The sequence below is a fragment of the Blautia sp. MSJ-36 genome (assembly GCF_018917985.1).
Lineage (GTDB): Bacteria > Bacillota > Clostridia > Lachnospirales > Lachnospiraceae > Blautia_A.
The window spans coordinates 173,015-230,685 of the sequence record NZ_JAHLPQ010000002.1; the positions used below are offsets into that span (position 1 = coordinate 173,015).

At 41.3% G+C, this 57,671-nt stretch carries 64 protein-coding genes, 1 tRNA gene and 1 pseudogene (2 of these 66 running past the window's edge); 29 read left to right on the forward strand and 37 right to left on the reverse strand.

From position 1 onward, the window contains the following. The 5 genes from KQI39_RS02955 to KQI39_RS02975 form a co-directional block, all read right to left on the reverse strand. Positions 1-2,263 carry the 5' portion of an ABC transporter permease gene (locus tag KQI39_RS02955; protein ID WP_216416309.1) on the reverse strand. 182 nt of this gene lie to the left of the window's left edge, so only the first 2,263 of its 2,445 coding nucleotides appear in the window; the start codon lies at positions 2,261-2,263; its stop codon lies beyond the left edge, outside the window. Beyond that, the gene (locus tag KQI39_RS02960; RefSeq protein ID WP_216416311.1) at positions 2,260-2,934 is read right to left on the reverse strand and encodes an ABC transporter ATP-binding protein; all 675 of its coding nucleotides are present in this window, start codon (positions 2,932-2,934) and stop codon (positions 2,260-2,262) included. Before KQI39_RS02960 ends, KQI39_RS02955 begins: the two co-directional genes overlap by 4 nt. A 177-nt stretch (positions 2,935-3,111) precedes the next feature. Beyond that, positions 3,112-4,377: a sensor histidine kinase gene (locus tag KQI39_RS02965; RefSeq protein ID WP_216416314.1), complete on the reverse strand. Its 1,266-nt coding sequence runs from the start codon at positions 4,375-4,377 to the stop codon at positions 3,112-3,114. After that, a complete protein-coding gene (locus KQI39_RS02970; RefSeq protein WP_216416316.1) occupies positions 4,353-5,042 on the reverse strand; it encodes a response regulator transcription factor in 690 nt (229 codons plus the stop codon). Before KQI39_RS02970 ends, KQI39_RS02965 begins: the two co-directional genes overlap by 25 nt. A gap of 24 nt (positions 5,043-5,066) precedes the next feature. Then, positions 5,067-5,243 (reverse strand): DUF6019 family protein, encoded by a 177-nt coding sequence (locus tag KQI39_RS02975; protein WP_021939191.1) that lies wholly within the window; start codon positions 5,241-5,243, stop codon positions 5,067-5,069. A 364-nt stretch (positions 5,244-5,607) separates the two neighbouring features. On the opposite strand from KQI39_RS02975, the pseudogene KQI39_RS17635 reads away from it, so the two are divergent. From KQI39_RS17635 to KQI39_RS02990, 4 genes and pseudogenes are all read left to right on the forward strand, one after another. Continuing rightward, positions 5,608-5,817, forward strand: a pseudogene (locus KQI39_RS17635) (DUF6061 family protein); the annotation flags it as partial. Positions 5,818-5,823: 6 nt separating this feature from the next. Further along, positions 5,824-6,660, forward strand: coding sequence for an iron-containing alcohol dehydrogenase (locus KQI39_RS02980; RefSeq protein ID WP_253293050.1), 837 nt, complete (start codon positions 5,824-5,826; stop codon positions 6,658-6,660). Positions 6,661-6,666: 6 nt separating this feature from the next. Then, the gene (locus tag KQI39_RS02985) at positions 6,667-7,158 is read left to right on the forward strand and encodes a flavin reductase family protein (RefSeq protein ID WP_216416320.1); all 492 of its coding nucleotides are present in this window, start codon (positions 6,667-6,669) and stop codon (positions 7,156-7,158) included. A 66-nt stretch (positions 7,159-7,224) separates the two neighbouring features. Continuing rightward, on the forward strand, positions 7,225-7,434 hold the full coding sequence (locus tag KQI39_RS02990) for a transposon-transfer assisting family protein (protein WP_128868158.1): 210 nt from the start codon (positions 7,225-7,227) through the stop codon (positions 7,432-7,434). A gap of 297 nt (positions 7,435-7,731) precedes the next feature. On the opposite strand, the gene KQI39_RS02995 is transcribed toward KQI39_RS02990, so the two are convergent. After that, a complete protein-coding gene (locus KQI39_RS02995; protein WP_118064609.1) occupies positions 7,732-7,968 on the reverse strand; it encodes a helix-turn-helix domain-containing protein in 237 nt (78 codons plus the stop codon). Positions 7,969-8,299: 331 nt separating this feature from the next. On the opposite strand from KQI39_RS02995, the gene KQI39_RS03000 reads away from it, so the two are divergent. The 7 genes from KQI39_RS03000 to KQI39_RS03030 all read left to right on the forward strand — a co-directional run bounded on the left by KQI39_RS03000 (position 8,300) and on the right by KQI39_RS03030 (position 13,881). Then, positions 8,300-9,004 carry a lantibiotic protection ABC transporter ATP-binding protein gene (locus KQI39_RS03000; protein WP_174095599.1) on the forward strand — a complete coding sequence of 235 codons (705 nt, stop codon included), beginning with the start codon at positions 8,300-8,302 and terminating at the stop codon, positions 9,002-9,004. Continuing rightward, positions 9,005-9,751: a lantibiotic immunity ABC transporter MutE/EpiE family permease subunit gene (locus KQI39_RS03005; RefSeq protein WP_216416322.1), complete on the forward strand. Its 747-nt coding sequence runs from the start codon at positions 9,005-9,007 to the stop codon at positions 9,749-9,751. A gap of 2 nt (positions 9,752-9,753) precedes the next feature. Next, on the forward strand, positions 9,754-10,497 hold the full coding sequence (locus tag KQI39_RS03010; RefSeq protein WP_025580193.1) for a lantibiotic immunity ABC transporter MutG family permease subunit: 744 nt from the start codon (positions 9,754-9,756) through the stop codon (positions 10,495-10,497). Further along, positions 10,490-10,867, forward strand: a complete 378-nt coding sequence (locus KQI39_RS03015; RefSeq protein WP_025580194.1) for a NisI/SpaI family lantibiotic immunity lipoprotein — start codon at positions 10,490-10,492, stop codon at positions 10,865-10,867. Before KQI39_RS03010 ends, KQI39_RS03015 begins: the two co-directional genes overlap by 8 nt. Before the next feature lie 38 nt (positions 10,868-10,905). Continuing rightward, complete coding sequence (locus tag KQI39_RS03020; protein WP_055056575.1) at positions 10,906-11,568, forward strand: response regulator transcription factor; 663 nt, start codon at positions 10,906-10,908, stop codon at positions 11,566-11,568. Further along, on the forward strand, positions 11,559-12,923 hold the full coding sequence (locus KQI39_RS03025) for a sensor histidine kinase (protein WP_216416324.1): 1,365 nt from the start codon (positions 11,559-11,561) through the stop codon (positions 12,921-12,923). Before KQI39_RS03020 ends, KQI39_RS03025 begins: the two co-directional genes overlap by 10 nt. Positions 12,924-13,455: 532 nt before the next feature. Next, positions 13,456-13,881, forward strand: a complete 426-nt coding sequence (locus KQI39_RS03030; protein WP_216416326.1) for an RNA polymerase sigma factor — start codon at positions 13,456-13,458, stop codon at positions 13,879-13,881. A gap of 79 nt (positions 13,882-13,960) precedes the next feature. Here the strand turns inward: KQI39_RS03030 and KQI39_RS03035 are convergent, their stop codons facing one another. After that, positions 13,961-14,275 carry a cysteine-rich VLP protein gene (locus KQI39_RS03035; protein WP_119245852.1) on the reverse strand — a complete coding sequence of 105 codons (315 nt, stop codon included), beginning with the start codon at positions 14,273-14,275 and terminating at the stop codon, positions 13,961-13,963. Between the two features lie 222 nt (positions 14,276-14,497). On the opposite strand from KQI39_RS03035, the gene KQI39_RS03040 reads away from it, so the two are divergent. Beyond that, positions 14,498-15,031 (forward strand): hypothetical protein, encoded by a 534-nt coding sequence (locus KQI39_RS03040; protein WP_253293040.1) that lies wholly within the window; start codon positions 14,498-14,500, stop codon positions 15,029-15,031. Here the strand turns inward: KQI39_RS03040 and KQI39_RS03045 are convergent. The 8 genes from KQI39_RS03045 to KQI39_RS03075 all read right to left on the reverse strand — a co-directional run bounded on the left by KQI39_RS03045 (position 15,021) and on the right by KQI39_RS03075 (position 21,589). Next, positions 15,021-16,754, reverse strand: coding sequence for a class I adenylate-forming enzyme family protein (locus KQI39_RS03045; RefSeq protein WP_216416327.1), 1,734 nt, complete (start codon positions 16,752-16,754; stop codon positions 15,021-15,023). The genes KQI39_RS03040 and KQI39_RS03045 overlap by 11 nt on opposite strands. Before the next feature lie 85 nt (positions 16,755-16,839). Further along, entirely contained in the window at positions 16,840-18,330 is a 1,491-nt protein-coding gene (locus KQI39_RS03050) for a hypothetical protein (protein ID WP_216416329.1), read from the reverse strand. Positions 18,331-18,848: 518 nt separating this feature from the next. Further along, positions 18,849-18,953 carry a hypothetical protein gene (locus tag KQI39_RS18000; RefSeq protein ID WP_442860754.1) on the reverse strand — a complete coding sequence of 35 codons (105 nt, stop codon included), beginning with the start codon at positions 18,951-18,953 and terminating at the stop codon, positions 18,849-18,851. Beyond that, positions 18,950-19,285: an Arm DNA-binding domain-containing protein gene (locus KQI39_RS03055; RefSeq protein ID WP_216416331.1), complete on the reverse strand. Its 336-nt coding sequence runs from the start codon at positions 19,283-19,285 to the stop codon at positions 18,950-18,952. The genes KQI39_RS18000 and KQI39_RS03055 overlap by 4 nt, the downstream gene beginning before the upstream one ends. A 2-nt stretch (positions 19,286-19,287) precedes the next feature. Then, on the reverse strand, positions 19,288-19,485 hold the full coding sequence (locus KQI39_RS03060) for a helix-turn-helix domain-containing protein (RefSeq protein WP_009244013.1): 198 nt from the start codon (positions 19,483-19,485) through the stop codon (positions 19,288-19,290). Beyond that, a complete protein-coding gene (locus KQI39_RS03065) occupies positions 19,482-19,700 on the reverse strand; it encodes a hypothetical protein (protein ID WP_008705328.1) in 219 nt (72 codons plus the stop codon). The genes KQI39_RS03060 and KQI39_RS03065 overlap by 4 nt, the downstream gene beginning before the upstream one ends. Then, complete coding sequence (locus KQI39_RS03070) at positions 19,693-19,920, reverse strand: hypothetical protein (RefSeq protein ID WP_008705329.1); 228 nt, start codon at positions 19,918-19,920, stop codon at positions 19,693-19,695. Before KQI39_RS03070 ends, KQI39_RS03065 begins: the two co-directional genes overlap by 8 nt. A gap of 961 nt (positions 19,921-20,881) precedes the next feature. Next, complete coding sequence (locus tag KQI39_RS03075) at positions 20,882-21,589, reverse strand: hypothetical protein (protein ID WP_216416334.1); 708 nt, start codon at positions 21,587-21,589, stop codon at positions 20,882-20,884. 133 nt (positions 21,590-21,722) lie between these two features. Here KQI39_RS03075 and KQI39_RS03080 point away from each other — a divergent pair, with 133 nt between their 5' ends. Next, on the forward strand, positions 21,723-21,911 hold the full coding sequence (locus KQI39_RS03080; protein ID WP_216416336.1) for a hypothetical protein: 189 nt from the start codon (positions 21,723-21,725) through the stop codon (positions 21,909-21,911). Positions 21,912-21,983: 72 nt separating this feature from the next. Here KQI39_RS03080 and KQI39_RS03085 read toward each other — a convergent pair whose 3' ends face one another. The 8 genes from KQI39_RS03085 to KQI39_RS03120 form a co-directional block, all read right to left on the reverse strand. Then, entirely contained in the window at positions 21,984-22,583 is a 600-nt protein-coding gene (locus KQI39_RS03085) for a hypothetical protein (protein ID WP_216416339.1), read from the reverse strand. Positions 22,584-22,605: 22 nt separating this feature from the next. Further along, complete coding sequence (locus KQI39_RS03090; RefSeq protein WP_216416341.1) at positions 22,606-24,012, reverse strand: hypothetical protein; 1,407 nt, start codon at positions 24,010-24,012, stop codon at positions 22,606-22,608. Between the two features lie 316 nt (positions 24,013-24,328). Further along, a complete protein-coding gene (locus tag KQI39_RS03095; RefSeq protein WP_216416344.1) occupies positions 24,329-24,505 on the reverse strand; it encodes a hypothetical protein in 177 nt (58 codons plus the stop codon). 86 nt (positions 24,506-24,591) lie between these two features. Next, a complete protein-coding gene (locus KQI39_RS03100) occupies positions 24,592-25,008 on the reverse strand; it encodes a hypothetical protein (RefSeq protein WP_216416356.1) in 417 nt (138 codons plus the stop codon). Between the two features lie 5 nt (positions 25,009-25,013). Then, positions 25,014-25,328 carry a hypothetical protein gene (locus KQI39_RS03105; RefSeq protein ID WP_216416359.1) on the reverse strand — a complete coding sequence of 105 codons (315 nt, stop codon included), beginning with the start codon at positions 25,326-25,328 and terminating at the stop codon, positions 25,014-25,016. Continuing rightward, positions 25,325-25,930, reverse strand: a complete 606-nt coding sequence (locus KQI39_RS03110; protein ID WP_216416361.1) for a hypothetical protein — start codon at positions 25,928-25,930, stop codon at positions 25,325-25,327. Before KQI39_RS03110 ends, KQI39_RS03105 begins: the two co-directional genes overlap by 4 nt. Before the next feature lie 15 nt (positions 25,931-25,945). Next, complete coding sequence (locus tag KQI39_RS03115) at positions 25,946-26,248, reverse strand: hypothetical protein (protein WP_216416363.1); 303 nt, start codon at positions 26,246-26,248, stop codon at positions 25,946-25,948. Positions 26,249-26,262: 14 nt separating this feature from the next. Continuing rightward, positions 26,263-26,706 carry a hypothetical protein gene (locus KQI39_RS03120; protein WP_216416366.1) on the reverse strand — a complete coding sequence of 148 codons (444 nt, stop codon included), beginning with the start codon at positions 26,704-26,706 and terminating at the stop codon, positions 26,263-26,265. A 239-nt stretch (positions 26,707-26,945) separates the two neighbouring features. On the opposite strand from KQI39_RS03120, the gene KQI39_RS03125 reads away from it, so the two are divergent. From KQI39_RS03125 to KQI39_RS03155, 7 genes are all read left to right on the forward strand, one after another. After that, positions 26,946-27,782, forward strand: coding sequence for a hypothetical protein (locus tag KQI39_RS03125; protein ID WP_216416370.1), 837 nt, complete (start codon positions 26,946-26,948; stop codon positions 27,780-27,782). Between the two features lie 419 nt (positions 27,783-28,201). After that, positions 28,202-28,678, forward strand: coding sequence for a prealbumin-like fold domain-containing protein (locus KQI39_RS18005; protein ID WP_216416372.1), 477 nt, complete (start codon positions 28,202-28,204; stop codon positions 28,676-28,678). A gap of 69 nt (positions 28,679-28,747) precedes the next feature. Further along, entirely contained in the window at positions 28,748-29,095 is a 348-nt protein-coding gene (locus KQI39_RS03135) for a hypothetical protein (RefSeq protein WP_216416374.1), read from the forward strand. A gap of 47 nt (positions 29,096-29,142) precedes the next feature. Then, a complete protein-coding gene (locus KQI39_RS03140; RefSeq protein ID WP_216416377.1) occupies positions 29,143-29,505 on the forward strand; it encodes a hypothetical protein in 363 nt (120 codons plus the stop codon). Positions 29,506-29,588: 83 nt separating this feature from the next. Beyond that, positions 29,589-29,909, forward strand: coding sequence for a hypothetical protein (locus tag KQI39_RS03145; RefSeq protein ID WP_216416379.1), 321 nt, complete (start codon positions 29,589-29,591; stop codon positions 29,907-29,909). Between the two features lie 21 nt (positions 29,910-29,930). Next, a complete protein-coding gene (locus tag KQI39_RS03150) occupies positions 29,931-30,605 on the forward strand; it encodes a hypothetical protein (protein WP_216416381.1) in 675 nt (224 codons plus the stop codon). Further along, a complete protein-coding gene (locus KQI39_RS03155) occupies positions 30,571-31,050 on the forward strand; it encodes a hypothetical protein (RefSeq protein ID WP_216416383.1) in 480 nt (159 codons plus the stop codon). Before KQI39_RS03150 ends, KQI39_RS03155 begins: the two co-directional genes overlap by 35 nt. Positions 31,051-31,549: 499 nt before the next feature. On the opposite strand, the gene KQI39_RS03160 is transcribed toward KQI39_RS03155, so the two are convergent. After that, complete coding sequence (locus KQI39_RS03160; RefSeq protein WP_216416386.1) at positions 31,550-32,071, reverse strand: hypothetical protein; 522 nt, start codon at positions 32,069-32,071, stop codon at positions 31,550-31,552. 225 nt (positions 32,072-32,296) lie between these two features. Beyond that, positions 32,297-34,474: an Ig-like domain-containing protein gene (locus KQI39_RS03165; protein WP_216416388.1), complete on the reverse strand. Its 2,178-nt coding sequence runs from the start codon at positions 34,472-34,474 to the stop codon at positions 32,297-32,299. A gap of 202 nt (positions 34,475-34,676) precedes the next feature. Between KQI39_RS03165 and KQI39_RS17835 the strand changes: the two genes are divergently transcribed. Together KQI39_RS17835 and KQI39_RS03175 are read left to right on the forward strand one after the other, a co-directional pair. Then, entirely contained in the window at positions 34,677-34,886 is a 210-nt protein-coding gene (locus KQI39_RS17835) for a helix-turn-helix domain-containing protein (protein WP_216416390.1), read from the forward strand. Positions 34,887-35,060: 174 nt separating this feature from the next. After that, positions 35,061-35,894 carry an ArdC family protein gene (locus KQI39_RS03175; protein WP_216416393.1) on the forward strand — a complete coding sequence of 278 codons (834 nt, stop codon included), beginning with the start codon at positions 35,061-35,063 and terminating at the stop codon, positions 35,892-35,894. Between the two features lie 160 nt (positions 35,895-36,054). Here KQI39_RS03175 and KQI39_RS03180 read toward each other — a convergent pair whose 3' ends face one another. From KQI39_RS03180 to trmB, 12 genes are all read right to left on the reverse strand, one after another. Next, positions 36,055-36,675: an ERCC4 domain-containing protein gene (locus tag KQI39_RS03180; protein WP_216416395.1), complete on the reverse strand. Its 621-nt coding sequence runs from the start codon at positions 36,673-36,675 to the stop codon at positions 36,055-36,057. A gap of 174 nt (positions 36,676-36,849) precedes the next feature. Further along, positions 36,850-38,499 carry a DNA primase family protein gene (locus KQI39_RS03185; RefSeq protein ID WP_216416398.1) on the reverse strand — a complete coding sequence of 550 codons (1,650 nt, stop codon included), beginning with the start codon at positions 38,497-38,499 and terminating at the stop codon, positions 36,850-36,852. A gap of 395 nt (positions 38,500-38,894) precedes the next feature. After that, on the reverse strand, positions 38,895-40,352 hold the full coding sequence (locus KQI39_RS03190; RefSeq protein ID WP_216416400.1) for a TniQ family protein: 1,458 nt from the start codon (positions 40,350-40,352) through the stop codon (positions 38,895-38,897). Further along, positions 40,349-41,614, reverse strand: coding sequence for an AAA family ATPase (locus tag KQI39_RS03195; protein ID WP_253293042.1), 1,266 nt, complete (start codon positions 41,612-41,614; stop codon positions 40,349-40,351). The genes KQI39_RS03190 and KQI39_RS03195 overlap by 4 nt, the downstream gene beginning before the upstream one ends. A 17-nt stretch (positions 41,615-41,631) precedes the next feature. Continuing rightward, positions 41,632-43,434, reverse strand: coding sequence for a Mu transposase C-terminal domain-containing protein (locus tag KQI39_RS03200; protein ID WP_253293043.1), 1,803 nt, complete (start codon positions 43,432-43,434; stop codon positions 41,632-41,634). Positions 43,435-43,462: 28 nt separating this feature from the next. Beyond that, positions 43,463-43,810: a hypothetical protein gene (locus KQI39_RS03205; protein ID WP_216416409.1), complete on the reverse strand. Its 348-nt coding sequence runs from the start codon at positions 43,808-43,810 to the stop codon at positions 43,463-43,465. A gap of 705 nt (positions 43,811-44,515) precedes the next feature. Beyond that, positions 44,516-46,093, reverse strand: coding sequence for a glutamine-hydrolyzing GMP synthase (gene guaA / locus KQI39_RS03210; protein WP_118062570.1), 1,578 nt, complete (start codon positions 46,091-46,093; stop codon positions 44,516-44,518). Between the two features lie 81 nt (positions 46,094-46,174). Continuing rightward, positions 46,175-47,755, reverse strand: a complete 1,581-nt coding sequence (locus KQI39_RS03215) for an alanine/glycine:cation symporter family protein (protein WP_216416411.1) — start codon at positions 47,753-47,755, stop codon at positions 46,175-46,177. Positions 47,756-48,491: 736 nt separating this feature from the next. Further along, positions 48,492-48,564 (reverse strand) — tRNA-Lys (locus tag KQI39_RS03220). 87 nt (positions 48,565-48,651) lie between these two features. After that, a complete protein-coding gene (locus tag KQI39_RS03225) occupies positions 48,652-48,825 on the reverse strand; it encodes a hypothetical protein (RefSeq protein WP_161206342.1) in 174 nt (57 codons plus the stop codon). A gap of 90 nt (positions 48,826-48,915) precedes the next feature. Next, complete coding sequence (locus KQI39_RS03230; RefSeq protein ID WP_216416414.1) at positions 48,916-50,244, reverse strand: MATE family efflux transporter; 1,329 nt, start codon at positions 50,242-50,244, stop codon at positions 48,916-48,918. Positions 50,245-50,254: 10 nt separating this feature from the next. Next, on the reverse strand, positions 50,255-50,911 hold the full coding sequence (gene trmB, locus KQI39_RS03235) for a tRNA (guanosine(46)-N7)-methyltransferase TrmB (protein WP_216416418.1): 657 nt from the start codon (positions 50,909-50,911) through the stop codon (positions 50,255-50,257). A 618-nt stretch (positions 50,912-51,529) separates the two neighbouring features. Between trmB and KQI39_RS03240 the strand changes: the two genes are divergently transcribed. The 7 genes from KQI39_RS03240 to KQI39_RS03270 all read left to right on the forward strand — a co-directional run. Beyond that, positions 51,530-51,850, forward strand: coding sequence for a hypothetical protein (locus tag KQI39_RS03240; RefSeq protein ID WP_021653134.1), 321 nt, complete (start codon positions 51,530-51,532; stop codon positions 51,848-51,850). Positions 51,851-51,869: 19 nt separating this feature from the next. Further along, the gene (locus KQI39_RS03245) at positions 51,870-52,913 is read left to right on the forward strand and encodes a V0D/AC39 family V-type ATPase subunit (protein ID WP_216416421.1); all 1,044 of its coding nucleotides are present in this window, start codon (positions 51,870-51,872) and stop codon (positions 52,911-52,913) included. 18 nt (positions 52,914-52,931) lie between these two features. Then, positions 52,932-54,872, forward strand: a complete 1,941-nt coding sequence (locus tag KQI39_RS03250; RefSeq protein ID WP_216416424.1) for a V-type ATP synthase subunit I — start codon at positions 52,932-52,934, stop codon at positions 54,870-54,872. 67 nt (positions 54,873-54,939) lie between these two features. Beyond that, a complete protein-coding gene (locus KQI39_RS03255) occupies positions 54,940-55,371 on the forward strand; it encodes an ATP synthase subunit C (RefSeq protein WP_195566107.1) in 432 nt (143 codons plus the stop codon). Position 55,372: 1 nt separating this feature from the next. Continuing rightward, positions 55,373-55,681, forward strand: a complete 309-nt coding sequence (locus KQI39_RS03260; protein ID WP_021653137.1) for a V-type ATP synthase subunit F — start codon at positions 55,373-55,375, stop codon at positions 55,679-55,681. A 12-nt stretch (positions 55,682-55,693) separates the two neighbouring features. Beyond that, positions 55,694-56,281, forward strand: a complete 588-nt coding sequence (locus KQI39_RS03265) for a V-type ATP synthase subunit E (RefSeq protein WP_216416428.1) — start codon at positions 55,694-55,696, stop codon at positions 56,279-56,281. Beyond that, a protein-coding gene (locus tag KQI39_RS03270; protein WP_216416431.1) for a V-type ATP synthase subunit A crosses the window boundary here: on the forward strand, positions 56,274-57,671 show its 5' portion. 372 nt of this gene lie beyond the right edge of the window; 1,398 of the gene's 1,770 nt are visible here — the first part of the coding sequence; its start codon is at positions 56,274-56,276; its stop codon lies beyond the right edge, outside the window. The genes KQI39_RS03265 and KQI39_RS03270 overlap by 8 nt, the downstream gene beginning before the upstream one ends.

Sequence of the window (57,671 nt, forward strand, 5' to 3'; positions counted from 1 at the left end):
AGCCGAGCGGCAGACCAATGATCAAAGCTACGCATATGGTACCAACCGTAAACATCAGTCCCTGTAACTGCAGGCATAAATTTAATTGTTTATTTGTCATACCCACAGCCTGTAATATACCATATTCCTGCTTTTTTGTCGTAATATTCATGATCATGGTATTCGCCATATTCATAAACCCGATGAGTCCTACAATAGCCATAAACAGATAACAGCCAAGCTTCATCATGCTGCTTGCAAATTCGGCAGATTGTAACTGCGCATGATAAGTATCCATTTTTATATGCGAAGTATTAGAAATCAAAGTATTCAGACTTTGTTCTACAGATGCCACATCTTTTTTATCACAATCCACCCACAGATAGCCATAGGCTGTTCCTCTCGGATTCATGGAACGATATACACCTTCCGGAATGACAAGATAAGTGTCCGCACTTACAAAAGATCCTGCAATCTTTCCCTGATAGGTATAGGTTCCACTTCCATTCTCAAAGTCAAATGCAATGGATTCACCCGGAGCATATCCATCTTGTTCCATCCACGTTGACCAGCCAAAGAAAATATCACCATTCTTTACCGCCTGATCATAGTCCATAGAGCCAATATCCCCTTCTTGGCGCATAAAATCAAAATCCTTTTTACTCACAATAGTAGCCGGAAATCTTGTTCCGTTCAGATTTACAGAGACAATCTCTCTCGTCATGACATCTGTTACTCCCGGAATGCTTTTGATTTCTTCAATCAGCGAATCATTCAATGGATCATCCGTCAGAATCGTATCCAGATTATTCTCCGGATATCTTTCATCATACTCAGCAGAATAGTCAAGCTGCAGTTCAAATTGTCCATGATTAACGGAAAGACGTGCTTCATGCTCCGTGTCAATATTTCCCACATAATTAGAGATAATCACAAATAATACGCAAGAAAAACCCATTGTGAGGATAGTACCAATAGTTCTTTTGGGATTACCCGTTACATTTGCCATTGCCATAGAAAACACGGTGACATTTTTTCTGCCATTTCGTTTTCCTTTTTTTTGTGTTTCTGCATTTTCTAAATACCGTGTTGCTTCGATAGGTGAAATCCGTGAAACAATTTTCATTGGTTTACGCAGTGCCAAAGCAACGGTAAGAAATGATACGAAAATACAGAGAAGCATAACAGGCAGGGAAAACAGAGGCACCTGCTGATTTTGAACTCCCATAGAGCCAGTTCCGGTTGATACAAGGTTCCCCTGTTCTACCAGCCAGTTAAAACCGCATTTTGCAATCAGAAAGCCAAAAAGCAATCCAACTGGTATTGAAAAAAATGTCAAAAAAATGCCCTCTCTGAAGATCAGTTGTTTCATCTGCTTTTTTGTCGCTCCCAGAGCCTTGATTTTTCCATACTCCTGTATCTTGTTGGCAATACCGACCTGAAAAATATTATAAATGACCACAACAGAGAAAAGTACAATTGCAAGAATCAAAACCCCGCATACCGCAATCGTTTCATAACTCGGCTGCAAGACCCACTGCAGGTAGAGATCATTGATGATCACGTTTTTCTGGTCAATGCCGCAGGAATCCGCGATTTCTTTTATAACAGGCGCAACATTATTCATAGATACATTTGCAGAATCGCTCAAGGTAAAATAGATATTATATTGCCTGTCACCCTCCGCAACACGCTCATTATAAAAATCCTGCGAACCGAATACAACATAGGAAGCCTCGATGGTATATTCATCCCGGTCATATAAAATCCCGCTGACAGTAAATTCCACCGGTGCGTATTCCGACTGCATGCCGGAACGGTACTCCAATGTTACGGTGTCTCCGACCTTTACATCATGGTATCCCACTGCATCAAAGAAAGCGCGTCCTGCGGCAATTTCCTGCGCCTTTTCCGGATAGGTACCTTCCTTCAACACATATTCCTGATTATAGGGAAGCATTTTCCTGACCGTTTCATCCGCACTGACAAAGCCGCCATTTTCATTTCCTTTCAGGATGCCCTCCGTACACATGATGCCGATATCAGATATCTCAGCTCTGCGTTCCACTTCTTTTAATTGCGTACCATCTGCTGCGACAAACAAACCATAATTGCTTCCATATGAGCCTGCCGCCTGACTTTTCTGTAAACGGATCATTCCATTTCCCACAGTACTGATAATCACAAGCAGCATCGTAGTCAGACATATGGACATCATAATCAGTATACTTCTTGTCTTGTTCTTTTTGTCATTGCTATATGCAATCCTGCTTATTGTCTTCATCTAAAATCCACCACCTGTCCGTCCTCAATTACCAGAATACGATCAGCGACCTGTGCAATTTCGTCATCATGGGTAATCATTACAATTGTCTGTCCATATTTTTTTGCTGTCATCTTAAGCAGAGCGATTACCTCATCACTGGTCTTAGAATCAAGATTTCCTGTCGGCTCATCTGCAAATATAATTTCCGGACGATTCACCAGTGCTCTTGCAATTGCTACTCTCTGCTGCTGTCCTCCGGATAACTGATTTGGCAGATTATAAATCCGGTTTTCAATCCCCAGAGTTGCAATAATATCATTTACATACGCTTCATCCACTTTTCTTCCATCCAGCCCCAGTGGCAGTACAATATTTTCCCAGACATTAACAGATGAAACCAGATTAAATGCCTGAAAAACAAATCCGATTTTTCTTCTGCGGAAAACAGCAAGGGCATCTTGATTCATCCTGTATAAATCTTTCCCTGCTAAAATAACACTGCCTTTTGTCGGGGTATCAAGCCCTCCAAGCATATGAAGTAATGTACTTTTACCTGAACCTGACTTTCCGACAATTGCGACAAATTCTCCCTGCTCAATCTGAATGTCCACCTGATTGACTGCTTTAACCTGATTCTCACCTGTGCCATAAAACTTACAAAGCTGCTTGGTTTCTAATATCACACTCATGTGTTGCCTCCTTTTCAATTCTGTAAAGCGTACCTTTTCAGCACGCTTTCTTTGCCTGTTTATATATTTGGTCATTTTTCAACCTACATCCAAATTGTATCAGGACAATCTTTCATTTCACTTTCAAAAAACGAGCAGAAGTCTTACAGAATTGTAAGATTTCTGCTCGCTTAAAATTTAACCAACATATGGTAATTGAATCACAAACGTGCTTCCTTTTTTCTTTTTGCCGGAGGTTACCGTAATCGTACCTGCGTGTTTTTCGATAATTTCTCTCGATAGAAAAAGTCCGATTCCTGTACCACTCTTTTCCATGACCTCCTTGGAACTTCCTCTGTAAAATCGTTGAAAAATTTTGTGATACTCATTCTGCGGAATACCAATTCCCTGATCCTCAATTTCCATTCTTACAAGATAGTTTCTTTTTTGTAACCGGATAAATATTTTTGAACCACACGGACTGTACTTGACCGCATTATCCAGAACGTTGATCACAGCTTCACCAAGCCACCTTTTATCCTGCATAATCGTGCATGTTTCCAGCTCTTTTTCATAGTCAAAAACGAATTCAATTTCTTTCTCATCCGCTTTAGGATAAGTGCGGTTCACAGCAGATATGACAGTATCCATAAGCGGAAGTTTTTTCTTATTAATCTGAATCAGTCCAGTTTCCATCTTGGATATTTCAAGAAGCGACTGCAATAATGTCTCCAGTCCATCCAGAGCACTCCGACAACGGATACGAAACTCCTCCTGTTCTGTGGCACTTAAGTCATTCTGCATCAGCACACTAAAACATGTATCCAAAGCTGCAACCGGTGTCTTTAACTGGTGAGAAATATCAGAAACCATTTCTTTCGTGTTCTCCTTTTCTGCCCTTGCTTCTTCCTTTATCAACTGAATATGATGTCCGATTGCTTCAAGCTGGTCATTCAATTTTTCCAGTTCTGCATGATTTTCCGTTTTCAGTAAATCATCAAATTTATTTTCACGGAATCTGATCAGAATTTCTTCCAACTGGTCTAAAATTTTCTGATGACACGCATCTTCTTTTTTCTTCCAATAAAGTAAAAAAGTCAAAAGAAGCACGCATATCACAGTGCTTACAGCACCGGTCGCCATAACCTGATGCCGGAATTGCGAATAAAATGCATTCCCTTTATTCCCCCAGTATCCATATTGCTCCAATAATCGCCTTCCCTGTTCGTTAGTTTCAATATCCTTATCCTTAAGCAATTCCGAAACAGCATCCAGCCCGGAAAATTCTTCCTTTGCAGCAATCTCTGTCATAAGATTCATTTTATATTTATAATCTTCATAAAACACATACGTGGTAAAGCAATTTAATATTGCAGACAATAATATGACAGGTAATACCAAGGAGAGCACTACTGTAATCTTCTTGCGATATCTCTTTGTCACTGCCTTACCTCCTGATTCCATATATACCCAAGACCTCTGATATTCTTTATATAGACCGGTGCAGCCGGATTGTCTTCGATTTTCTCACGGAGTCTTCTGATATTGACAGCGATTGTATTTTCATCCACAAAATCCCCTTCCAGATCAAACACATTTTCCAATATTTGTGTTTTTGAAAGAATCTGTTTCGGATTCTGAAGAAAAAAAGTCAGCATTTTCAACTCCGTTTTTGTCAGACTGATTTCACGACTCTTTATCAGGACTTTCATTTCTCCTGCGATAAATACGATATCTCCCGAAATCATCTTTCCGGCTTCCGTTTTCTCCTGTCTGCGGCGGAAATGTGCTTCTATTTTCAAAAGAAGTACCGAAAGACTAAACGGCTTTGTAATATAATCATCTGCCCCTGCTTCATATCCCATGACCTGATCCATCTCCTGATCTAGTGCTGTAAGACAAATAATGTATGCATTATAATTGCATCTCATCCACCTTACAAATTCCAGTCCATTCCCATCCGGAAGATTCACATCACAAATGGTAACATCCACATTATTATCACTTGCAATTCTTTTCGCTTTTTTCACTGATTCTGCTGAAAAAACCTCATATCCGGATTTTTTCAGTGAAAATGTAATTCCACGATTTAAATTTTCATCATCTTCAACCACGAGTATACCTGGCATAGCATATGCACCTCTCTTTATTAACTATTTTTCCTCTTCGTTACATATTTGTTCTGCCTCAATATCCTCGGTAGTGACTTTCCCTGTAATATCCCTATAGGCTTCTTTTATTCCATTTTTGACCGCCCACTTAATTATAAAATATAATGCAAGTAAGACGATTAGTGCTGTGCCAAAACTAATTCCTAATTCTTCAAACATTTCATTACCTCTGTCAATTCCGATTGAGATTTCACCTGTTTTTAAAAATTTAATAACTGTTATATTTTGTTATTAAATTCTCTACAAACCCTTGAAAACACTGGATTTATCGCAGGTGAACTTTCCCTTATTGTTTCCCTTGTGTTATATCGTCCCATCAGTGTTTACGAACTCTGATAAGGGCAAATACAAGGGCACAAGATGTCCAGTGGACATCTGCTCTGTGCCGACCGAAGCGGCAGCGGAGACCAAAAAAATCATATAAAACAGTATAACACAAAATGAAAGTGACATGGTGAACTGATTGAAATGCTTCTGATTTTTGTAACAAATGATTGATTGAACGATAAGGAGATAAGATGCGATGAGAACGATACTTGCAGAATACAATCCACGCAGAAACAGCATTGATGTATATACCAGTGCAGGCTATATGCTTCGCATTGACTGTTGGGAAGCAGAAAAAAATTTAAAAACTACACCCGGATCAGACTGTGCATTAAACGCACTTGCTATTGATGAACCACTTGAGTATGCAAAATTATATCTTGATGGAAATTTGCAGATGTGTATTGCCCTCATGGCAGCCAATGATGGAGACATCTGGGATTACTCTTTATCTGCAAGTGGCGGAAAGAAAACTCCGGCACATCCTGCCTTACCTATCGTATGTATTACAACTTCTGCTGGAACCGCAAGCGAGGTTGATATTGCTTCTGTTATTACCAATGATGAAACACAGGAAAAAACAGGCATTTTCTTCCCATCTATGTTCCCGACACTTTCTGTTGTTGACAGTGACTTGATGATGAGTGTTCCGGCAAAGCTTACTGCTTATCAGGGAATGGATGCCTTTTTCCACGCATCAGAAACGGTTGTAAATATCAACCACCATCCTATGGCAGAAATGTTTGCTTTAAAAACCATAGAATATGTTGCAAAATATCTTCCAAGAGCAGTAAAAGACGGAAATGATAAAGAAGCCCGTGCATACATGGCTCTTGCAAATACTTTTGCAGGTTACTATATGATGTGTACTTCTGCCCACACTATGGAACATGTAATGGGCAGCTTCCATGACAACCTCATTCATGGTGCCGGTCTGATTGAAATTGCACACGCTTATTATGATTTCTTCGCCGAAAAGAAAACTTCCGAAGAAAATATGATAAAAATGGCGGCTGCAATGGGTGTTGCCAATCCTACAAGTGGAAAAGATTTTATTGCAGCTCTTGATAAACTTATTTCTGAGGTCGGATGCAGCGATCTTAAGATGAGCGATGATGGAATTACAAAGGAAGAATTACAGTTATATCCTGCCAAGGTTCACGAAGTTTTAGGCGGTGATATTACTGCTGATCCGCTTCCTTTATCTGATGATGATTATCTTACAATTTTTGAAAACGCATGGAGGTAAAAATCAATGAAAAAATTAGCATCTAATACTGTACTTTGTGTCCAGCCGCTCCCTCAGACAATCGTTTCCTGCCGGGACAAAGATGGCAAAAACAATGCCTTGGTAGTTGGCTTCGTTGCCAATGTAAGCCTTGATCCGGTTATGGTAATGGTCGGCATCACACCTGCAAGATATTCCCACCATATAGTAAAGGAATCCGGCTGCTTTATAATCAATTTCCCGAAAAAGAGCTATAAAAAAGAATATGGTTATCTTGGCTCAGCTTCTGGAAGAGATGAAGATAAATTTGCAAAAGCCGACATCAAATGGGAAGATGCAACTTATGTAGATGCCCCTATCCTTACAGATTGTCCGGTAAGCATTGAGTGCAGTGTTGTAGACAGTACTATGCCGGGTACACATGAATTGTTCATCGGAAAGGTTGAAGCTATTCATGTAGATGAAGAATATCTGGATGCCAATGGCAATATTCTTTGGGATAAGATGGATTTGATGTAAAACATATTATTTTCTTATAAAACGGATACCACTGTAAAACACCAGCTGAAGTACGAAGTGAAGCGAATGATGCACTTTACCGTGGAAGAAGAAAATTTGATCTGTATGTACCACAACGCAGACCGACGCAGGACGATAGGCAAGATCACCGCAGCCATGCCGGGTATGGACGGGGATATGTGGACGCTGGCCCAGCAGACCCTTTCCAAGCTGAAACGTATGACGGATTCTGACTATGACAGCCAGAAATTCTATTTCACAGACGAGAACGAATAAATAACAGCAGACGCCGGGCGCGGCGGCCATGTGGCCGCTTGCGTCCGGCGTCTTTTCTTTTTGCCTGTTCCTACGCATTTAGAACCCAGTATTGACGGGGATAGGATAAAGTATTCGCCCACCTCTGCAAACGTGCGGGAGAAGCCTTGAAACTGGCGGTTATCAGCCCCGAAAGGCGTAGGTTACAGTCATTATTAGCCCCCGAAACAGGTACAGACGCGCAGCGGGTGTATCTGTTTCGGGGGTGTGCAGGTGATAGCCGCAAAGCGGCGTAAGAGGGTGCAGCCCTCTTGATCGTTATTCTTGTTCCAGCGGGAAGCTCGGCAACGCTTCCAGCAGCTTTAAGGAAATGTGCTGCCGCATATCCTCGTCAATGACTTTTTTCACTTTGCCGCCCGGCTGCCTGATCTCCACCGTGGAAAGCTCGTCGATGTAGTCCGCATAGTGGGCCAGCACCTTTTCTGTGGCCCACTTCTCACCGGCAACGGCGGCTTTGATTGTTTCATAGTCCAGCAGCTTTTCTTGTCCGTCCATCCTGATACCCCCGTCAGATTGATTTTTTCCATGATACCATATCTGGGAGTATGGAGCCAGAGAAACCGGCGATTTTCTGCTGGTAAATTCTACGCATTTAGAGCGGCACTATGGCGGGGATAGGATAAAACACTCACATACCCCGCCGACTATGCGGGAAAAACCTTGAAATATAGGGCTTTTTAAGGCCCTAAATGCGTAGGTTGGTTCTTTGTTGCGATATGCTCCACGGTTACGGTGTATTGTTCATATTCTGTTTTCGGGAATCTTTATGAAATCTTCAAAATTGCCCGGTATGCTATCCGTAAAATCAAAGAAAGGACTTGATTATATGGATATGATTTTGAAAACGACTGACCTCTGCAAAAATTTCAAGGGGCAAATGGCGGTAAACAATGTGTCACTGAACATCCGGCGCAACTCGGTTTATGGTCTGCTGGGGCCGAATGGGGCTGGCAAATCCACGATCTTAAAAATGCTCACCGGCATTTTGCGCCCCACATCGGGAAGCATCGAGTTTGACGGCCACCCGTGGAAGCGGAATGATCTGGAGCATATCGGTGCTTTGATTGAGATGCCCCCGCTTTACGAAAATCTGACTGCATACGAAAATCTCAAAGTCAGAACTACATTGCTCGGCCTGGACGATGCACGAATTAACGAGGTATTGCAAATTGTCCAGCTCACGAATACCGGCAAGAAACGGGCCGGGCAGTTTTCTCTTGGTATGAAGCAGCGGCTTGGTATTGCTATTGCATTGCTGAACAGTCCCCAGCTTTTGATTCTGGATGAACCGACTAACGGCCTTGACCCTTTAGGGATTGAGGAACTTCGAGAGTTAATTCGCTCTTTTCCCTGCAAAGGGATTACAGTTATTTTGTCCAGCCATATTCTGTCAGAAGTCCAGCAGATTGCAGATCATGTGGGTATCATTGCTAGCGGCGTCCTTGGATATGAGGGAGAGCTTCGCGCCGGTGAAGATTTGGAACAACTCTTTATGGATGTTATTCGCAGAAATGGTAAGGAGGGATATTAAATGGAGATGGCATATATTCAGGCAGAGAACCTAAAGCATAAGAGAACTTTCACAAAAACGCTGATCGTTCTGGCCCCGTTTGTAACTGCGCTTATGAACTTTTTTGCCCCTCTTTGGTTCCAGCTCAATTCTTATAATTGGTGGTATATCCTGCTTTATCCTGGATTCCTTACGCTCACCTGTGCCTTGATTGAACAGCGGGATAATGGCAAACTAAAATATCGTGCCGTTGCTTCATTGCCTGTTTCGCAGAACAAAGTCTGGAAAGCAAAAATTGGAGTGGCCGGTATTTACTCCTGTGTGGGGAATTTCATTTTCCTGGCGCTAAATCTGTTGGGCGGTTTTGCAATATTAGTTATCAACGAAATTCCCCTGACAATCGGAATTTGGCAGGCTGCGGCCGGAACAGCTTGTATTGTCATTGCAAGCCTATGGGAAGTTCCGCTGTGCTTATGGTTATCAAAAAAAGTTGGTATCTTTGTCACGGTTATTCTTAATGCCGGACTTGGAAGCGTTTTAGGGATTTTCACGGCTACAACCTCTTTGTGGATGATCTGCCCGTATAGCTGGGTGCCGCATCTTATGATTTCCGTGTTAGGTATTTTGCCTAATGGTGAGCCGGTTGCAGATCATAGTACGGCAATGGCATTTTGGATGATTATACTTGTATTGGTCATTTCGCTGGCCTGGTTTGCGGCGCTGTCATTTTTAACTGCAAGATGGTTTGAGAAAAAGGAGGTGGGGTAACTATGGTATCTGTGGTTCGCTGCTGGAAAGCAGAATATCAGAAGTGTAAACATAGCATTTTGCTCTATATGCACAGCATGATTCCGATTATATGTGCGGCGATTTTTGCGGGTTACTATCATATATCCAGATGGGAACTGGCAACCAAAATCAGTGCCTATCTGGAAGTGCTGGCCGTTGCGTTCCCGTTTCTGATCGGCATTATTGTGGGCCTGGTTGTTCAGATCGAAAATCAGGCCGGGCATTATCAGCTTTTGTTGGGAACAATCCCATCTCGCATGGCAACGTATATTGGTAAACTTGGTTTTCTGATGATCTGTGCTTTTGGCGCAACATTTTTAGCGTTAGGAACATTCGCTGCACTATATAGGGATGCTCCGGCAAGCCTTTACCTGAAAGCAGGGATTCTATTGTTGATTACCATGCTTCCCATTTACCTGATTCATTTGTTTGTGGGAATGAGCTTCGGAAAAGGTGCATCTATGGGATTGGGAATTGCAGGGAGTTTAATAGCTGCCCTTATGATAACAGGGCTTGGTGACGCTACATGGAAATATATTCCCTGGGCCTGGGGCGTTCGTGCTATGGATTACACTGTGCTTGCATGGGATAGCCCCCAACTGTATGCACAGGTAAAAACCGATTTTTTCAGCGGTATGATTATTTCTGTATGCTGCACTGTTTGTCTGCTGATTGCCAGTTTGGTTTGGTTTCATGGTTGGGAGGGAGGTAAAAACAGTGAATAAAAAGTGCCTGTTTGCCGTGGTAATTGTGCTTGTAAGTCTTATATGCTTATCGGCCTGCGGTGCGCTCCGCGATACCGCCGATAAAAATAAGGCGTTAAATGAATCTCTGCCGTATTATGAGCTGAACGCCGCAAACTATGATGAAATTTCATATAACGGCCTGACATATACCATAACGGATGAATGTCTTGAAATGTCAGAACTGCAAGAAGAAATCGGGCAGGTATCGAAACGCTTCAAAAATGTGGCGGGGGAAGATTTCAGTTTCGGCTACGTTTACAGTATTGTGGATGTGGATATAAGCAATGCCGTAGCTGTAAATATCAACAATGAATATCGGAAAGCTGACATTAAAAATAATGATGAGTAACCTCGACAATGTGGTATAATGGGGCGGGAGGTGATTTTTTGACCCACTTACTTGTAGTTGACGATGAAGTTTCTATCTTGGAATTGATTAAGAACAGTTTGGGGAAAGATGGATATTTGATAACAGTCTGTCAAAATGCGGATGATGTAGACATCAAAAAGCTGCATTTCTATGACCTCATTCTTTTGGATGTGATGATGCCTGGCACAGACGGGTTTGAGTTTTGCAAACAGATCAGGAATATGGTAGACTGCCCGATTCTCTTTCTGACCGCAAAGACATTAGAGGAAGATATATTGTTTGGATTGGGCATCGGTGCGGATGATTATATTACGAAACCTTTTCGTATTCAGGAGCTTCGCGCCCGTGTCGCGGCACATTTACGCAGAGAAAAAAGGGAGCATCACAGCACACTTTCATTTGAGCCTGATATAAGATTTGACCTTTCCGCAAAGGTACTGTATGTTTCAGAACAGCCGGTTCCCCTTACCAAAAGCGAGTATTCAATCTGTGAATACCTTGCGAAAAACCGGGGACAGGTTTTTACAAAAGAACAAATCTATGAAGCCGTTTTCGGGTTTGATGGAATAGGCGATAACTCTACGATCTCAACGCATATAAAAAATATTCGTGCGAAATTGGAGCATTTCAAAATAAGTCCGATCAGCACCGTATGGGGGATAGGATATAAATGGGAGTGAAAAAGAAACCTACATTGAAAATATTGTTTCGCCAGTTTGCTATCTCCCTCATTGTCATGCTGGTAGCGGCAATTATTGTCCCTTCTGGTTTGGAGGGACTTGCTGTAAATGCTGGATTAGCTACAAGAGCAAATCTAAGTGAATTGCAGGTAAAAGAGATCATTCCAACGCTGACGATTGCCCCGGATATTACAAAGATTGTGATTCCACAGGGATGCGGCTACTTAATTCTGGACAAGAACTTTAATGAGCTTTACAGCAATATGGACGATGATGAAAAAGAAATTGCCCTGCTGTACGCAAAGGGAGAATATATTGAATATGCTACGGGGAGGCAGTTTGCACTTGTTGTCCGGGAAAACGAATTTTGCGTTTTAAGGTATTATATTGGTTCTCAATTTACAGTGTCATGGCTACCGGAATATTTTCCATCTCCTGACACGCTTGCGTTTATCCTGATGGCTGTAAATTCGCTGCTGGTCATTATCATACTGACCGCCAGATTTGCTAAGAACCTGCGTACACAACTGACCCCGCTTTTTGAAGCAACTGCGGAGGTTTCAAAGCAAAACCTTGATTTTGAAGTAGGACACGCCAAAATCAAAGAGTTTGAAGATGTCCTTGCATCTTTTTCAGATATGAAAGATAATCTGAAAATTTCGTTAGAACGGCAATGGAAAACCGAACAGACACAGAAAGAGCAAATCGCCGCACTTGCCCATGATTTGAAAACGCCTCTGACGGTTATTCAAGGAAATGCTGATTTACTCACAGAAACAAATCTTGATGATGAGCAACGATTATACGCTGGTTACGTCGTGGAAAGCTCCGGCCAGATGCAGTCATATATTCAAACCCTGATTGATATATCACGGGCGGCGGTTGGTTATCAGCTCCATATTGAAAGTATAGACTTGCCAGCGTTCATGCAGCACTTGTTCGGTTATATGGAATCACTATGCCGGACAAAAGAAATCCGGCTGCAAATGAATACTGTTTCACTCCCTCAAATACTGAAATTTGATAGGGTGCTGATAGAACGTGCTATTATGAATGTTATCAGTAATGGGCTGGACTACTCCCCGCAAAGCGGAACGCTTTATGTGGATGTTCAGAGTAACAACGGTTTCGTGGAAATTTCAGTCACAGACGAGGGAACGGGGTTTTCTAAAGAGGCATTATGCCACGCACAGGAACGGTTCTATATGGGCGATCAAAGCCGCAATTCAAAGTTACACTTTGGTATGGGTCTATATATTACAAATTCGATTATGGAACAACATAATGGTCAGCTTATTTTAGAAAATTCAAAAGAAACCGGCGGCGCAAAGGTTACTATGAAACTTCCTTGCTGATTTTCCGATAGTGTAATGGACGTCTTTTATGTCCGTCCATTTTTCAAATCTTTATGGAATCTTCAAAAATTCCTCTTATCATGTATCTAAAGAAAAAAACCGCTGCTGGGCAGACCCATTTTCACGCTTAATTTATATTCACTGGTGGCGGTTTTGAGAAATCAAGGCCGCTGCTTTCTTTCTGTCATTCCCAGCAGTTAAAGGCATGGCGGCCCACGGGAGGACGCCGCCATGCTGTTTTACTATCATTATAATCTAATCCACTTCTACCGCTTAAAAAAAGCCTTGCCCCGCCACGGGAATATTCCGGCTATGAGTATGAACTATACCATGTAAGAAAACAACAAAACGCTTCAAATCGTCGCCCGGTAGGTTTACGACCTGCCGGGCGATTTTTGTCGATTTTCGCGGATTGTCATTTCCGGCAAAAAATCAGATGGAAAAGGAGGCGGTCAGCAGACCAGGGCCAGCATAGGCCCCTGACAACGGACAGGATCATCCTGCTCACTCCCCACGGAAAGGGGGTGAGAAGATGAAAGTTACCCCTGATGATTACGGGAGGCGCTGCCAGTTTGACCATTTTTGCAAGCTGGTACTGTACCATGAAGCCGTTGACTACTTCCGGGAAAGGAAGCGTCAGCGTGACTGGGAAACATCCTTTGAAACGCTGCCGCTTTCGGAACTGGACACGCTATGCACGATAGATCAGTACCCCAGCGACAGTTTTATATTTCCGGCCTATGGCTGTGAGCTTCAGATCAGCGACGGGCTGGTGGCCGCTGCCTTTGCCAGCTTGCCCCAGCCGGGACAAAGCATCTTGATACTGCATTGTGTCCTGGAACTGACGGACGGCGAGATCGGCGCGGTGGTGGGAATGTCCCGCAGCGCCGTCCAGCGGCACAGGACTAAGACGCTGGAAACCATGAGAACAAGACTGACGGGAGGTATTGCAGAATGAAGCAGGCCAGATATAAGGAGCCTTTGCCCCTTGCAGTGATCGAGGCGGCCATGTGGCCGCCTGTGTCCGGCGTCTTTTCTTATGCTTCGTGCTGCCAGTATCTTTTCCGCTGGCGCTCGGCCTCCTTACGGCGTCGCATCCGTTTGGCGCAGGCCGCGCAGTATTTGGCCCGGTTAGACTTCGGCTGGAACGTGGCCCCACACTCGCAGCAGCGTTTCACTTCATCCCGGTCTTTGATGATTTCGGCGTACAGGGCAGCGTCCAATGGGAGGACGGCTGCCTGAAACCACCGGCACAGCAGCGAATAGGAAATGCTTTGTACGCAAACACATTCCTCGCCATCGTCCAGTAACAGGCAATTGCCGTTACAGTAATTACAGCACTCATGCGTCAGACACCGGGCCTTGTCCTTAAAGTGCTTGCGGGTCTTGAAATTGATGGTATGCCCTAAATACTCTCGTTTTTTTAAAATGTTCACGATGGTAGATGATCCCCATCCATATAATGTCATTAACTTAAGAAAATTTATAAAATAAAACAGAAAAAGGTCTTGACAAATGTCAGAAAAAATGTGGCGAAGCCTCCTTGAATGAATACATTTTAGGAGGAATTGCTAATGAACTTTTACGCTGATTATGTCCGCAACAAACTCAACGCTGCCATTTCCAGCATGTCCAGTCAGATAGAAGATTACGTCAAAAATCCTGGGCATGATTTTACCAGAAATCGAAAGATGAACTTTACCTCGACAATAAACTTTCTACTTACTATGGAAGGTGGTTCACTTAACTCAGAATTACACAAATATTTTAATTATGATCTGAATCAAATAACCCGTTCTGGTTTCATAAAACAAAGGAACAAATTGAAACCAGATACTATGGAATATTTATTTCATAAATTTCATGAGCAGATATTATGTAACAAAAAATACCAAGGCTACCAGTTACTTGCCTGTGATGGTTCTGACTTGAATATATTTCGTGATCCACTAAATCCACACACGTATTTTGCTGGTAAAGAAGGAACTTTTGGTTTTAATCAACTGCATCTTAATGCCTTGTATGACCTCCAAAGCAGGCGATATGTCGATGCTCTGATTCAGGAGCCTTATGAAGAAAATGAATCCTTTGTAATGATTATACATTAAATTTTCCTGCTTCAATATCCCGTGTCAGGCCAATACGGTTTGTCTTAAAGTGGAAAAACGGTCTCTCCGGAAGAGCAATAATATCAACAGGCTGCATGTACGCCTCAAGACTTTCCTTTACCTTTTCCCTGATATCATCTACCGTATAACCTTTATTCAAGACCACAAACAGGTACGGAACAAAACATCTGTGATGCTCCGGATCCGGAACGATCACAAAAAATTCATCATCTATACCCTCTACCTCCGCATCTGCAAGAAGATTCTCCATAGGCAGTGTCGCCAGAGAACCTCCGCCGTATCTTGGTGCTTCACCTCTGGTTAATGCATAAATTGTTCCATCCTCTGTCATATAACCAATATCCCCTGTATGAAGCCAGCGGCTGCCATCTGAATGTATTTTGATTGTCCTTGCCGTCGCTGCCGGATCATCATACCCTACCATTGTTCCCGGTCCGCATTGGCAGATTTCACCCATCGTATTGTACGTCAATTCTTCATCTGTTCCCGGCTTAAAAATAGAAATGGTTGTAAGCGGCATCGGTATCCCCACATTGCCGTCTTTGATTGGATGTGCTGTTAAAGGCAGTGACATATTCGATCCCGCTTCACTGCATCCGTAGCCAGTCGTAAAACGTGCCTTACATTGATGATCCTCCAGGAATTTCTGTGCACGCTTCAGCTGATTATTGTTATAAGCCTCGCAGCCTGCACCTGCTGAAAATAAATGAGACATATCATAATCATCCGGGACACGGCCATTTCTCATCACAGTTTCAATAAACATCGGAATCAGCGGCCAGCAATTCGGACGATAATGCATCATTTCCAGATCTACATCTTCTGCCGCCACAAAAGGACTAAGTATCAGCAATTTATCTGATGCCAACGGCATCAGCAGCATCGCAACAACTACCGCAACCAAAGAAGGGGTCAGCTGTGTAACCATCCATGTCGGTCGGAATTCCGAAGATGCACCATAAAAATTCATCTGATGCATATTGCCGATCATCGTATGGGCAGAATGAATGACCTGCTTTGACGGACCCGTGGAGCCGCTTGTATAAGCCCTGAATAACGGTCTGTCAATATCTTTCGGTGCCTCCACTTTCCCTGTAAACTGATCTCCGATTGCCATAAAAGCCTCCCAAGACATCGTGTACGGACCGTATGCCGGATAATCTGTATAAAGAGATTCCAGATAATTCCAACAATAGTCCGGTAGCCCCGTTCTCATGGCGCTGCGGATCGGGCTTAACAAAACAGCACCTCTGATGCCGGCTTCCTTTCTGTAACGATTAAGTTCTTCATGAGAAAGGAAGTCGTGGGCGATGATCATCTTTGCACCTGATTTCTTAACAGCCTCTATATTCTCTTCAAGCGTATTGTCTCTGCACAAAACAGAGGCTCCTATTTTCTCCGCAGCAAGCAGCAGGTAAATAAATTCCGGAACTGCCCGCAAAAATATCGGTATCTGATCTCCCTCGCCAAATCCAATGGCACGCAGCGATCTGGCAGCAAGATCCACCTGCTCTTTCAATTCTCTCCATCTGATGTCTCTGCCATAATAATGGATGGCCACAACATCATCTCCCGGACACCTTTCCATTAAATACTCATAAACTGTCTGTGCAGGAATTGTAAGTCCCTGAATCAGCTGCGGCGGATAGTACTTCATCCATGGTTTATCAATACTCGGTTTTCCTGTCACTTGTTGATTCATAACATTTTCCCTCATCTTTCTATAAGATGAGGTCAGTTTAACATGAAAACAAATGAATGGGATTGAATCATCATGACAAAATACATTAAAAACTGAATGAAATTCCTGACTGAATTTCTGTACTTTGAATCATATGGTCGAAAAAATGCTTAATCTCTGTAGATTCTGACAGACATTTTCCATCACTGCTTTCCCATACTTCATCAAAAAAACGGCCAAAAATCTCCGTCATATCCAGATGATTAAATAAAGCCAGATTATTTTCCCTGTTTTCTGTATTGAGCCTAAGATAAGAAATACTGTCTGAAATGAAAATACATTGTGTCATTTCATATTGATAATCCTTCACAAATTTGCCTATAGCCAATTTTACTTCCAGGTTCAAATGTTTCAGACATGTATGCTGCAGGCATTTTAAATATGTCTGAATCTGACTCAATGAAAGCTTCAGTCTGCATCCAAAGAAACTGATGGTCCTGCCTACCACAAGATCCGACAGCGCATCTTCATAGATAATTACCCGGATATGACTTTCCTCCAATGTCTTCCGGGTTAATGCATGCAGGTATCTCAATTGTGTCACATCCATCTCCAGGTTCATTTCTTTTGTCGCATGCACTAACAATTCTTCAAATAATTCATCCGGCAAAAAGCACTCCGTCATATGCCCTATATACCATCGCTTATTCATAGAAAGCATGGAATATTGATATCCCTGTTCCTCTACCAAGCTTCTGATTGTTGACGGGCGATAAAGCAAAGCATCCCTTGTGCACAATTCACTCAGTTTTTCAAACATCCACCGGCAATTATCTTCTTCTGTGCTGATATTGACAGCCATGCAGCGCTTATCATCTGCCAGCATGCCGCTGATCATAAAATCATCCTGTACTGAAAAAATCATTCTGCCTGCCGCCTGACTGTTTTTGTACAGTCTAAAATCGATTCTGGACATATCTGATATCATATTCATTAAAAATACAGTATCTCCGATGACATTCATTTTGTCTGGTTCAATCTGAATAATAAGCGAAAAGTGAACATCCGGATAGGCCCGGTAGACTTCCCGCCTCATATTGCCTTGTACAATCTGCATCCGGTACTCATGCCTTAATGCCAGCAGATCCATTTCCGCTGTAATATTTAACCGTTTCACACGCCTGAGAACCGGATGATGCATTTTTGCAATATACTGTGCCGGACTTAACGACATAAAAAAGCTCATCTTCGGTGCAATGAGTGTACCATATGTTTTCTGCAATTCCAGAACATAATTATACTCCGCTTCCAAATGATCATAGATCACCGTTTTGAGTTCTTCGCAGTCTGATATCTGATAGTCCGCACACAAATTCTCCAATCCGCTCTGCGTACTTTGTCTGACAATTTCCTGGCTGATGCCTCTGAGTACTTTCCGTTTTGTCTTTTCAGCCGGAATCATCCGACCGGTAATCCATTTGCTGATATAGCTTGCATCATATCGAAGTGCTGCTGCCAAAGATGCATTCTTCACTTCTCCTGTATTAATCAGCTGCTCAAGTAAAATACTAAATCGATTCTTTTCTGTTGTTTCCATATATGAACCCCTTTTGCATATTTATCATTTGCAGGATATTTTTATCATATCACAAATGTCTTCCCTATCCAGCAGCTTCAACAAATATTTTTATGCATCTAACTCAGATTTTAATTTCAAAATTATCGAATTAATATGGCAAATGCTGATAATATCTGATAGAATACTTAAATGTACGTTAAGATTAATTTAATTTTCGGATGTCTCATGCTCCTTATTATGATGGCCGGCAGTGCAGCACTTTCCTATCTTTTGATCACTGGCGGAATTACATTACCGATTTAATAACTTTTCATATGAACCATACACAACAAGATGAAACACGATTTGCGAGTTTCTCAAGTTATCGCGGCAGTCGCCAAGGTCTCGTGCAAGCACGGACTTTGGCTCGTTGCTCGCGTAAATAAAAGGGGGATATCGTATACTTCTGTACAATATCCCCTGCTTTTTATTCACTCTGACCTTTTCTTATCCCCTACAAAAATTCATGAATAATGCTAAGCTTCTCTAAAACTGTTCTACAAATTCAGGCTCTGTACCCAGGCTTTGACATCAGCCTCAGATACCTTGCCGTTGAGCATCCGCCCATTTTCAACCTTTGCCCCGGGTACAAGTTTCTTCACACCCTCGTCTGTCTTGCCAAGACCACTGCCACCGTAATCTCACTAAGAATCTTTTTCTCAAAATATGGTCTGATCTTCAAGTCAATGATGTAACGCTTTGTATACATGGTGTGTTCACGAAGTCTGACATCCATATCCTTATAGTAGATTTCCAGAAAGTTCCCGAATTCGATATCTACACCCTGGCTCTGTTGCTGAAGAAAGTCTCGCTCCCACTCTTTTGCCTCGCCTTTGGTCCGGAATCCACGTTTTTGTTTTCTCTTTTGGTTACCTTGCCAGTCTTTATAATAGACCTGTACTTTCCAGTTCTTTCCTTCTTTGTAAACACCCATTGTTAATCCTCAACCTTCATTCCGTAAATCTTTTCTGCCAAAAATTTGGTAGAGATTTTTCCAGCTACTACAATATAGCCTTTTGCTTTCAACTCCTTGTTGTACTCTCGCATCAAATTGTAGGCATACGCTTTAGAAACACCAAGAATTGCACACACATCATCCACATCCATATACATTTTTTCCTGCACTATACTCATATCGCTTTATCCTCCTTCAAATATTGCTCAACATGTTCCAGACCATAGATCTTGTCCTCTACATAGCGGGTTGGCACCCGTCCGAGAATAACATAATAGTTCTTGCTTTCCAGATCGGCATTCATTCTTTCCACCACCCGGTAAGCAAACGAAACTGATAATCCAAAGAGTTCTGCAATGTCTTCTACTGATAAATACATTTTTCTCTTACGCATGAAACCATTCCTTTCCCTCTTCCTGTGGAATCTCACAAGTATCTTCTACTCCGTAGAAACGCTTCACAAAATACTTTGTCGGAACTTTTCCTCTAAGCGTCAAATATCCCTGTTCTTCCAGCTCCTTATTCAGATTGCCAATGATCTCATAAGCCGATGTCTGTTTTACCTCCAGAAGTTCACATATATCGGCTGCCTTTAAAAATAATTTGTTCTGCATAATCAGTACCTCCTGTATTTTGAATATTTATCTCTTCATATACTCTGTACTGGCAGATGTAAAATCGGACATCATTTTCCGAAATTTAGCAAACTATTTTAATTTTACAGTTTCCATATGTGTTATCGCTGAACCATGGAGTTAATATCATTGAAAAAGGGTATAAAAAAACAGTCTGTCCTGACGGAAAATATTTCCATCAAAACAAACTGTTCTTCATATTCACACTAATTATATTTTCTGAGCATAGCTACTTTTTGCGAAAATCTCAAATAACTCCGGAAAGAAAACAAAGAAAAAAAAGATTTTTTAACTCCATTTGCACTCCACCGGAACATCCAGACAGCCCGCAAAACCTTTATTTATGGGCTTTTTCGCAATTTAGTCCGCTGTTAATCAGCAAACAGCATTAGCGTCTTTTTTGTAAAGTTCGTTATCCTGTTCCTTCTCAACAGACGGATGATTTGTTGGTATATTTTCGTATTCAATTTTTCCTACCTACTATGTCTGATTCAGCCCTTCTCTCTCCCACTTTCCGACTAACTCCACCCTCCTTTTTCGCTCCATTTCTTGCCTCTGAGTGCCCTTTTTAGCCCCTTTAAGATCTGCCGGAAATCCGTTGAAATCCTGTTGAAACCCGCATATTTGCTGGGATTCTGAGTAGTTCTGGGGGTATCTCCGGGTAACTCTGGGATAGCTCCGGGGTGACTCCCAGACCGCCTCATGACCGCCTCATCTCGCTGCACACAAACAGTCTTCTCAATCTGAGATAACCGGGGTTCAGGCAACAAAAAAAGAGCCCTGAATCTACTATGTAAATTCAGGACTCCAAAATTTCTCAGAGTACTTATTTTTGCTAATTACACGCTAATGGTTGGTGCTGATTAACATAGTATAATTCGTCTTTGTGAGTCCCATTATACCAGCAATACATTTCACCTGCAAGTAAAAAGAATCCTTCCTACACTCTTTCTGGGAGATAAAACGCCTGTGTCACTACCTTGTTATCCTCAAAATGTAATTCCACATAATAATCCCGTATAAAATAAGACACATATGAATCCTGCACCGGATAAATGTCTAATGTCTTAAAGTCAACGATACACAGAGGAATTGCTTCTTTTTTCTCTGTCTCACCTTTCCAATAACTAAGAGAATCTGCAATTTTATCAAGACAGTTCTGGCAAAGATATTTTCTCAGAAATGTTTCTTCTATTTTGTGATCTTCCGGCAATTCAACTTCAATCTCAGACATGCCACGTGAAGGTGTCGCATCCAGCGAATATATTATTTCATCTGTAGTACCATGAGCCATATTTGTTCCAGTATCTGATGCAACTTCTTTTCCCTCTTCATTATAAGATCTCAACCTGTAATCTATAACATACCAGTCATTAAGAGAAATCAAACCGATCGTATCAAACTTCCTGTAATAATCCATCAAGCTCTCATTACTGTTTCCACAAAGATAACATTCCGACACGTCAGAAAGAGTAGATCGCAAACCCTCAAAAGTAACTTCCACCTGTTCTTCCCCCACCTGTCCTACTGAATCCGGCAATACTCTTTCTTCATGTTGCAACACGGCAGCTGTAATCAAAGAACCTGCTATCACCCCTAAAATCACATTTGTACAGAGTTTTATATACTTTTTTTCTGCTTTTCTCATATCATACTTCCCCTTATGCAAAATAAAATGTACTTAAAATAAGTCCATTTAGAACATTCTATCATCTTTTCTACATAAAATAAATTCATTCATGGACTTAAACTGTACTTATTCTAAGATGGAGGGTGTGACTATGGAGAAAAACAAGCATCTGGGACTTCGGATAGATTCTGAAACGCATAGCAAACTAACCAGTCTGGCAGACTACGAAGGACGTTCCATCAATGGAGAGGTTCTTTATCTGATCCGTCAGGCTATCCGGGAACATGAAAAAATTCATGGAGAAATCAGAACCGGAGAAATTACAGACAAGCAAATATAACATTAGAAAATCCGCATCCATTATTCCGATCTTGGAACTGTTGGCTGCGGATTTCATTATATTATGATTGTATTACAGTGACATGCCGTCATCTACAGTCGGGTGCTTACCACCTGTCTCAATTCCTCCACCATTCGCATCAACGACACCAGAGATATCCGGCAAACGGCGTCTTGTCCTCATACCATCTGCCATCACACGCTTTCTTCTTCTTTCACGAGCCTCAAGAAAAATACTATAGATGGATTGTGTCTCTACAATTTCACCTTTTTCGTTACGTTTTGTTACACGCTTGCCGAGACGCTTCAAAAATTCAATGAAAAATGGATCACATTCAAGATATTTCTCCATGATTGCTTCAAATTTGAGGTCTGCTTCTGCACGTTCCTCTTCCGTCTTCTGATTGAGTTTTGCAATCTGGATATCTTTTTCAATCAACTGTAACTCCGTCTGTTTCTCTCTGAGCATATCTTCCGCAGACTTCAACTGATTATCAGCCTCCTGCTTTTTTCTTTCCAATTCGTCATACTCAAAACGGAGAATTTCTGTTTCATCCTGAATGCTTTTATATTCCGCATTTTTTTCTTCAATGCTCACAACAATCTCATTGTACTTTGTAACTGCCTGCTGATATCTGTTTTCCATTTGTTTTGTTTTTTCTACAGTGTTCATATTAAAAACCTCTTTCTATTTTTTAATTTGGTAACGAAGGCATATCCTCTTCATGCCCTTTTCCGGAAGAATAAAATTCCTCAGCCTGATCCTGATATGTTTCCTTCTCTTTTAAAAATAATTGTTTCTGTCGATTCAAGGATTCCTTATACAGGTCTACATAAGATTTCTCCCTGATCTGTCCATCTTTCAGGCGATACTTTTTTACACCAAGGCTTTTCAGAAATGTAAGGAAATAGCCCGGTGCTACAACCATCTTTGCCAAAAGCTGGTCAAACTGCTTCACCCTGTTATCCCACACAATATGGTCATCCAGTGTTTTCTGATATACATGCAGAGAAGATTTTGTCTGGTTAAGCTGATACTCTTTCCGCTGCATTTCTTTATCCAGCTTTACCAACTGCGTACTGAGCTGCGTATTTTCCTGCTTTAAGGAACTGTTCTTGCTAATCAGTGCTTGTTGTTCCTTAATAAGCCTTCCTGTCTCTGACTGCATGACACGGGAATCCAGCGACAATCCCTGATTTTCCAGCTCAAGTGTATCGTTTTCAGACTGTAATACAGCTGCACGCTCTACTTCTCTCTGTGCGTCTTGCTCCGCCACTCGCAATTGCTGTACGATTGCTTTTCGTTTTGTAAGATTATGTTCTACATCTGTGCGTGGTGCAGCTTCTACCTCGATGCCGTGTGAACGGACAATTTCAATCCATTTCTCCCTTGCCATAGAATCAAAGGTCATCTTCCGGTTGTTGTATCTCTTCGGGATCGCAGCAAACGGCTTATTATCTTCATCTAAAAGCAAGTTACCATGGTTATCATGGACATAGGTCTCTGGAAGTTCTACACCAGCCATTTCAAGGGCTTTCTCCTGTCCGAGTCTTCTGTTTCCGTTTTCATCCACATAAGACCATACCCGGCGGATATGCGCCTGTGGCACTTCCTCTGAAAAGTGCTCTGCATAATCTAAGATAGTGAACGGTTTTCCGTGTGTTTCATTCCACTCCTTCTGCCAGTCAAGCCATTCTACGAAACATTCATGGAAAGTATCCATATCTGGGTGTCCGAAACTGTCCCCGATCTGAACATAACACTCTTCCGGGGCGTTCCTTTTACAATACATCCACTCTTCCATAGTCCGAACTTTCTCGGGGTGATATTGTGCCATATATTTTGCATTGGTAGCTTCCAGCTGATGCCCGAAAGTTTCGGTGTAATATTGAAGCTCCGCTTCCCTGAAACTGATATGATCTTTATCAAAATAACCATACTCTTTTCCATCAATGATGTTCCAATATAACTCGTCTTTCAACTTTTTCTTCTTGATATTTAAAGCCTTTGTTACATCAAAATCCCGGTCGTTGTGTTTCGGATCAAAGGTCTTCCCATCCGCATGTGCCCTGCCTGAATGCATTGTGACTTTTTTGCTCATGGCGTTTTCTCCTTTCTTCGCAAATTTATCTCGTTCACGGAACACCAAATATCTATCCCCTAATATTTGTTCTTTCCGTTTCTAGATAACACCGTATCTAATAGCGGAACGCTATTAGCGGTGCTCTTACCAGAGGGGTTACCTTCGGTACGAGTCTTGCAGACGGCTCGCTGCCTGTATATCTGCTAAAATTTTGTATACATCCTTATACTTTAATTTTAGTAGATATCTGTAATTTTGCAAATTTGCCAAATTCAGGCAGCCCTAAAAACCCCATCTACAGCCGTTCTCACGCAAGGAGAAATTTAATAAAAATTTAATAATTCATACGGTCTTTCAAATACAGTTCCAATGCTTCTTCAACAATCTTCGTTTTGGTATGCCCTGTATTACCATACTTGTAATATCTGTCCAGCCTGTCCGAGATATCCTTTTTAATATACAAGTTCATATGCTTGCCATCTTTCTCTGGTCTTCCAACCTTGTTTTTCATAAAGCCTTTTCCTTATTTCTCTCGATAATTGTATGATCCGTAATGTTGGGTGTGTATTACGGAAAATAAAACGAGGATTCCTCCATCTAGTTTTCTTTCATAATAACTTTTTTCTGATTCTCTCCATAAGGGTCTTCGACTGCCTTAGCTTCATACTTGACCAAAAATTCCAGTGCAGAGCAAAACTCATGTACTTCATCCCTTGGATATCCCCATACCTCAAAGACAAACCATTTAAAAACTTCTAAATCAATATCTTCATAAGGAATGAACCACCATGTAAATTTATGTAAGACAGAACGGGGTTCTTTGTAATTACCATGCCTTGAGAGCCAGCCAACTACATTGTAAATTCCATCACATTCCTCATAAATTCTAAAAAGAATGGTTTCATCAATACTTGCTACATAGCAAACTCCATAGTCACTGTCTCCATACATCATGCTTTCCTTTTTCAGTGCTTCAAGTTCGTCTTTTTTCATCTTTTCTTTAATACATCTCATTATATTTATTCCTTTCTACCAGAACCCATTTTCCAGCATTCCGGTTCATCATAAAATATTTCTACAAGTTGAGCTTCGTACCACTCGTACTTCTTCCAGTCAAACTCATCCTTACTGCATCCAAAATGTTTCTCTGCAAATCCCCAGTCCCACTCTTCCAACACCTTTTCTGAGATTCTGTATACCCGGAACAGCCGCAGACATACATGTCCATCCTGCCCCCATCTGTCCATAACATAATTTTCAGAAATCCATTCCGGATATACATAGCCCTCGTCAGCGATAAAGACCTTTGAAATATCAAATGCACCTTTTCTCATCTATTCCCTCTTTCCATTTCTACCATATTCAATCCATACTCTCTTCGTGGCTTGCGAATACTCAACTGTGGGTGTTCAGCAACACAAGAAGCGTAGGAGCTATTTGCAGAATAATCCTTATATAAGAAAACATCAGATTCTGTATCAACATTACAAAAGATCAGCTCATCCTCTACTACCCAATGCAACCGAAACTGTTCATATCCAGCTTTGTCTGTATATGCTCTTACAATGCGTTCCAGTGCCATGATCCATTTATCTCTTTCACTTACAAAAAGGCTTCCCCAATCTTCCAAGAGACCATATGCAGTACAGCAAAATACTCCCTTGTGCATTTCAAATTTCCACATATTGAAGGTTTTTAAAAACGATGGTGCATATTCAAATTTTACATGCGTTGTTTCTCCATCATTCTGCATCTTCCAGAGTGCTACACATGGATTTTCTGCTCCTTCCAGTTCCAGAAGGATTTCATTCAGCATTTCTACATAAAATCCTAAATGCTGTTCTGCATTCTCCATTGAAAGAGGTGTACGTTCACAGATCCGTTTTTTTGCTTCATCCCAGTAATTGCGAAGTGTTTCATTATTCATATTTTTCATCTTTTTGTCTCCTTATTAAATTGGTACATAAACTTCAACAGTACGATCAACCGGATTATAGCTACCATGACGCATATGACAATCAGGAAATTCTTCCTTATATCTGCCGTAAAACATCCGTTCGAGATTATAACCGACCGCATATTTCTGATCCTCAAGTTTATTCCAGCAAGCAGTACAGTAATCATGTTCCATTTTGCGAATCAACACAGGTTTCAGCTTAGTGCGAGAAATATCAATGTTTTCTACATGTCCGCATTTGAACCGGATCTGCACAAAATTACTGTTCATATAACTATTCATATTATTGTTCTGCATTTTTTGCCTCCTATTTATACTAAAAATCCACTACGTGTAATTCTGCCATCCCAAGCAACGACATACCCGATCGCATTTATTTTTTTCGCGAATCTTCTTACATTCATTTCTAACCGTCTTTCAAGAGAGAACATTGTATCCCTGTATTCTGTTGATTCATCAGATACCGACAGTCTCTTCATAACAAAACTTAATCCTTCTCTACAATACAACCACCGCCACTCTGTTACAGGAAGCAATCCCAGAAAATAAGCGTTCCACTTTTCAGATGTCATCGCATCATTCCTAATCTTGTCTAATGTCTCGCATGGATTGTCTGCTTCACATATCATCTCAAGAATCTGCCGGTAAAGTTCAATGTGATACTTTTTAAAATTCTCTTCATTCAACTGAATGTCTTCAGTAAAGATATTTTTCATTGCATCTTTTTTCTTAACATAGTCATCAAAAATATTCATATTCGATTTCCTCTTCTTTCTAAGTTATTTTCGCTCCACATTGATTTGCTTTGCGATTTCTATGGCTTAATTGTATCGGAAAAAGCCGGGCTGTAACCGGACGGATAAAATTCGTTTTCCGGACATTTTTATTCTGCTAAAAACGTTGATTTTTCAAGGTTTTTTCGATAAACTAAGAAAAGGTACGGGACGATTATTGTTCCTTATCTGAACATTTTAGAAATTTCAAGGAGAAAAAAATGGGAAAAGATGTCGAATTTTGGAGTACGGACGATATGTATAAGTATTCATTGAAAGCCTATCCGTCACTAATTACAGATAAAGATAACCCGATATTTCGTAATACAGAAGAACAGAGAATCAAAAAACAAATAAATCGCGTTCTCGAAAATCTTGGATTTGAATTTATTAAAATAACTGATGACTCTCAAGAAGAACAAGCACAGTCTGACACAACAACTAAACGATATCACGTACCATCTGACTACGCTCGTTATATTATAAAAGTCAATATGTATGATTATTTTATGAGATACAACCCGAACAAGATCAATAAACAGCAGCAGATTGAAGAAAAACACCAAATGAAAGTTTTGAGTGATATAGCGACAAGGTCTCTTGAAGAAGATAGGAAACTTACAAATGATACGGGAGTTAGCCATATTATGAGCACTCTATATGAGGAAATCGAAAACAATCCCAATTATGATCCTGAGGGGAAACTACGGAAAGCACTAGACGAGTCCCCATGGACTAAACAAAATTTGCATCAATTATCTAATAACGAAAGTATAAATAAGAAAGCTTTTGAGTTTCACATTCCATCTGTACCACTTAATGAATTGACTACTGAAATGGTAGATAAAATAGTAGATCGAGCAATGCTTCGAGCTATCTTTAATAAGTTTTTTGATTTTGATGAAAAAGCCTACCGACATGCTATATATGAGAGTGCCGCACATATAAAAGAAAAAGATGAGGACGGGGTAACACCAATCGAAGGATACTCAGGACTCACTAAACAAATAGAAAACCCTCTTGGAATATTCATAACTCCCAAAAAAGGCAAAATTTAAATCAATAAATAGTGGTAATCTTTGCGAATGAGAATTTAAGTGGTATCGTAAAAATTCTATTCATAATCTTTGCCACTATTTTTTATGTGAATATGTTTGGTTGTAATAAAGCAAATTGTTACGGATATTGTACCGATCTTCTTTTTTCATATAATAAGAAGAAAACATTCTACAGAAAATTCTCGCTCACTTTTCACTTTAAAATCTGAGAACTAACAAATATATACACATATATAAATGAAAAAGTTTAGTTTTAAAAACGAGAATATGAGATTATACATGATAAAATCAGTCGAAACCCTTATATTCTGTATGAATCAAACATCTCACTTTTATTTTTCAAATCTCAAAAATGTGAGCTTCCCCCCATATACTGTATTTCTTCTCCGAATTACTCCCCACGCATAACCCTGTATAATTTGATTTTTATTTCTATTATAAAAAGATTCTTTTCCTACCATGCCAAAAGTGCCATATATTTTATTTCACATATCTGCGAGTCTACAACAGCTAAAACAGATTCTAATGGTGAAATTGTTTGGAATAATCTTGACCAAGGTGAATATCAGATTACAGAAGTCAAGACTGAAAACGGAAAAACTGTTCTGAAAGAGCCAATCAAAGTGACACTTCCAATCACAATGACTGATGCTGAAGTTAAGACATATAAGGCTGACACTTCAAAAGGTAAAAAAGATACGGACTATTCTGGTAAGTGGTATTTCTATGAGGCAACTTATGAAGTGACCAATGATTATACTTTCATATTGCCACAGACAGGTGGTATGGGAATCTGGAAATATGGATTCATTGGTGTTGGTATTATGGGACTTCTGACAGGTGGACTGTTTGCTTACGATTCTTTGAATAGAAAACGTAGACGTAGAAGAGCATAAAACCTAAATGAAGCGGAGGATATGAGAAGTATCTTCCGCTTTTTCTATAAAGAAAGTAAGGGGGTAGGAATGGAAATGAGTATAAGTGATATGATGAAGCAACACACGATAGTGGATATAAGTGATGATTTGCATGTAGTTGATGGAAAAATTATCTATTATGAGACAGATACAATTGATTTTGAGAGTGAAGAGCAAGTTGCGAATTTTTTTAGAATGGTTAACGATTTATTCGTAAATGATTTTTATACTGAAGAATATGGTCATGGAAATACGATGCTTGTAATTTCAGGAAGTAAAGATTATGTGAGAAAATATGTAAATATTGATGATATGGTACACGTTCCAGATGAACTGTTGACTAGAGTGGGAAAGGCAATAGATGAATATAAGAGTAGGACAAGCAATACCATATAAAAAATAACCATGCTTGTAGGGAATAATAAAGGGGGTACATAATAATTATGAAATTAAGTCGAGAAGAAATAAAAGTCAGAGCAAGAAGAATGGCTTCCATTATGGAACCTAGTGCGGAAGAATTGGAAACACTGAAAAAAATCAAATTGTTGCAAGAACTTTCAAATCAGTTAATGGAAATGGGATATTTTTGCATGACAAACGGTAGAGAGATAATATCTATTATTGACCGTTTTAGTGTTGACACTTCTAAACTGTCTATTCCAAATAATGATTATGAAAAATTTAGAGTATCTGTTCTTGCTGGTGATTATGATATGGTATATGCTGGCGAATTGGTACAGACAGAAGAAATGAAGAACTCCATTGATGATGCTGTGAAATCCGGCAAAGCACATATTATGTATTAAGAGATAATTACTATATATTACAAAATATATGTAGTAACTTGTATATGTAAATAAATATAAAATCAGAAATGAGGTTGAATGATATGAGTATAAGTGATATGTTGAAGCAACACACAATAGTGGATATAGATGATTACGTGCATGTATTAGATGGAAAAGTTATTTGTTATAAACCAGATGTAATTGATTTTGAAAATGAAGAACATGTTGCTTCTTTTCTTAGCTTTGTAGACCGTTTATTCAATTGTGATGAGCCATTTTTGCAAGAACGAAGAGGAAAAGGTAATACAAGAGCTGTATTAGAAGGGACAAAGGATAATATTGTAAAGACATTAGGATTGGCTTATATCTCAGATTTTCCATCGGAAATAATGGAAAAAGTGCAGCAGTTAATTACTGAATAGAAAAATAAGGAGTTGAAGACGATGAGTATTAGTGATATGATGAGCAAACATACAATTGTAGATGTCAATGAACATATACATGTTGTCGATGGAAAAGTGATTTACTACGAGCCTGATACGATTGATTTTGAAGACGAAAATCAAGTGAGCGACTTTTTTGATATAGTGTCAGAAATTTTTGTTAATGAATTATTGCCTGAACGATATGGAAAAGGAAATACCTATGCTGTAATTACAGGCATGAAATCAGATAGGACAAAGAGTATATCTACACAGGGTATGCATCATTTTCCACTGGAATTAAAAGAGAAAGTGCAGCAGGCTGTCGTGGAATATGAAAATCAATTGAAAAATGAGCATATTCATGATATGATGAAGCAACATGTAATCGTAGATGTCAATGAACATATACATGTTATCGATGGAAAAGTGCTTTATTATGAACCGGACACTATTGATTTCGAAGATGAGGAACAGGTCGAAAATTTTTTCGGAATGGTCGAAGATTTATTTGTACATGAGTTATATCCTGAACGATATGGACATGGAAATACAATGCTTGTCATAACAGGAGATAAAGATTGTGTAGATAAATATCTAAGTATGAATGGTATGCATCATTTTCCACCAGAATTAAAGAAGAAAGTGAAGGTTGCTATTGATGAATATAGAAATGGGGCAGGCAATAACGTATAAAAATGAACGTAGAGGAATTGGATATGGTGTTATTATTCATAGTACTGAAAATAGTATATCATTTGTAGAAATAGACCGTATTACAGAATTTACTAAATGTTATGACGAATTGGGAGCAAGATATCCAGAAGATAAAGATAATGTTCGCTTAAAAGATTGCCCGCCACCATTCAAGCAACTATCCAGAGGTGTAGACGGTGGTGTGTATGCTTTAGCTGACATAAATAATCCTATTGTATTTACAAAAGAGCAGTGTATAAAATACCATGTAACTGTATTGGACAAAGGAGAAAAGATATCTGATAGAGATATGAATGAAATTTTTAATCATCCTTGGGATGAACAGAAGCAGAAGCAAATAGAACTCCGCAGAAGTCAGGCTGTGGATAAATTTGGTGGTATTGTAAATGATACACCAGATGATAGTTACAGCTATAAATTTTGACAGTAGCTTGCAAATTAGTATAGATATATTGTAATATCCATGCTATAATATTTATACAGACATTGGACAACATGTGGAAGTTGTAAAAATATTTGCGTCGAAATATAGTATGCGTGGGCTGTAACTGTCATTGAAGTTACATGTAATATTTTCGGTGTCTGTATATACGCGCTATATAAGGCTAGTACGGCAGCAGTGCTGTATTGGTCTTTTTTTATACAAATATAGAAGGCTGAGGGATGATACATGGGGATGTCGAGAACTAAATACGGTCAGGTTGTTAATTTGGAACAATATTTACATGATGGACGTCTGACAGAACCATCTGACGGAAAACGTTATGCCTGGAGGGATATGATAGAACAGGTCAAATCTTTAGGCAGACCATTGAGTAATGGAGAGATAAAACGATTTGAGGTAAAATAAGTTAAATAAAAAACACTCTTGCCTGAGGGTAAGAGTGTTTTTTATTTAGCCAATTATGTGAATTAATTTCTCATCAGTTGCAATATGTGTCTGAATAACATTCTGCAAATTCTTTTGCATAGCAGGAAATATATTTCTTGGTTTCTTTATAACGGCGAGATTCGGATTCTACAAGGAAATCTAATGGGTCAATACAAGCGTAGTGTGTAGTAGACAAAGTTGCCTGATATGGTAAACGTCTATTCGACTGGTAATCTACAAAAGTAATGTTGTCTTCTGAGATATTGTATGTATCCCTGATATAGTCCAATAATTTAACCGGGTTTGGTTCCCAGTATGTATGTTCTGGATTATAATTGTATTTGTCTTGCAGATATGACACAACAGGTGCAAGTGCTCCGTTATATGACCAGAGATAAATCTCGTTTGGATTTTTCTTATCTAAGAATTGGCGTAATTCTGGTAAAAAATGATAAGGTGAATTGTTGAAGCTATTCATATTATTATAGTCAGACAATGACAATAATGCATCGATATTAAATACAATGATTGTATTTTCTACTAAGAGTGGCGTGACAATTTCTTTATTTAACATATACATCCTTCTTTCATTCTTTCTTTCATTTCTGTGTATTGGATATCAATTTGTCCCCTATACTTTAAAGATATCAGATTTTTCTTAGAATGGAAGTGTTATTCGAATAAATATATTTATGAGGCAGAAAGAGAGAAGTGCTAAAAATACGAAACAAAGTTGAGGCTTCTTATAAAACAATCCCCTCTCATGAAGAGAGGGGATTATTGTGTTAAGGGTTATGGATTACGGCTGAGCGTCGTAATATACCCAATTATCGTTCAGTAGAACTGCATTGAAAACATGTCCATCAGCTGCACTTACTGCATAACCAAGATAATCATAAATTTTACCTGTATTTGCATTTACATAGCCAACACGCACATTCAGGTCTTTTGCAAAATCACCGAAAAGTTCGGATGCTGTAGTACATTCGATTTTCTTTGTTTTATATGCATAGACCGCAGATGAAGCGTCTGTCTTGCTATAAGTGAAGGTTGATTTGATATAATCTTTAGCAGCGTCCAGTTTCTGAACAGTGCTCATGTTGCTGTTCCAAATCTGGCTTTCAACATCTTTACGCCAAGCGACATAGCCCATGTATTCGGACCAGTTGGAAGTAACGTTTACGTTCCAGCGTTTCAAGGTGCGTCCATTGTATTTGGCAAGTACAGCTACAGAACCCTGTTTATGAGCTTCAATTGTGATTCTTGACCACAAGCCATCAGAAACTTTTTGTCCAATAATACCAAAGATATCATCATTCTGGTATTCAAATGTTATTTTGGATACATCGATATTTTCTGTATAGTCTTCATTCCATACAGAAAGAATCTTGGAATCTCCACCAGCAAGATTTACTGTTTCAACAACATTACTTGGATTTGGAGTAGGTGTTGGAGTTGCAGTTGCTTCTGGAATCTTTACAGTTACACTGCAGGTTGCAGTCAAGTCAGGATTGTTCGGCTGCTTAGTATCAGTTGCTTTGCAAGTAATAGTTGCATATCCGTTTCCAACAGCGGTAACTTTACCGTTCTGGTCAACTGTTGCAACACTGGTATCATCGCTGCTCCAAGACAGTGCATTGTGCTTGGTATTAGCAGGTGTGATTGTTGTTGAAATCTGCTGAGTGGCACCTTTAGCTGTCAACTGAATAGAGCTGTTATTAATGGTAACAGACTGGATATAGTCAACAGTTACAGTACAAGTAGCTTTGATGCTTGGGTTGTTTGCAACATATGCAGTGAGAGTTGCTGTACCAGGATAACCAGCGGAAATTTTGCCATTGTTTACATAAGCGACATTATCATCAGAAGTGTCCCATTCAACCCAGTCAGTTGTGTTGGACGGAGTAAGTGTTGCCTCGATAGGAGTTGAATCACGCCAACCAGACAGTTCAGCACTTGTTTTGCTGATTTTAATTCCAGTTGCAGGAATCTTGGTGTGGTCAATATGGAAATTTACGCTCATAGGTGCGGAATCCTTTTTACCGGAACCGTCAGTAGCTTCAGCTGTGATAGTTACGGTTCCTTCGGAGATACCGGTAACTTTACCGTTCTGGTCAACAGTTGCAACCTTTGGATTGGAACTTGTCCATTTCAGTGTTTTGTTAGTTGCATTTGCTGGAAGAACCTTAGATGTGAACTGATAGGTTCCACCTTTTGACTCGATTGCTGTAGTGACGCTATCAATGTTAACGGACTGAACCAGGACCTTTGTTGGCTTGCTGTTCTTCTTCGGAACAGTTACAGAAACACCTTTGGTGTTATATTTACCCCATTTTTTGCTTGATTTATTGTAAGCACGAACGGTGTAAACATATTTCTTACCACTTACAAGCGGAGCTTTCTTGCTGCTTGTGTGTGTATAGCTAGTGCCTGACACATTTGCAACGGCTTTCCATTTCTTAGCACCGGACTGCTTGTAATAAACTCTGTACATAGTCGCATTGGATGCTTTGCTCCAGCTGATGCTGACTTTATTGTAAGCAGTACCTTTAACTTTTCCCATTTTTACTGTACTTGGTACAGCTGGAATGGTAACGGTCTTACCCTTGGTATTATATTTACCCCATTTCTTGCTTGACTTATTGTAAGCACGAACAGTGTAAACATACTTTTTACCACCTACCAGTGGAGTTTTCTTGTTACTCTTGTGAGTGTAGCTGGTCTTAGAACCGCTTACATTTGCAACGGTTTTCCATTTCTTGGCACCGGACTGCTTGTAATAGATGCGGTACGATGTAGCATTAGAAGCTTTCTTCCACTTGACAGTAACTGCATTGGTAGATGCAGTAACCTTAGTGATGCTTACTTTTGATGGCGCCTTTTTACTGGATGCCGCAAAAGCTGTGGTTGGCAGCATGGTTATAATCATCAATGCTGTCAAGAGAATTGTAATTACTGACTTTGCTTTACGTTTCATACCTGAAACCTCCTTTTTTAATTTTCAATGTGCTTGAGTTTTTCATTGATCTAATTATTTTATAACATAATTGGGGCTATCAAAACAATTTTTTATCTCAAAAAGATTCATTTATGAGGATTTTATTCAAGTATACTCAATATATTATACATAGTCAATATATTGAATGGTGATACTCTTAGGAAAAAGGAGTATTGCGTATATGATTTCATACAAACCATTTTATGAGACCTTGTTACGAAAAAATCTTACCGAGTATTGGCTCATTTTTAAACAAGGTATCTCTCCCAATACACTTCACCGTATGAAGCATCAAAAACCAATTACAACAACCACGTTAAATACTTTATGTGAAATTTTAGACTGTGAAGTGTCCGATATCCTTAAATACGTTCCATATGATGAAGAATGATGTTAGTTTATAGTATCTTGCTATATAGCTAACATTATTTTTTTTCTCTTTTTTCATCCCCTCTTTTGATTCTTCTGGTAAAGGCTGCATCCGCAGCACGGGTGAATTTTTGTGATCCGTACTTTTACGATCATACCTTATCCATCCACTACACTTGCAAAAAGGAGAATTACTATGACAAGAAAAGAACAAATGCAGGATATCGAAGAAAAATTAAAAGCTGGTGTTGCAGAATACTTTACCTCTGAAAAATATGCTACACTTCTGAAAATCATGAGCCGTTTTCACAACTACAGTGTAAACAACTGTATACTGATCGCAGCTCAGTTTCCAAAAGCCTCGTATGTCACTGGATATGCGAACTGGAAAAATTCTTTTAACCGGATTGTTAAAAAGGGGGAACGTGCAATCCGTATCATAGCCCCTTGTCCGTACAAAAAGGTAAATGAGGAAACCGGAGAGGAAGAAGAACGACTCTCATTCCGAACCACTTCCGTTTTCGACATTTCACAGACTATACAGATACCCGAAACAGAAGTAATTTCTTTCGGCTGCCCCGAACTTGTGGGAGATGTACCAGAATATGACCGACTGATTTCTGCCATTCTCTCTATTTCTCCGTGTCCTGTAACTTATGAAGACATAGAAAATACCACAAACGGATATTACGTCCCATCTGAAAGTCGAATTGCAATCCGCAACGGCATGAGCCAACTACAGACTATTAAAACACTGATCCATGAAATTGCTCACGCAATGCTACACAATCCGGAAGCTGCAAAAGAGCGTGAAATCAATCGTGAAACCAAAGAAATTGAAGCTGAAAGCACTGCATTTATTATTTCTACCTTTCTCGGACTGGACACTTCGGAATACAGTTTTGAGTATATCGCCGGGTGGGCTGGTAAAGATAATCTGAAAGCAGTCAGTACAGCTCTGAAAAATATCCAAACAACCGCTAACAAACTCTATGACAGCATTCTGAAAAGTCTGAAAGATGCAGCCTAAATGTTATTTTACTGCATTACGAGTGATTATATAAAAATTGAATCGCTCCAAATTACGACCTGAATTTTGAGCATAGCCAAAAAAGCCACAGATCCGCTACCAGCGAAGGGGATATATTCCCTCCCGGTAACAGATCCGTGGCTCATTTTTTTATGCAGGCTCAACTACAAAGGATAAACTCATCATCACAAATGTCTGATTCCTGCATCAAATAATTTTCAATCACGTCTGCCAGATTTGTACTATTCGCCAGCACAAAGCTGCACCCATATTTTCTCTGAAACTCGGTCATTCTATCCAACATTCTTTTTCCATATCCTTCAATATTGTTAAGTCCTTTATATTCCAGCAAATCCCAAAAACTCTTAAAATCATCATCTGCGATTACAATATACAGTTTGATATTCATGTTCTGAGCTCTTTGTAATTCACGTTCAAAACGATAACGATTCCCATACGCCCCCAAGAGCAAATTACCTCCAAGCTCCAGAAAGCTCCGCTTGGTATCAATTGCAACTGAATATGTACCCAGCACATCGTCTGAAAAAACTCTGGAACTTGTATCTTTATTATTGTTACGTGTTATTAAATTCATATAATCTTCATTCATTCGAAGATTCTGAATTTTTTTATATTTAGAAGATACTACACAGTAATCTCCTACCGGAAGTCTACATGAAATCATTTCATGTCCACGTCTTGCAAGTTCATCTACCTCCGGATGTTTTCCGGTTTTTTGTCTGTTATCTACAAAAATAGAAAAATTTCTTTTATTCAACATAATAGAAAACTCCTTTTTTATATATAAGACACCTCGCATCTCACTTTTCACTCTTAAATCTGAGAATTAACAAATGTATATAATACAGAAATACAAAAAAGTTTAGTTTAAAAGTGAAAAAGTGAGTATTTGAGGATTATTTGTTAAAATGTTACAAACTGTATGACTTACCTTTTACTTTCTCAGCAAGCCACGATATCTGAGATTCAGTCTCGGATGACATTTCTTGTTTTCATCGTTTCCCTTGTACAACGGATTCATCCACTCTGTCAGATTATATTCTGCAATCAACGGTTCACAGGCATCCATCTTATCTTCTGTCAGAATCTGTTTACTCTTATCTTCGCATGTCCATGTATCAGAATTGCGAATAATGTTCAACAGATCTGCAATAAATGTATTACGTCCCTGTACTGTTCCATTGGGATTGTTACGTTTACTCCATGCTGTATAGAGATCGTAAAGAAACTGGAATGGCAGAAGATTCCACCGACACTCCGGCAAGATCTCAGCACAAAACTGACGTACCGGATCATTGGCTTCTTTATATTCTTCCAGTGCATTCACACACACTTCCGGAATATCGAAATCATCAAAGTCTGTATTCAGTGCCTTGTACAAAAAATATTCAAGAACTTCTTTTCTTCCGATGTAATCATCTTTGATGTATGTTCTCTCTTTTCCAAAAAAATACGCCATAAATGGAATGAAGATCTGTCTCCTGTAAAAGGAATCACTTTTGTCCTTCACCCTCGGCATGTCGTTCAGACACTGTACCATGAAACCGCTAAACCGATATGCAACAGGCTGTTTATATTTCTGGTTCAGCAAAATTACATCTTTTGTAACAATCGCTTTCAGGTTCGCAGCCTTGTCAATATAAACCATGTCATTCTCATCTGTCAGAATTGCAGATGCAGTCATAATCGTTGACAGTTTATAATCATTTGACATTTCATCCAGTGACAGTGAGATTGCATTTTCATTTCCGATCAGGTTTCTCAGCACCTGTACATATGTACCTTTTCCATTGCAGCCTCTTGTTTCGTAAAGCCATGCTGACTTGTTAAACTTCTTCCCCCGGCGTAACACCGCTGCCATAACCTGCCACAGCAACTTTCTTACGCCCGGATCTTCTGAAAGACTGTCAATAAATTCTTCCGGACTCCAATCTGTACCATCTTCATCATTGTGAATAATGATGTTCTGGGCGTTTGGATTGTAGTCAACTGGTGATTTTCCAACGAACACTTCATCCGGTGTAAATGGAAGAAGTTCTTTTGTTTTATAATTGAACAATCCATTGTTTACCGCTACCAGTTCTTCCTTCTGGCACGGAGATACAAATGGGGCTTCACTTTTGAGACTCTTCATTACTTCTTCTCTCTCTTTTGAAGTGATAGCATAATTGAATCTCTTCATAATGTGATAAAACTCATCTTCATCACAGGTGTATGTCCCTTTATATCTTCCTTCTTCATGATAAATTGCCAACAGACAGGTATCCGAAGATTTTTTCTCTGTATAACATACATTTACGATTCTATACATTTTCCTCATAAATGTTTCAATGATCTGTGGCGAAGGACTCTGCATGTACTTGAATTTATTTCCCGAAACCCTCATTACGTTTTCAGTCGTCACATGGTTTGTCAGGATCTGCAAAAACGTAGCTTCGACCTTTTCCGGATCTACATTCGGGAAGTCAGGCAATGCTTCAATTGTTTCATTTACAACTTTCTTTAACAGCTCACTCTGTGTACAATAATAGCCGTTCAGCATTGGAGGACTGTTTGTTCCTGTATTTTCTTCATTAACTTCCATAGTTTATAATTCCTTTTTTTATATTTTTTGAACGTTCAAAATGTTTTTTACTGTCGACATTCTTACCTTAACACACTTCTTTCTCGAAGACTTCCCAAACAATTTTCTAATGTTGCTGAATAAACGCTACATAAAATTCAAAAAAATAGGGACGCTTCATTCACGCCCCTATCTGGTCTTTAGATTAGCTTTTGTAGATATTTCCCTGTTATTTCTTTTTGTGCATATTGCTATTTTTGTTGAAATATTTCCCCGAAAATCCCCGTTTTTATACCCATTTTCATGCCCTTTTTCCTCCCGATCCGCTCATCATAAGGCTGCATGTAGCATTCAGAGTTTGTGCACTTTTTTACCTTGTCTCTTCCATGTATATTGACGGATCTGCAATTCTTATTTTAAAGAAGACTTTTTATCAGTGCTGTTGTTGCCGGATCTGTCTGTGTCTCAAGATATGGAATACAAGACAGAAAGTTTTTCTTTCGTAGATTTGTCAATCCCCTTACTTTTTTCCAGTTTACCACATCATCTCTTCCCTGAATCTGTTGTACCGCCCACACTACCTCTCTCGCCCAAAATCGGGGATAACTTTCCTGATGCTTCTGTATTTCTTTCTTACACAACTGTAATTTTTCAATCTGCTTCGCTGGAATCCCTAATTTTTTCTCAACTGCATTTACTGTAATCCTGCCCGGTCTGCCATCTCTCTCTTTATTTTCCCATAGTTCTTCGATTGTTTGCTTCACAGCTGGTAAAATTTTCCTGTCAATTTCTTCCCAATTCTTTGATTTTACACCAGCTTTTACGCTCGATACATTTTGTTTTTGTCCAACTTTTTTATAACGCCTCTCACCGATACTCTTCACTGTATCGTAAGAAGCCCCAAGACTTTTTGCTATCTCCGGATATTTCATTCCTTTTTTATGAAGCCTGTAAATTTCCTTCTCAAATAATTCTGTCTGCCGGATCAGTGGCAGTTTTCGGTTTACCAGTTTATCCGGCTCTATTCCCAAAAACATTCCCAGCATACTCACATCCTGTATTCTGTATCTGTCATTGGTGAAGACTTTCTGTATCTGCCACAGTTCCGTAAAATCATTCTCCTGTAACTCCTGATAATATCTCATAAAATCCTGATGAAGCAATCCGATATTTCTTTGTTCCCCTCGCAATGAAAGATACTTTGTACCTTCCATCTGTGTATGAAGAAATTCTCCTACAGATACATCATTGTCCATATCAATCTCTGTCTGAAATACATTTGTTATGTATTGTGATAATCTTATTTCCATTTTATCACCACAATATCTTACCTCCTGATTTTCCGGGATACTCTCTTCTGCGGTAAGAAATGCCGGAGTAGCTTTTCCACTAACAAATACATCTGTATCTTCCAGATAACATTTATGCTCAGAACATATCCGAACTGCACCGATCTGCCAAGTTCTATGCCAGTAGGTTTCCCCATATCGCTCTCTATCCTTTTTCACACAAACCGGACAAAATCTCAATCTTCTTTTTTCTTTCCCTTTGGGAATGGCAAGAAGATTCTGGTGTTTTCCACCCATTTGTACCAGTGAACAAAAAGCAGCTTTTCTTCTCTCGTATGGCAGGAATATCCCATATGCAGGGAACATAGTATGCTTTTTCACTAATGTTTCCACAGGCACTCTCAGTATATCCACCACTTCTTCTCTATATCTGTTTATAAATTCTATATCCGGTCTCACCAACGGATCTTTAAATATTTCCTCTGCGGATGCCCGGTATAATAAGTTCCCGGATCTACTGTGATACCTGCTGAAAAGACTGTAAACAAGTTCATCCGGATATAATTCAGGCATAAAACCAATCATGCGACCACCTCCACTTGTATATGTTCTGAAAGCAGTTTTGTAATTTCCAGTCCTTCCTGTTTTGCTCTTTCTGCAAGCGTTTGGATCAGCGATTTCTGTATTACAAGATTTGCGTTTTCTTCCCCAACTTTTTCCGGAATCTTTTTTGCTGCATGTTTTTTCTTTCTTTTACTTGTCTGCGAAGTAACAGATGGAACTATGTAATTGTGTAGCATTCCCATTCTCTCTTCGTATACCTGCTGTAAAACAGCTATATCCAGACATTCCGTTCCTGTTAAAATTGCAAGCTCCTGTGCATCATGGATCAGCGTCACTACAATAGAAATCACACCTGCACTGTGTTCATACAACCATTGCACCAGTACATCCGTCAGCTCTGTGTGATATCTCACATACTGATATTCAAATAAAATACTGCATACCTCCCTAAAATATTCATCATAAGACAGTGATCCATATTTCAATCCAAGGCTTCTACGTGCAAGCTGCATTGCCTGTTCAAAAAAGATCTCACTTTCCGGAGTTCCGACCATACAAATAGAGATTCCGCTGTTATTGATGAGTTGTGTAAGTGAACCTATTAAACTTCTTCCATTTTTGCTGTTCACCACATTCTGTATTTCATCTACGACCAGCACACCTACATGATTCAGACAAACCTGACTGACTGTTCCGATCAGCATATCTGTAGTTGCTTTTGCCCGGATCGCATTTTGGTAATAATGAGTTTCTAATTCTTCATCCACTTTTCTTAATATCTCCACTAACATTCCCTTTACGGAACTGTCGAACGGACACTGTACGCTGATACATGGTATGATTTTCAAATATGGTTCTTCTAATTCCATCACAATGTCCGCACCTATCAGACTCAGGACTCTGGAAATAGCAGATGATTTCCCGATACCGCTTTTTCCAATGATTGTAAAGCTGTCTGCACCACCGATAATACCACTATACATTTGATTCCCACGTGTATTCGCTGCCATTTTCATGTTTTTCTTATTATTGTTCAGTTGCTGAATTGCCAGCTTTGTTCCCTTCTTCTGTAAAGAACGGATAATTGCCAGATATAATTTATTATAGATTTCCTCTGACATCTGAGAGGGAAGATAAATGTTATACAAATCAGAAAGTTTCAAAAGACGCTGTGCAGCTGTCCCACCCCTTCGCAGTTCTTCATCATATTCCGGCAGTATCTCCATTTTCCGAAACAATTCTTCTCCTGACAGCATTTCCGGAATGTTTTCAATTATCTTCATGGAATCATACATCTTGTTTACCTCTCTTCCTGATATATCTGTATATAGTTCTTATGCGTTTTCCGTTCTTCTCGCTTTCTGTTCGCTCTGATGTTTTTGAGTGGATTTTTTACTGTATTATCTGCATTTGTTACCCTGCTCACATCAACGATTGCTTCAATGCTCCTTGCAAGTTTCACTTGTGCCTGTAAATTCTCTTCCTTCTGACTCAACACACTTCTTTTCTGTCCTGCCTGAACTTCCTGCACGTAATCCAGATCCCGACCTGCAAAGCGGCTCTCAATCAGTTCAAAACGCACATACTTTCTGTTCTTCTCAATCAACCATACATAAGATACATCGTCTGGATTATATGCAACCGTAGCTTCTCCACCCTTCAAATACCTTTCTGTATAGTTATCATGTCTGTACCGTAACTTATTTACCTGTAGTCCCTGTCTGTTAAATTTTCCGGTTGTCCTCGGCAGTAAACACATCACAACTTCCTGTCCTGATATTTCTATCAGATTTGCACCGATCTTCTGTCTCTCATACTTCCAGACTTCACTTGCTGTCAGCTTTACCCCTGCATCTATCATTTCTTTTGTAATGGGAAAATTTTCAAGTGTACGGGCTGTATTGTAATAAAGAATGCAGTGCAACAAAATCTTTTCAAACTGTTCTAAGGTCAGACACGCATCTTTCCTGTAATCATGTGCCCCTCTTTCCTGAAAGTCCGGCTCTATCACTCCTTTTCCTTTCAGATACGGTTTATAGGTACTCTGTATGAGATCGAAAAATTTTTCTACAGATCCCTTCAACTCTGGTCTGTAAGCTGGAAGGTTAATAATAGATACACCAAAATCTGTAAGCTGTTCAAAGTTTTCCGAAGCATACTCACTTCCTTTATCTGTAACCAATGTTCCCGGCAGTTCTTTACAATCCCATTCTTTCTCTGTAATATCAATCCCATGTTTCCTGCAATGCTCTACTTTATCTGTTACAACATTCAATATCAAACCTCTAAGGCTGTATGTTCCACCTTCCCATCCGAGAGAATATCCGCAGCACATAGAGCTATACGCATCTATACATGCTGTCAGGACAGGTCTTCCTATCAGTTCTCCCCTCTCATTAACAAGGTATATATCACAGATGGTAGAATCTAACATACCGACACCAATATTCCGGGCAAACTCCTGCACTCCTTCCCCCAGTAACGGTCTGTAATCTCTCTGATACTTCTTCATTCCTTCCCTCGAAATGTAAAAGTTCTGTATGTTCTTCGTCTTTTTATAAAAATACCGGAACTGGTGAATAGATGGATGTGGGAGTAAGTTTCCCTCTGCATCTGTATATTTTTCTTTCAGCATCATGGTATATGCAGTTGATAGCGTGTTCTGGTGCTTCGTATAAAAGAACTTATTCAAAGCCCAACGCATCACTTTTTCATCTGGTGTGAGTGACTTTTCTTTTTTCTGCTTCGGTACAAGTACAGACATATCCTGATACACCAGATACAGGCAGAGCGTATTTCTTATTGTCTGTTTGCTGTAATGTCTTAATTCAGATATCGTGCCGATCATACGTCTACGTTCTTTCACATCACCAATAAACGGCAAAACACCGGCGATCAGAGAAAAATGCTCCTGCATATACTTCTTCTGTGTACCTTCCAAATCATCCTCAGACGGATAAATTCCTGTACTTTCCCACAATTCCTGTTCTGTAATAAGTATCCAGTTCTCAAACAACTTTACTTCCTTCCACTCCGGCATCTTACGTTTAATACAGTCAATGACAAGCACCGATGCTTCCCCAATCTCTAATACTCGGATCATTTCTGTACCCTGCTGATTCTTCAAAAGACTATTTTTCTTCATCAATCACAATCCCCCAATCCTGTACTCCTAACCCCAGCCAGTATTCCCGGCTTGCATCAAGCAGTTTGTCTGTAAGTGGTTTTGTCAGATGCTTTCGCTCTACACACTCCCTGACCATCAAATGATTTCCTATTTTCGTACATACAAAGTCGGATGTATACGCTCCCTCTTCCAATCCATCCATAAGCACATTACAGCGAATCTCCTGTATCTCTGTATTCTCTTCTAACATCCTCAAATACTTCTTCTGGATTTCGCTGTACAGCCTGCATACCTCTTTACACTTACTGACAGATACTTTTTCACAACGTCCTTTGTAGTTCTTTTTCTTCATTTTGACTTCCTCCTGTTTTCCCAAAAATCTTCCCAAAAACGAATTATTTTTCCCAAAAACAGAAAAAATCTTCCCAAAAACAAGAAATCTTTCCCAAATTTGATTTTTGGGGATTTACAGAAAATACTCGCAATCCCTTTATTTACAAGGCTTTCAAGCATTTCCCCAATTTTTCCCAAAAACACTTTTCAAAAAACACTATGTTAATCAGCAAACAGCATTAGCGTCTTTTTTGTAAAGTTCGTTATCCTGTTCCTTCTCAACAGACGGATGATTTGTTGGTATATTTTCGTATTCAATTTTTCCTACCTACTATGTCTGATTCAGCCCTTCTCTCTCCCACTTTCCGACTAACTCCACCCTCCTTTTTCGCTCCATTTCTTGCCTCTGAGTGCCCTTTTTAGCCCCTTTAAGATCTGCCGGAAATCCGTTGAAATCCTGTTGAAACCCGCATATTTGCTGGGATTCTGAGTAGTTCTGGGGGTATCTCCGGGTAACTCTGGGATAGCTCCGGGGTGACTCCCAGACCGCCTCATGACCGCCTCATCTCGCTGCACACAAACAGTCTTCTCAATCTGAGATAACCGGGGTTCAGGCAACAAAAAAAGAGCCCTGAATCTACTATGTAAATTCAGGACTCCAAAATTTCTCAGAGTACTTATTTTTGCTAATTACACGCTAATGGTTGGTGCTGATTAACATCCGCTACTCAAACTCAATCGTTCCAGGCGGCTTACTGGTAAGATCATAGAATACGCGGTTTACGCCCTTAACTTCATTAATAATACGGTTCATCACCTTATTAAGTACTGCATAAGGAATCTCTGCGGACTCGGCAGTCATGAAGTCAATGGTCTTGACAGCACGGAGTGCTACTGCGTAATCGTAAGTTCTGAAGTCTCCCATTACACCTACGCTTCGCATATTTGTCAGGGCTGCGAAGTACTGGTTTGGCATCCATGATGGGTCTTCTCCGTGTTCTTTTTTGTAGTCGGCGGCTGCTTTGTCGACTTCTTCACGGTAGATGTAGTCTGCATCCTGTACGATGCGTACTTTTTCTTCAGTGACTTCTCCGATGATACGGATTCCAAGTCCCGGGCCTGGAAATGGCTGACGAAATACCAGTCTTTCCGGAATTCCAAGCTCAAGGCCGGCTTTACGAACCTCGTCTTTGAACAGGTCTCGGAGTGGCTCGATGATTTCTTTGAAATCAACGAAATCCGGAAGTCCTCCTACGTTGTGGTGAGATTTGATCACTGCGGATTCTCCGCCAAGACCGCTCTCTACAACGTCCGGATAAATAGTTCCCTGTGCAAGGAAATCTACGGCGCCGATCTTCTTGGCTTCTTCCTCAAAGATACGGATAAATTCCTCACCGATGATCTTACGTTTCGCCTCAGGCTCTGTAACACCTGCAAGCTTGTCGTAATATCTCTGCTGTGCGTTTACACGGATAAAGTTCAGGTCAAACTGGCCGTTCGGTCCGAATACACCTTCAACCTCATCACCCTCATCTTTACGGAGAAGGCCATGATCTACAAATACGCAGGTAAGTTGCTTGCCGATCGCTCTGGAAAGAAGTCCTGCTGCTACGGAGGAATCTACACCACCGGACAGAGCAAGAAGAACTTTTCCGTCGCCGACTTTCTCACGGATCTCTTTAATTGTGTGCTCAACAAAGGCATCCATCTTCCAGTCTCCGGCACATTCACAGACACCAAGTACGAAGTTGGACAGCATGGTCTTTCCTTCAACTGTGTGCAGTACTTCCGGATGGAACTGAATCGCATACAGTTTTTTCTCCTCATTCTGTGCAGTTGCTACCGGACAGTCTGCAGTGTGTGCAGCGATCTCGAATCCCGGTGCAGCCTGAGAAATGTAATCTGTATGGCTCATCCAGCAGATTGTTTTGTCGGATACGTTTTTGAAGATCTTGGAATCTTTTTTATCAATGAGAAGCTCTGTCTTGCCGTACTCGCTGACATCTGCTTTCTCAACTTTTCCGCCAAGGACATGCATCATGAGCTGTGCTCCGTAGCAAAGTCCAAGTACCGGAATACCAAGCTCGAATAATTCTTTCTGGTAAGTCGGTGAATCTGCCTCATAGCAGCTGTTTGGTCCGCCGGTAAGGATGATTCCCTTCGGATTCATCGCTTTAATCTTCTCAAGATCTGTCTTGTAAGAATAGATTTCGCAATATACATTGCATTCTCTGACACGTCTTGCAACCAGCTGATTGTACTGACCGCCAAAATCAATGACAATAACTAATTCTCTTTTCAAGGCTTTCCTCCTGTTGTTTATAACATCTTTAGAATCTGTTACTCATTATAAATGAGTGTATGCACTTTTACAATGCTAATTTTATCTCACGCCGGAATTTTTATTTTCCGGTAAATTTTTCACGGCTTTTTTTGCCTGCTCATCCCAGTAAGCGCAGTCATTTCTTCCAATTACCTCCGATGTAAACGGAGTGCCGTCATTCTTTTTGTAATGTCTTGTAGCACGGAAAACATATTTCGCGCCGACATAAACGATCGGTACGTTAAAGAACACGATCAGAATATTTCCAAGGTCAGAAAACGCCCAGAGATTTCCAAGTTCCAGTCCTGCAATATTGCAGAGGATTCCAAATGCGGCAACAAAAAGGCCGATACAACGTACAATATTGATGCAGATCTTATCCTTGCGGATACGATTTGCCGCGATTTCCGAAAAACTGATCATTCCCAGAAGGCAGGTAAACGCAAACAGGCAGAAACACAATGTCACAAGAAATGTAACGATTCCGTTCATTGCAGTTCCCGGAGTCAGCACAGCGATAGATTCCGTATATTTCGGAAGTTTATCAAGAGCCTGCCAGTTTTCCGCATCCGCACCGGTCCAGCAATGAGCCATAACTACCACAAATCCGGTAAGTGTGCAGATCACGATGGTATCCAGAAAAACTCCCAGGGAGGCGATCACACCCTGCTCACATGGGTGTTTTGCATCTGCTGCCGCCGCTGACATTGTAATAGTTCCCTGACCTGCCTCATTGGACATCAGGCCTCGTTTTACACCCTGTGCAAGAACCGTTCCAAAAACACCACCAAAGAATGCGTCCGGCTTAAATGCTCCTGCAAAAACGCTTCCGAAGAAATAAGGAATGCGGGTAAAGTTCAATATTATAAGAAGTAATACTACTACCATATAGAGCACCGCCATCACCGGCACCATCATATCTGTCCATTTGGAAACTTTTTTAATTCCGCCAAATGCGATGGCTGCTGTGAGAACTACGATCAGTGCTCCTACTATATAATAGAAGGCAGATCCGCTTGCAATGGTTGTTCCGGTTACAATCTCTGCCATACGTCCCACTGAGGAAACAACATTAAATCCCTGTGCAGGCAGACAGCAAAGAGCATACAGAATATACAATACGGAAAGAAAAACTCCGATCCAAACTTTGTTTCCCAGAAGTTTTCTTCCATAGAAAGGAAGACCTCCTACAAACTCGTCGTCTTTTTTCTCTTTAAAAATCTGGGCAAGGACACCTTCCATATATGCCACTGCCATTCCGAAAAATGCGGAAATCCACATCCAGAACAAAGCTCCCGGGCCGCCCACTGCAATAGCACCTGTTACACCCAGAATATTTCCCGGTCCTACACGCATGGCCGAACTTAAGAAAAACGATGCCAGCGGCGAAATTCCTGTTTCAACGACACGTTTCTCGGTCATAGTCCGGATTCCTTTTTTAAAATAGGTCACCTGCATGAACCCAATCCTGAAACTGAAAAAAATTCCGGATCCAAGAAGCAGTATGATCGCAAAGGATATGTTTCCCAGAATGGGAATGCTGCTGTACCAGTCAAAATTTGTAGGAAAATCCCACAGAAAATCAGACAGTGGACCGATAAAGCTGAACACTCCGTTGATCGCCTCAAACACTCTCTCCATAGCTATTTCCTCCCTTTTTATCTGAAGGTCTCAGAATTGAATACAGACAGGCATTCCCATCCGTCACCTTTCATTTCCGCTTCAGATTTTTATGCTATGGTTTATTATACCGTATCGCCTTGCAAAAGTCCTCTTAATTTTTAGTATTTTTAAGTAAATTCCAGAATTTTCCATCCTTATGGTCTTTTTCGCATCCGCTTGCAGATTAGTCTGAACAAACACTCGGGGAGTTTCGCAGGATTTCACAAGACTTTATGAGATATTTAGATTTTAATCACAGATTTTTAAAATGCTTCTCACAGTTCCATCACATTTTGACGGTATATTATTAAGCAAATAAAGCACAAAGCTTTTTCATCTTATAGATCATTACTTATTTTTCTTTTCATACTCTGCCGGGTCCGTTCCAAGACCCGGCCCTCCTTTTTTCTGAGATATTCTCCCATACATTCCGCTCCTGATCATCCTTCCTTTTTATCTTCTTACAAACTCCCATCGTATACCATTCTTTCTTTATCCAAAGGATCTATACCTATAATCATGGTGTCTAAATCGGACACTCTGATCACATCTGATGATCGGCATTTTACTGTTTCCCGATTTTACCCCGATTTCGTTTCATTTCACTCCGTCCAGACAAAACCTCAAAAATTCCTGAACACGCATAAACACTGATTTCAAGCACAAAAAAACACCGTCCCCGCAGCTCCCATGTCTGCAAAAACAGTGCTTTTAGTGCGTCTTCAGGGGTTCGAACCCTGGACACCCTGATTAAGAGTCAGGTGCTCTACCAACTGAGCTAAAAACGCATATTTAATTGTTTGTCTTTCGTTTGTTTCGTTCCTCAAGACATGTTGTATTATACGTTATGGTTCGATGAAAGTCAACACCTTTTTTTAATTTTTTTTATTTTTATCTTTTTTATTTTTTGTATCTTCATTTGATGCAATTTTATTCAGTGTTTTTTCTATTTCTGACAGCGAATTTCTGATCTGGGCTGCCTGATTGTTGATGCTGCGGTTTACACTGTTGAGATTTCGTCGGAATGAACCGGATTTTCTTTTTTTCAAGCTTTCTTTCCCCCTTTTCCTTATTTATTATATGAAAACAGGCCGGTCAATTTCCCGATCAGCCTGAAAAAAATCTTATTCACAACAAATTTAAAACTCTACGGACTTCCACCACCGCACAACCAGCACCACTGCAAGCGCCGCGGTCAGCAGATCCGAAATCGCCTGGGATGCCAGAACACCATGGTATCCGGCAACTCGAAGTGCCACATTCAGCACAATAGCAAAGATCACACCCTGTCTGCTGACGGACAAAAGAAACGCTCCTACTGCCTGTCCTGCTGACTGAAAGGTACAGGTACTGATCAGCACAACTCCCATAAACACCATACCTGCCAGCTGCAGGCGCAGCATCAGTGCGCCGTTTTCCACAACCGAAGGATCACTCATAAAGATCCGCACCAGCTGCGGGGCAAAAAATCCAAGTACAGCCATCAGGACAAGAGCCAGCCCGCCCTCAAACAGATATGCAAATTTCAGCGTTCCCTTCAGTCTCTCGCGGTTTTTCGCACCATAATTGTACCCGATCAGCGGCTGCCCGCCAAAAGCAAAGCCAACAAGCACCAGCGCCGCGATCATATTGATCTTCATGACGATACCCATAGCCGCAACTTTATCATCACCGAATCCCAACAACGCACGGTTGGTAAGAGCAATCCCGATACTCTGCATCAGATTTGTCACCGACGCCGGAATCCCAATTGCAAAAACCGCTCCGATTTCCGCCCCTGAAATATGAAATCCCTTAGGGTTCACAGAGAGATTTCTGCTCTTCTTAATAAGAAACCACACAAAAAAAATATCCGTACATACATTTCCGATCACCGTAGCTGTGGCAGCACCTGCCGCACCCCAGCCAAGCCCGAAGATCATCACCGGGTCCAGAATGATATTCACAACCGCACCAAGCACAGAACCGATCATAGATGCTGTGGCAAAACCCTCTGTACGCAGCTGATTGGACGGCGTCAACGCCACAATGATAAACGGAGCGCCCAGTGCGATACAGGTATAATACTGAGAAGCATACTCCCAGGTTGCCTCACTTGCACCCAGCAACCCCAGAATAGGGCTTCGCAAAAGCATCAGAACAACGGTAACCACCACACCGCAGACAATGGCCCCATAAAAACTGAACACACTGATCCTCTTCGCATCCTCGAATTTCTTTTCCCCGAAAAGCCTGGAAATAAAAGAACTTCCGCCCAGGCCAAAAATATCTCCAAGGGCGATCATCAGCGTAAAGATCGGCGTACCCAGTGTAACACCCGCCACCAGATCCGTATTTCCGGTTCCCGCAATAAAATAAGTATCTACCATATTATAGATCAGCGAAATCACCATACTGAACACAACCGGAAGCGCCAGCTTAAAATACGCCTTCGGAATCGGATACTTTTCAAAAATCTCTTCCTGCATTTTATCGCCTCTATTTCTGTCTGATCACCATCTTGCAGATCGGATTACCCATGGAAGAAAACTTCTCCTCATACTCCGTCATCACGTTCCCCTTCACCAGTTCCTCATCATGATGAAGATCAAAGGTACAAACCTCCAGATTCCAGTCAGACTCCTTCACCTCTTCCAGAGAAAACTCAAACAATCCACGGTTATCCGTCTTAAATTCCACAGCACCCTCTTTCTTCAGAACCTGCTCATATCTCTTCAGAAACTCCCTGGAAGTCAGTCTTCTCTTGGCATGGCGGGCCTTCGGCCACGGATCAGAAAAATTCAGATAAATCCCGTCAACCTCATCCTTCTCAAAAATCTCCGGCAAAAGCCTTGCATCCACACGGATGAACACCAGATTGGAAAACTCCTCCCCGGCCTCCTCAAGCTCCTCCCTCTTCTGAAGCGCCCGAAGCAGCACACTGTCATACATCTCGATCCCAACATAATTCCTCTCCGGATGCAGCCGCGCCATATCCATCAGGAAACGCCCTTTTCCCATGCCAACCTCAAGAAAAAGCGGTCTCTTCTCCCCAAAAACACTCTCCCATTTCCCTTTAAACCTCTCCGGCTCATCAATCACCCAGTCACACTCCAAAATCGCATCCTTCGCCCCGGGAATATTACGTAATCTCATAAATAACCTCCAAATTAATCTTCTATAATATACAAATCAAATAACTACCTCTCGCAGCCAGCAAAGCCTCTATAACAATTCCCCAAATCAATGAAACCACTATAATACATCCGCCACCAGCCACACAAACCAGAACACCTGCACAGATCCAAAAAATCATCATTCCTCTTCCAGAATATCCGATCCCCCCTATGCAAGACATCCCAATATTCAACTATACATGTAACCCCCACCCCGCCGCAAGCAAAAAATAAAAAAATTATCAACCAGGCGACAGCAACGCGCCTCGCCGTCCACATCCAACACCATCCGCATCCACACACATCGGCTCAACCTCACACATCCAACACCGCAGAATCCATACACAAGTCAACAACCTCACACCACCACAACCAAGAACTCCTAAAAAAAAGCCCGAGGGGTGTGCAGAGGGGCCATGGCTTTATGGCCCCTTTGCGGTTTTCCTCTTTTTCCACAAACCCCCAAAAAAATGTCTTTTTACCCACATTTCTCTCAAAAGTTTGCATAAAAATTAACACAATTTTAGTTGTTTTTACCATAAAAAAGGTGTATCATATAAAAATCAATTATAAACAATAAACAAACAAGGAGGGCGCTATGGAACAAATCCTAAATAAGCTTTCGGAAATCGAAGCTACAGCCAATGCCATCATGCAGGACGCTGCGCGACAGAAACAGGCTCTCTCGGAAGAAGCAGAAAAACAGACAAAAGAATTCGACGCTTCACTTGAAAAAGAAACCAGCGACGAGATCCGGAAGATCCGTGAAGATCTGGCCCGTGAGAAAGACGCCCGGATCAATGAGCTTCGTGCAGAAACCGAAGACCAGCTTTCCAGGCTGGATGCCTATTACGAAGCCCATCACGAAAGTCTTTGCAGTGAGCTGTTTCAGAAAATAACAGGCATCACCGAAACCTGAAGGGAAAGGAAGTGATTCAATGGGCACTGTCCTCTCATACAGCGGACTCTCCACCAAGATCCGCGCCATGCAGAGCAGGCTTGTGACAGATGAGCAGCTGGAAGAAATCGTTCAGCTTCCCAATGTCCCCCAGGTAACAGCCTACCTGAAACGGACTCCCGAATATCAGAATATCTGGTCCGGTCTCGATGAAAATGATCTTCACCGCGGACAGATAGAAAAACTCCTGAAGAAATCCATCTTCCTGAATTTTTCAAGGCTTTACCACTTTGCAAATCAGGAACAGCGAACGTTCCTGTCGCTTTACTCGAAGCGTTATGAGATCCGCGTCCTGAAAGAGATCATGACGAATCTCTTTGACCACCGGGACACCGATCCCGTGGATATTTCTCCCTACCGCGATTTTTTCAGACATCATTCCAAGCTGGACATTGACAGGCTTGCTGCCTGCACCAATATGGATGAATTCATTGCGGCACTGAAGGGAAATGATTTTTTTATTCCGCTGTCTCAGGTCAATGAACGTGGAAATGCCACGCTTTTTGACTTCGGCATGGCACTTGACCTTTCGTATTTTTCACAGATCTGGAATGTGCGGAAGAAGCTTTTCAAAGGTAACGATCTGAAACAGATCACCAAGGCTTACGGTGAAAAATTCGATATGCTGAACCTGCAGTTCATCCAGCGCTCCAAACGCTGCTTTCAGATGGAACCGGCTTCTATTTACGCATTGCTGGTCCCCATGAACTACAAGCTCCGCAAAGAAGAGATCACCACCCTTGTGGAGGCCCCTACACCGGAAGAGTTCCGTCGTATCTTCAATGGAACTTATTATGGTAAGAAATACGAACAGCTGTCCGTCGCCAGTCTGGAAGAATTTTATAACTATATTCTTCGCAGCATACTGGAACAGGAAGCACGCAAGGATCCCTACTCCGTGGCAGTCATCTATTCCTATTTATATCACAAAGAACATGAAGTCAACCGTCTGACCATTGCCCTTGAGTGCGTGCGCTATGGCGTGGACCCAGAACAATCCCTGCGTTATATACGCAACGGTTAATAACCAGGAGGTAACAACGTGATTGAAAAAATGAATTTTCTGAGCATCACCGGTCCCAAAGCAGATATCGACCGGGTTGTAAACACCTACCTGTGCAAGTACGAGATCCATCTGGAAAACGCTCTCTCAGAGCTGACCACAGTAGAAAGTCTGACGCCTTTCCTGGAGGTCAACCCCTACAGAGATGCCTTAAATTCCATCAATACCATTTATGAGGAGCTGAAAACTCCTCCGGCCACTTCCAACAGAAGCCCGGGTATTGAAACAGCACTTTCCACAGTAAAGGAGATCCGCTCCCAGGCGGATCAGCTCCAGAAGGAACAGTCCGAACTGGAAGAAACATGTTCCTCTCTGGAAGAGTCACTGCGGATCATACGTCCCTTCCGAAATATTGATTATGATATTTCATCCATACTTCATCTGAAGTATATCCATTTTCATTTCGGACGTATCGAGAAACAGTACTATGAGAAATTCAAGAAATATATTTACGACAATCTGAACACGATCTTCCTTAAATGCGATGAAGATGACCAATACGTCTGGGGCGTTTACTTCGTACCGAAGCATGAAGCGCACAAAATCGATGCCGCCTACTCTTCCATGCACTTTGAGAAGATCTTTGTACCGGATAATTATACCGGAACTGCCCAGCAGGCATTTTCAAGCGTAAGCAAACAATACGAGGATGCCCTGAAGCATCTGGAATCACAGAAACAGAAATACCAGAGATTTCTTGCGGATCAGGCAGAAACCATCGTTACCGCCAGAAACACGCTTCTTCAGTTTTCCAGAAATTTCGATGTCCGGAAAGCGGCAGCCTGCACCGGAAAGCATGAGAATTTTTATATTCTCTGCGGCTGGATGACAGAAGCCGACACCAGAGCTTTTCAGGCTGATATCTCATCCGACGAAAAAATCTTCTGTCTGGTAGACGGAGAAGATACCAACACGCCGGAGCACGACCAGAACCATCAGCCGCCGACCAAGCTGAAGAACCCGAAGCTTTTCAAGCCCTTTGAAATGTATGTAAAAATGTACGGACTTCCCGCCTATGGCGAGATGGACCCCACCTGGTTTGTTGCCATCACCTACTCCTTTATTTTCGGAGCCATGTTCGGTGATGCCGGCCAGGGACTCCTGCTTTTTATCGGCGGATTGCTCCTGTACAAGCTGAAGCATATCGATCTTGCCGGAATCATCAGCTGCGCCGGAGTATTTTCCACATTTTTCGGTCTGATGTTCGGAAGCATCTTTGGATTTGAGGATATCATACCTGCTCTGTGGTTACGACCTGTGGACAGTATGACGACCATACCTTTTATCGGAAAACTGAATACCGTATTTATCGTTGCCATCGGCTTCGGCATGGGAATCATTCTCCTGTGCATGGTTTTCAACATCATCAATTCGTTTAAGATGCACGATGTTGAAAAAACCTGGTTTGACACCAACGCGGTGGCAGGACTTGTATTTTATGGTTCCGCAGTTCTCTGCATCGGACTTTTTGTGTCCGGACATGCAGTTCCAGGCGGCGCAGTCCTTGCTATTATGTTCGGTTTACCGCTGCTTCTGATCTTCTTCAAGGAGCCGCTCACAAACCTGGTAGAGAAAAAAGCCGAGGTTATGCCAAAAGAAAAAGGCATGTTTATCGTACAGGGTATCTTTGAACTGTTCGAGGTTATCCTGAGCTACTTTTCCAACACACTCTCCTTCGTGCGTATCGGCGCTTTTGCAGTCAGCCACGCAGCCATGATGGAAGTTGTACTTATGCTTGCGGGTGCGGAGAACGGTAGTCCAAACTGGATCGTCATCATTCTCGGAAACCTGTTTGTATGCGCCATGGAGGGCCTGATCGTAGGTATCCAGGTACTCCGTCTGGAATATTACGAAATGTTCAGCCGTTTTTACAAAGGCAGCGGCCGGAAATTCGAGCCGTTCTGCTCAAAAAACAAATAAAATGCCAGCATCAGAACTCCTTCTGATCCAGGCAGCCAATTAAACGAATATTAAGGAGGTCATCATCATGACAGTCATTACACAGATCACAATCGCAGTTGCACTTGTACTCAGCATCATTCTTCCATTTGGATATTATCTTCTCGGCGAAAAAAGCCGTGGCCGCTACAAAACAGCTCTTGGTGTTAACGCCTTTTTCTTCTTCGGTATCATGCTTATTGCCATTGCCGTAACATTTGCAGGCGGAGCTTCCGTACAGGCTGCTACAGGCGCTGACGCAGGCCTTGCAACAGGTATGGGTTATATCGCAGCAGCACTTGTTACCGGACTTTCCTGTATCGGTGGTGGTATTGCCGTTGCCAGTGCGGCAAGCGCAGCCCTTGGAGCAATCAGTGAGGATCAGAGCATCCTTGGTAAATCCCTTATCTTCGTAGGTCTTGCCGAAGGTGTTGCTCTTTATGGACTGATCATCTCCTTCATGATCCTGGGTAAACTTTGATATGAAAATGTATCTGATCAGTGACAATATTGATACTCTGACAGGAATGAGACTGGCCGGTGTAGAAGGTGTGATCGTCCATGAACACGACGAGCTGAAAGAAGCCCTGGAGCGCACCATCGCGGATAAAGAAATCGGAATCATACTCCTGACCGAGAAATTCGGCCGGGAGTTTCCTGAGATCATCGATGATGTCAAACTTCATCACAAAACACCTCTCATCATTGAAATTCCTGACAGACATGGTACCGGCCGCAGGCCTGATTTCATTACTTCCTATGTAAATGAGGCCATCGGATTAAAATTATAGGCAGGTGATATTATGACAATCGAAGAGAAGCTTACACACTTCTATGACACCTCCGTGGAAGAAGCCCGCCGTCAGGCGGAAAAAGATGTCCAGGAGCACAAGGAATCCCTGGATGCCGCACTGGAGGAACATAAAAAAATGTCTCTGGAAAACGCTGCCAGCTCCCGTAAAGCCGAAATCGCAAACGCAAAACGTGAGATCAACAAGGCACTTTCCGCAGAGCAGCTTCACATCCGGCGTGACTGGACTGCCAGACAGAGCCGCTTAAAAGAAAAACTTTTTGCTGAAGTCCGGGAACAGATCCTGAAATTCATGGAATCTTCCCGTTATGAAGAATATCTTTGTACAAAAATTGAAGAAGCTGTCTGCTTCGCGGAACACGATGAGATCCAGATCTATCTTTCAAAAGAAGATGAACCTCGTCTGAAATCTCTCACTGTAAAAACCGGCTTTCCGCTGAAGCTTTCCGACGAGTCCTTTATCGGCGGAATCAAGGCGATCATCCCTGAAAAAAACATCCTCATAGACAATTCCTTTGAGGAAGGTTACCAGGCAGCTTACAGAGAATTCAAATTTGACGGAGGTCCAGCACATGAGTAAAACAGGTATTATCTACGGTGTTAACGGTCCTGTTATCTACTTAAAGGGCGACACCGGATTCAAGATCTCCGAGATGGTCTATGTAGGCCCTGAAAAACTGGTAGGCGAAGTCATCGGTCTTAAGAAACATATGACCACCGTACAGGTTTTTGAGGAAACTACCGGACTGAAACCCGGAGAAACCGTAATCGGAACAGGAGACGCTATTTCCGTTCTCCTTGGACCGGGAATTATCCACAATATTTTTGACGGTATCCAGAGACCTCTGGCAGAAATTGCCCAGGCCTCTGGAAAATATATTTCCCGTGGTGTCAGCGTTGACTCTCTTGATACAGAGAAAAAATGGGAAACACACATTACTGTAAAAGAAGGCGATGTCATCGGCGCAGGTACGGTTATCGCCGAGACACAGGAAACCGCTTCTATCCTTCACAAATCCATGGTTCCGCCCACGATCACACACGGAACTGTTATCCATACCGCTCCTGACGGAGCTTATACTGTTCTGGAACCCATCGTTACCGTTCGTCTTGATGACGGAACCGAAAAAGAGCTGGCACTTGCCCAGAAATGGCCGATTCGTGTGCCGAGACCGACCTACAAACGTTTCCCGGCAAGCGTTCCGCTTCTTACCGGCCAGCGTATCCTGGATACTCTTTTCCCCATTGCCAAGGGCGGCACTGCTGCTGTTCCGGGCGGATTCGGAACCGGAAAAACCATGACCCAGCACCAGATCGCCAAGTGGTCTGACGCCGATATCATCATCTACATCGGCTGTGGTGAGCGTGGAAACGAGATGACACAGGTTCTTGAGGATTTCAGCAAACTGATCGACCCGAAATCCGGAAACCTGATGATGGACAGAACCACCCTGATCGCCAACACTTCCAACATGCCGGTTGCAGCCCGTGAGGCTTCTATCTATACCGGTGTTACCCTTGCGGAATATTACCGCGATATGGGTTATGACGTAGCGATCATGGCAGACTCCACATCCCGATGGGCCGAGGCTCTCCGTGAGCTTTCCGGACGTCTGGAGGAGATGCCTGCAGAGGAAGGTTTCCCTGCATATCTGGCAAGCAAACTTTCCGCATTCTATGAGCGTGCGGGAATGATGCAGAACCTGAACGGAACAGAAGGTTCCGTCTCCATTATCGGTGCGGTTTCCCCACAGGGCGGCGACTTCTCAGAGCCTGTTACACAGAATACGAAACGATTTGTCCGCTGCTTCTGGGGACTGGACAAGGCCCTTGCTTATGCCCGCCATTTCCCTGCTATCCAGTGGCTGACCAGTTACAGCGAATATCTGGAGGACCTGACTCCCTGGTACAGAGAGCATGTTTCCCCGAAATTCGTCTACGACAGGAACCAGATCATGGCAATCCTCAAC

Bases quoted from the DNA above. Each gene is read 5' to 3' on its own strand.
- KQI39_RS03120 (WP_216416366.1), bottom strand. From the start codon at position 26,706: ATGAATATTTTTGATGACTATGTTAAGAAAAAAGATGCAATGAAAAAT.
- KQI39_RS03085 (WP_216416339.1), bottom strand. From the start codon at position 22,583: ATGAACACTGTAGAAAAAACAAAACAAATGGAAAACAGATATCAGCAG.
- KQI39_RS03190 (WP_216416400.1), bottom strand. From the start codon at position 40,352: ATGATTGGTTTTATGCCTGAATTATATCCGGATGAACTTGTTTACAGT.
- KQI39_RS03175 (WP_216416393.1), top strand. From the start codon at position 35,061: ATGACAAGAAAAGAACAAATGCAGGATATCGAAGAAAAATTAAAAGCT.
- KQI39_RS03155 (WP_216416383.1), top strand. From the start codon at position 30,571: ATGAATATAGAAATGGGGCAGGCAATAACGTATAAAAATGAACGTAGA.
- KQI39_RS02990 (WP_128868158.1), top strand. From the start codon at position 7,225: ATGATGCACTTTACCGTGGAAGAAGAAAATTTGATCTGTATGTACCAC.
- KQI39_RS03100 (WP_216416356.1), bottom strand. From the start codon at position 25,008: ATGAGATGTATTAAAGAAAAGATGAAAAAAGACGAACTTGAAGCACTG.
- KQI39_RS03260 (WP_021653137.1), top strand. From the start codon at position 55,373: ATGAAAATGTATCTGATCAGTGACAATATTGATACTCTGACAGGAATG.
- KQI39_RS03075 (WP_216416334.1), bottom strand. From the start codon at position 21,589: ATGAGAAAAGCAGAAAAAAAGTATATAAAACTCTGTACAAATGTGATT.
- KQI39_RS03185 (WP_216416398.1), bottom strand. From the start codon at position 38,499: ATGGAAGTTAATGAAGAAAATACAGGAACAAACAGTCCTCCAATGCTG.
- KQI39_RS02985 (WP_216416320.1), top strand. From the start codon at position 6,667: ATGAAAAAATTAGCATCTAATACTGTACTTTGTGTCCAGCCGCTCCCT.
- KQI39_RS03150 (WP_216416381.1), top strand. From the start codon at position 29,931: ATGAGTATTAGTGATATGATGAGCAAACATACAATTGTAGATGTCAAT.
- KQI39_RS03145 (WP_216416379.1), top strand. From the start codon at position 29,589: ATGAGTATAAGTGATATGTTGAAGCAACACACAATAGTGGATATAGAT.
- KQI39_RS03055 (WP_216416331.1), bottom strand. From the start codon at position 19,285: ATGGGTGTTTACAAAGAAGGAAAGAACTGGAAAGTACAGGTCTATTAT.
- KQI39_RS03180 (WP_216416395.1), bottom strand. From the start codon at position 36,675: ATGTTGAATAAAAGAAATTTTTCTATTTTTGTAGATAACAGACAAAAA.
- KQI39_RS03215 (WP_216416411.1), bottom strand. From the start codon at position 47,755: ATGGAGAGAGTGTTTGAGGCGATCAACGGAGTGTTCAGCTTTATCGGT.
- KQI39_RS03115 (WP_216416363.1), bottom strand. From the start codon at position 26,248: ATGCAGAACAATAATATGAATAGTTATATGAACAGTAATTTTGTGCAG.
- KQI39_RS03065 (WP_008705328.1), bottom strand. From the start codon at position 19,700: ATGCGTAAGAGAAAAATGTATTTATCAGTAGAAGACATTGCAGAACTC.
- KQI39_RS03125 (WP_216416370.1), top strand. From the start codon at position 26,946: ATGGGAAAAGATGTCGAATTTTGGAGTACGGACGATATGTATAAGTAT.
- KQI39_RS17835 (WP_216416390.1), top strand. From the start codon at position 34,677: ATGATTTCATACAAACCATTTTATGAGACCTTGTTACGAAAAAATCTT.
- KQI39_RS03070 (WP_008705329.1), bottom strand. From the start codon at position 19,920: ATGCAGAACAAATTATTTTTAAAGGCAGCCGATATATGTGAACTTCTG.
- KQI39_RS03110 (WP_216416361.1), bottom strand. From the start codon at position 25,930: ATGAAAAATATGAATAATGAAACACTTCGCAATTACTGGGATGAAGCA.
- KQI39_RS03025 (WP_216416324.1), top strand. From the start codon at position 11,559: ATGGGAGTGAAAAAGAAACCTACATTGAAAATATTGTTTCGCCAGTTT.
- KQI39_RS03090 (WP_216416341.1), bottom strand. From the start codon at position 24,012: ATGAGCAAAAAAGTCACAATGCATTCAGGCAGGGCACATGCGGATGGG.
- KQI39_RS03230 (WP_216416414.1), bottom strand. From the start codon at position 50,244: ATGCAGGAAGAGATTTTTGAAAAGTATCCGATTCCGAAGGCGTATTTT.
- KQI39_RS03045 (WP_216416327.1), bottom strand. From the start codon at position 16,754: ATGAATCAACAAGTGACAGGAAAACCGAGTATTGATAAACCATGGATG.
- KQI39_RS03080 (WP_216416336.1), top strand. From the start codon at position 21,723: ATGGAGAAAAACAAGCATCTGGGACTTCGGATAGATTCTGAAACGCAT.
- KQI39_RS03200 (WP_253293043.1), bottom strand. From the start codon at position 43,434: ATGATCCGAGTATTAGAGATTGGGGAAGCATCGGTGCTTGTCATTGAC.
- KQI39_RS02980 (WP_253293050.1), top strand. From the start codon at position 5,824: ATGGCAGCCAATGATGGAGACATCTGGGATTACTCTTTATCTGCAAGT.
- KQI39_RS03030 (WP_216416326.1), top strand. From the start codon at position 13,456: ATGAAAGTTACCCCTGATGATTACGGGAGGCGCTGCCAGTTTGACCAT.
- trmB (WP_216416418.1), bottom strand. From the start codon at position 50,911: ATGAGATTACGTAATATTCCCGGGGCGAAGGATGCGATTTTGGAGTGT.
- KQI39_RS03160 (WP_216416386.1), bottom strand. From the start codon at position 32,071: ATGTTAAATAAAGAAATTGTCACGCCACTCTTAGTAGAAAATACAATC.
- KQI39_RS02975 (WP_021939191.1), bottom strand. From the start codon at position 5,243: ATGTTTGAAGAATTAGGAATTAGTTTTGGCACAGCACTAATCGTCTTA.
- KQI39_RS03205 (WP_216416409.1), bottom strand. From the start codon at position 43,810: ATGAAGAAAAAGAACTACAAAGGACGTTGTGAAAAAGTATCTGTCAGT.
- KQI39_RS02960 (WP_216416311.1), bottom strand. From the start codon at position 2,934: ATGAGTGTGATATTAGAAACCAAGCAGCTTTGTAAGTTTTATGGCACA.
- KQI39_RS02970 (WP_216416316.1), bottom strand. From the start codon at position 5,042: ATGCCAGGTATACTCGTGGTTGAAGATGATGAAAATTTAAATCGTGGA.
- KQI39_RS03060 (WP_009244013.1), bottom strand. From the start codon at position 19,485: ATGAGTATAGTGCAGGAAAAAATGTATATGGATGTGGATGATGTGTGT.
- KQI39_RS03040 (WP_253293040.1), top strand. From the start codon at position 14,498: ATGAACTTTTACGCTGATTATGTCCGCAACAAACTCAACGCTGCCATT.
- KQI39_RS02995 (WP_118064609.1), bottom strand. From the start codon at position 7,968: ATGGACGGACAAGAAAAGCTGCTGGACTATGAAACAATCAAAGCCGCC.
- KQI39_RS03105 (WP_216416359.1), bottom strand. From the start codon at position 25,328: ATGAGAAAAGGTGCATTTGATATTTCAAAGGTCTTTATCGCTGACGAG.
- KQI39_RS03000 (WP_174095599.1), top strand. From the start codon at position 8,300: ATGGATATGATTTTGAAAACGACTGACCTCTGCAAAAATTTCAAGGGG.
- KQI39_RS03240 (WP_021653134.1), top strand. From the start codon at position 51,530: ATGGAACAAATCCTAAATAAGCTTTCGGAAATCGAAGCTACAGCCAAT.
- KQI39_RS03165 (WP_216416388.1), bottom strand. From the start codon at position 34,474: ATGAAACGTAAAGCAAAGTCAGTAATTACAATTCTCTTGACAGCATTG.
- KQI39_RS03050 (WP_216416329.1), bottom strand. From the start codon at position 18,330: ATGGAAACAACAGAAAAGAATCGATTTAGTATTTTACTTGAGCAGCTG.
- KQI39_RS03005 (WP_216416322.1), top strand. From the start codon at position 9,005: ATGGAGATGGCATATATTCAGGCAGAGAACCTAAAGCATAAGAGAACT.
- KQI39_RS02965 (WP_216416314.1), bottom strand. From the start codon at position 4,377: ATGGAATCAGGAGGTAAGGCAGTGACAAAGAGATATCGCAAGAAGATT.
- KQI39_RS03095 (WP_216416344.1), bottom strand. From the start codon at position 24,505: ATGAAAAACAAGGTTGGAAGACCAGAGAAAGATGGCAAGCATATGAAC.
- KQI39_RS03135 (WP_216416374.1), top strand. From the start codon at position 28,748: ATGGAAATGAGTATAAGTGATATGATGAAGCAACACACGATAGTGGAT.
- KQI39_RS03140 (WP_216416377.1), top strand. From the start codon at position 29,143: ATGAAATTAAGTCGAGAAGAAATAAAAGTCAGAGCAAGAAGAATGGCT.
- KQI39_RS03265 (WP_216416428.1), top strand. From the start codon at position 55,694: ATGACAATCGAAGAGAAGCTTACACACTTCTATGACACCTCCGTGGAA.
- KQI39_RS03245 (WP_216416421.1), top strand. From the start codon at position 51,870: ATGGGCACTGTCCTCTCATACAGCGGACTCTCCACCAAGATCCGCGCC.
- KQI39_RS03255 (WP_195566107.1), top strand. From the start codon at position 54,940: ATGACAGTCATTACACAGATCACAATCGCAGTTGCACTTGTACTCAGC.
- KQI39_RS03195 (WP_253293042.1), bottom strand. From the start codon at position 41,614: ATGAAGATAATTGAAAACATTCCGGAAATGCTGTCAGGAGAAGAATTG.
- KQI39_RS03010 (WP_025580193.1), top strand. From the start codon at position 9,754: ATGGTATCTGTGGTTCGCTGCTGGAAAGCAGAATATCAGAAGTGTAAA.